This window comes from Ignavibacteriota bacterium (assembly GCA_016716225.1).
Taxonomy (GTDB): domain Bacteria; phylum Bacteroidota; class Ignavibacteria; order Ignavibacteriales; family Melioribacteraceae.
In genome coordinates, this window is record JADJWT010000001.1 from 346,029 (window position 1) to 403,699 (window position 57,671).

Sequence of the window (57,671 nt, forward strand, 5' to 3'; positions counted from 1 at the left end):
TAGCTGCTGGCGGATTTACTACTGCAGCTCTTGGTCACATAATGCATAGAGATAAATATGAAACTGTAATTCGTCCCGCATTGCTTACTGCCATGTTGGGATATACTTTTGTTGCAACCGGTGTTTTTGTAGATATTGGTCGATGGTATTATATTTGGCATCCTTTAGTTATGTGGAATGGAAATTCAGCTTTATTTGAAGTCGGCATTTGTGTAATGATTTATGTAACTGTTTTATATATTGAATTCCTTCCGATTGTTACTGAAAGATTCATCGGCAAAGTTAATCTTCCCGGATTTTTAAGCAGATTTAATAAATTTATTGATCGATTATTACGAGCTCTTGATAGAGGACTTAGTAAAACAATGTTTGTATTTATAATTGCCGGAGTTGTACTTTCATGTCTGCATCAATCTTCATTAGGAACTTTAATGATTATAGCCGGACCCAAAATGCATCCATTGTGGCAAACTCCAATTCTTCCTTTGCTATTTTTATTGAGTGCATTTTCCGTGGGATTTCCAATGGTAATTGCAGAATCATTAAGCGCATCAAGATCATTTGGATTAAAACCGGAAACTGAAGTTTTATCAAGTTTATCAAAATTTATTGCTCCATTACTTGGTATTTATCTAATCGGTAAAATTGGAGATATGGTTATAAGAGAAACATTTGTTTATTTAGCAGAAATAAATTTCATTAGTATAATGTTTGGAATTGAAATTATAATTGGTGTAATAGTTCCATTAAGAATGTTTTTATCTCCTGAAGTTAGAAAATCTCCAACCGGATTATTCATCGCATCAATGCTTGTAATTTTTGGCGTTGTAATGAATAGATTTAACAATTTCGTAACCGCATATAATCCGCCTTATGCAGTTGAATCATACTTCCCATCAATAGGTGAAATTTCTGTTACACTAGGATTTGTAGCGATTGAAATTTTAATGTATAGACTTTTTGTAATGATATTTCCGGTAATAAGTATACCTTCAACAAAAGCAAATATTAAAACAAAATATGCTATTCGCGGAGTTGCAAAATGAAAATAATTAAATTATATATTTTTCTTCTCATCGTTTCGTCAACTTCATTTGGACAAATCACAAATTTAAAAACACATGCTCAAATGGATGTTGATTGTAAAAAATGTCATATTTGTGATACTCCGACAAAAGCAAATCCATGCTTAATTGCTTGCCCAAGAAATAAATCAGATATAATTAGACATTCACCGGAAGAAGGTCCAGATGAAATATTTTTAACGGAAATAAAAGTTGAAAAAGATTTATATAAACCAGTAAAATTTTCGCACAAGTTACATTCGGAAATGTCTCTTATGTCTGGAGGTTGCGTTTCTTGCCATCATTTTAATCCGCCCGGAAAAATCGTAAAATGTGTAACTTGTCACGAAACCGATAGAAAAAGAACAGATGTAAGTACACCGGATTTGAAAGCGGCATTTCACCGCCAATGTATTGGTTGTCATTCAACGTGGGAAGAAAAGACAGAATGTAAAAGTTGCCATTTATTGAATACTGAAAAATCCGAATCTAAAAAGGTAAAAAGTGCTGAAAATGTTCATCCTAAAATTACAATTCCAGCAAAAATTGTTTATGAAACAAAAGCCAAAGAAGGAAAATTTGTAACTTATTTTCATAATGATCATTCTTCTCTTTTTGGATTGGATTGTAACTCATGTCATACTCAAGAAAGTTGTGCAAGCTGTCATAATAAAAAGGAAAAATTTATTGCTGATAAAAAAGTTGATAAACATTCAAGATGCACAAGCTGTCATAATACTGATAATCAAAAAACTTGCAATCAATGTCATCAAAATTCAGAAGCCAAACCTTTTGATCATAAATTAAAAACCGGATTTGCTTTAGTGGGTTATCATAACATTTCCGATTGCAGTCAATGCCACAAAGAAAAAAATAAATTCACTGGATTAAAACCAGATTGTGTTTATTGCCATAAAAATAATGATGGAGTTTTTGATCATAATATTACCGGATTAAAATTAGATGATATCCACATTGAATTTTATTGCGAAAATTGTCATGCAAAAAATAATTATACAGTAAAACCGACTTGCGATGAATGTCACGATGATGTTAGTTATCCAGATGATTTGCCTGGAGAAAAAATAAAATGAAAGTTTTTCTATTTAATAAAATTGGAATGCGACTGATATTAGCTGTTTCAATAACAGTAATATTGATTCTTGCAACTTTTGCATATTTCAGCATAACATCACAATCAGATAATTTAATTTCTGAAGTTGAAAGACATGCAAATCAGTTAAGTGAAACAATTAGGCACAGTACTCGTTTTGATATGCTCTCAAATAGAAGAGATCACATTCACAATATTATTAATAGAATTGGTGAGGAAAAAAGTATCAGAAATATTAGAGTGTTGAATAAAGAAGGCGAAATTATTTATTCAACAGAAGAAAAAGAAATTGGAGATATGGTTGATAAAAATGCAGAAAGTTGTTACGCATGCCATGCAAAAGATCAGCCTCTTCAAAAATTATCAATAAAAGAAAGAACAAGAATTTTTAGAGTTGATCCGGATTCATCAAGAATATTGGGAATTATTAATCCAATTTATAATGAAAAAAGTTGTTGGGAGGCTGAGTGCCATGCTCATCCAGAAGATAAAACTGTTTTGGGTGTTTTGGATATTTCCGTTTCACTTTATGAAGTTGATCATTTAACACAAAACAGTACAATGAATGTAATTCTTTTTGCAATTGTTGCAACATTAATATTAGCCACAATTGTAAGAATGTTGGTTAAGAATTTAATTCAAAAACCGGTAAGAAATTTGGTTGAAGCAACAAATTATGTTGCAGTTGGAAATTTAAATTACAGAATTGATTCAAAAAGAAAAGATGAACTTGGAAGACTTGCAAATTCGTTTGATAATATGACAAAGAAGATTTCTGAAATGAGAATGCAATTATTCCAATCTGATAAAATGGCTTCAATCGGTAAACTTGCTGCCGGTGTTGCTCACGAAATAAATAATCCATTAACCGGGGTTTTAACTTACAGCAGTTTTTTATTAAACCGAGTTAAAGATAATCCGGAAATGAAAGCCGATCTTGAAGTTATTGTTCGCGAAACTAAAAGAAGCAGAGAAATTGTAAAAGGACTTTTGGATTTTTCTCGACAATCAACGCCTAAAAGAGGAAAGGTTGAAATTAATTCGGTAATAGAAAATGCGTTAACAATTGTTGTAAATCAATTAAAAATAAATCATGTTGAACTGAAAAAAGATTATGATTCAACCATTCCAGAAATTTCCGGAGATTCAAATCAAATTCAACAAGTGATTCTTAACTTAATTGTAAATGCCATTGATGCAATCGGAAGTAAAGGCGGAGTTATTTCAATTAAAACAAGTCAAATAAAACTTTCCCCTTATGGAATTACTCAAATTAGAAAAGCATTGTGTCCAAAAGGTCATGACCTAATAGATGAAGAACATAAAATTAACGGAAGACCTTCAATTAAGTTAAAAGCTAAATCCGGAAATAATGAAGGTTTTATTCACCTTGACCCAATTTATGGCAATCATAATCATCATTACGGTATACAATTTAATAAAAATGAAATTGTGAAATTATCTTGTCCAGAATGTGGAATTTCACTTTTAGATGAAACTGAAATTGGTCCAAATTGCGATGCACCAATTTACAAATTAATGATTCCCGAACAAGGAATTTTAAAAGGCTGCACAAAATACGGATGCAATTGGCAAAAGTGGGAATTTATTGATGAAAGTGGCGATCATAATTATGTCGAAATTGTAATAGCTGATTCTGGTTGCGGGATTGACAAAAATGATATGGATAAAATTTTTGATCCGTTCTTTTCTACAAAAGGACAAAAAGGTACCGGACTTGGTCTTTCTGTAATTTGGGGAATTGTTGATAATCACAGAGGAAAAATTTCAGTTGATAGTGAAGTGGGAAAAGGTACAACATTTAAAATTCATTTACCGGAAGTATAATGGAATATTCAAAAGATATATTAGTTATTGATGATGAAAAAGTTATTCTTGATGCAATTCAAAAAATTGTCACTTTAGAAAATTTAACTTCTGATGCTTGTCTTGATGTAGATGAAGCTTTGGAAAAATTGGAAAAAGAAAAATACCGATTGATTATAAGTGATATAATGATGCCGGGGAAAGATGGATTTCAACTTTTACAAATTTTAAATCAAAAAAGAATTCCAACACCCGTAATTATTACAACCGGTTTTTCAACACTTGAAAACGCAGTTAGAGTTTTGTACGATGGCGCAATTGGTTTTATTCCAAAACCATTTACAATTGATGAACTCATAAGTTTGGTTACACGCGGACTTGTATATCAAAAACTTTTTAAAGATAAGTTTAAGTTAAGCAAATCTTCTTCAAATGATATTATTACTTATGTGCCATGTCCAACAAAATACTACAGACTTGGGCATGATAGTTGGTTAAGTTATTCATCGGAGGGAACAATAAAAATTGGTGTTACCGATTTATTTCTAAAATCAATAAACTCAGTTCAGCTGCTTGAATTAATGAAAATGGAAGAGACAATTTACCAAGGCGGGGTTTGTGCAAAAATTGTTGATAATAAAGAACTTGTTCATCAATTGCTATCGCCAGTAAGTGGAAAGATTATTGAAATAAATAATCAAATTTTTGAAATAAAAAATTTATTGGAAAAAGATCCTTATTTCGATGGATGGCTTTACAGAATTATACCAAATAATATTGATAATGAACTTTCAAATTTAACGCCGTGCAGTTCGGATTTTTAGTGATATTAAAAATAAACGGGAGATAAAATGGCACTTTTTATTTTAGCTGTAATAATTTTTGTAATAGCGGATATTTTAATTCGTTACATAATTAAGCGGGTTCAAGAAAATAAAATTAGAACTGAGCGCGAAAAAGTTTTAGAAGTTAGTTTAAATTTAGATTACTCTAAAGAAGCTAAAACTTTAAAAAGAGCAGAAGTTGAAAATCCAAAAGCCAAAATTCTTTGTGTTGATGATGAAGAAATTATACTTTCCAGTTTTAGAAAAATTCTTGTTCTTGATGGATATGCAGTTGATACCGTTGAAACCGGACAAGAGGCTCTTCACTTAGTTCAAATAAATCACTATGATTTTGTTTTTACAGATTTGAAAATGCCATCAATGGATGGAGTTGATGTTGCAAAAGGTGTAAAACATTTAAGACCGGATATTGACGTTGTAATTATTACCGGTTATGCAACAGTAGAAAGTGCAGTTGAAGTAATGAAATTCGGAGCAATGGATTATGTACAAAAACCTTTTACCGAAGATGAACTTTTGGAATTTGTAAAAAAATCATTAATTAAAAGATTGGATAGAATTAAAAAAACTCTTCGTCCTCAAGTTCATATTTCACATCTAACTGGAAGTGAATATTTTAATTCTGGAGAATTTGCAATTCCCGGTGGAGTTTTTGTTTCTAAAAATCATTGCTGGCTTGCAATTGATCAAGACGGTAAAGCTAAAGTGGGAATTGATGATTTTGCAAAAAAAATATTGGGCAAAATTGATGATATAAACTTTCCTAATCTTGGGATGAAAATTACTGCAAATCAGCCGCTTTTCAGTATCAAACAAGGAAATAGAAAAGTAATTTTTAATTCGCCAATTACCGGAAGCGTAAAACAAATAAATGATAATTTGAAGGAAAATATTGAATCACTTGAAATTTCACCTTATGAAAATAATTGGATTTGCTCAATCGATGCAGATCATTTAGACAATGAAATTACGAATTTAAAAATTGGAAATTCTGCGGTTACACTTTATCAAGAAGATATTGAAAAATATATGGATGAAATTTCCAAATTAAAAAACGATACCGAGGAAAAGAAAGATTCGATATTTAAAGGTGAAGTTGCTGAATTAAATGATTTTGATTTTGACAAAATTGTTGCAAAATTTTTTACTGCTTAAAAGTTAGTCCAGTTGACAAAATGGATTAATCTTAATAACTTGTTTTAGAGTTAGGTATTCTTTTACATTTATAAAGATTATAATCCATTTTGTAACTAACTGGGTTACTTTGTGTTTGTTATAATTTTACTATTAATAAGTTCTTCAATATTCTTTTCGCAAACATCCGATGTATGTTTGGACTGCCACAGCGATAAAGATTTAACTTCAAAAAAGAATGCAAAAATAATTTCTTTATATGTTGATAAAACAATTTTAGAAAAATCTATTCATCCAAATGTTGAATGTATTGACTGCCATGTTGATTTTGATCCGGAAAATATACCTCATAAAGAAGGTTTAAATATTTCTAAAGTTGATTGCTCAAAATGCCACAATGAAATTGTTGATCAGTATGAAAAAAGTTTACATGGAATTGCTTTAAGGAAAGGAAAATATTTAGCACCAAATTGCGCAACTTGTCATAATAAACACAATATTCTTAGTAGTAAAAATCCTAATTCAAAAACATATAAAATGAATATTCCACAGCTTTGTGGAAATTGTCATAAAGATGGAACAAAAGTTTCGGAATTAAAAGATATTGATCAAAAACATATTCTGGAAAATTATTCGGAATCAATTCACGGTGATGGGTTATTTAAAAGAGGTTTAATTGTAACTGCAGTTTGTAATGATTGCCATTCCTCACATAATATTCTTCCGCATCAAGATCCAAATTCTTCTATTAATAGAAATAAAATTGCAAATACATGCAGAAATTGTCATGCTCAAATTGAAGCTGTTCACGTTAAAGTTATTGAAGGAAAATTGTGGGAAACTGAACCGAATAAAATTCCGGCATGCGTGGATTGCCATCAGCCGCATAATGTAAGAAGGGTTATCTATGATGAAAAATATACAGATAATTATTGCATGTCTTGTCATATCAATAAAAATTTATATAAAGAATATCACGGTGAACAAATTTCCTTATTTGTTAATTATGAAGATTTTAAAAATTCTGAACATAAAGAAAGTTCATGCATAAAATGTCATACAAATATTAATGTTTCGAAAAATCCGGTTTGTTTGGATAGTGGACCGGTCGATTGTGCATCTTGTCATGCAGAACAAGTAAATGATTATCAAATAAGTTATCACGGACAACTTTTTTCAAAGAATAATGCAGATGCTCCATATTGCACAGATTGTCATGAAAAACATTATACAAAAAGCAAAGCTGATCCGCTTTCAAGAACTTTTAGAAAAAATATTCCAGAACTTTGTGCAAAATGTCATCGGGAAGGAGAAAAAGCTGCAAAACGAATTGATGGAAAAACGAGAAAAATTGTAGAAAGTTATCAAATGAGTATTCACGGTAAAGGTTTAGTTAAAAGTGGATTAATTGTAACTGCAATTTGTACTGATTGTCATACAAGTCATAAAGAGCTTCCATCATCAGACCCGCGTTCATCAATAAATGAATTGAATATTGTAAAAACTTGTTCGCAATGTCACTATGGAATTTATGAATTATTTGAGAAAAGTGTTCATAGCAAATCCGTAACAAAAACTAATAAAAAACTTCCAACGTGTTTTGATTGCCATAAATCTCACTCAATTGAAAGAGTTGAAAGAAGTGATTTTAGGCAAGGAATAATAGATCAATGCGGAAAATGCCACGAAGAAGTTACAAAAACATATTTTGATACTTTTCACGGTAAAGTTTCTAAACTTGGTGAAGTTGGTGCGGCAAAATGTTATGATTGTCACGGCTCGCACAATATTCTTCCGCCGGAAAATCCTAATTCTACTTTAAGCAGAACAAATGTTGTTGAAACTTGCAGAAGTTGTCACCCAAATTCCAATCATAAATTTGTTGGATATTTAACTCATGCAACACATCATGATCCGGAAAAATATCCTTTCTTATTTTATACATTTTGGGCAATGACAATTTTACTTGTTTCCACTTTTACATTTTTTGGATTACATACATTACTTTGGATTCCAAGAGCATTAAAAGAAAAGCGAGATAAAAAAATCAACAAAAGAATTAAATAAAATTTACAGGTAAATTGTGAACGAAATAAACAGTGAAAAACATTTTCAAAGATTTCCTCCAATTTTAAGATTTACTCATTTACTGATAATCATAAGTTTTATTTCACTTGCAATTACTGGAATGATAATAAAATTTGCAGATGTTGGAATTTTCCAAGCTCTTTCTTCCCTACTCGGCGGATATCAAGTTACAGGATTTATTCATCGTTTAGGAGCAACAATCACATTTTTATATTTCGGAATTCATATTTTTTATTTATTCAAAAAAAGTAAAATAAAATCCTTCCGCTATTTACTTTCCGGCGAAAATTCGATGATGTTCAACAAGCGTGATTGGAAAGAATTTGTTCAAACAATTAAGTGGTTTATTGGCAAAGCTCCAAGACCAGAATATGGAAGATGGACATATTGGGAAAAGTTTGATTATTTTGCAGTTTTTTGGGGTGTTGCTGTAATTGGAATCAGCGGATTAATTTTATGGTTTCCAGAGTTTTTCACAAGTCTTGGAATTCCCGGATGGATTATTAATGTAGCAACGATTATTCACAGTGATGAAGCATTGCTTGCCGTAGGATTTATTTTCACTGTTCACTTTTTTAATACACATTTCAGACCGGATAAATTTCCAATTGATACAACAATTTTTACCGGAAGTATGTCTTTGGAAGAATTTAAAGAAGATAGACCAAGACAATATTATGAAATGATTGCAAATTCGGAATTAGAGAAATATTTAGTTGATCCACCACAATATTGGTTAGTAAAAGCCTCAAAAATTTTTGGTTATACTGCTTTAATAATCGGTTTTTCAATTATAATAATGATTATTTACGCAATGATTTTTCTATATAAATAAGTTAAATTTTTGCAAATTTTATTTCGAACATCAATTAACTTTCAAGTTTGACAAAGTAAGAATTTCTGAATATTTTAGAAAAGGATATAATAATCTTTTTAACTAAAAAAATCCTAAAATTTATCAATTCACAAATCAAGTTTCGATATGAAATCATATATAATTTTGTTTACAATATTTTTCTCGCAAATCATTTTTTCACAAACCAATTCAGAATGTATCGATTGCCATAGTGATAAGGATCTTACTGGATTTAGGAATAATAAAGAAATTTCCTTATTTGTTGATGAAAAGAATTTTGATGTTTCAGCGCATAAAAATGTTTCATGCATTGATTGCCACAAAGGATTTGATGTTTACGATATTCCTCATAAGGAAGGAAAAAATATTTATAGAGTTGATTGCGCAAACTGCCATAATAATATTTCGGAACAAACAAAAAATGATATTCATATTAGATTGGCAAAAGATAAAAAAATTCCAACTTGTCTCTCTTGCCATTCTTATCATAATGCAAAACCAATAAATTTAATTTCAGACAAATCAAAATATTTTTGTTCAGATTGTCATAATGATGAAAAAAGTGCAGAAGGATTTCATAATAAAGTATATGTAAATAATGACGCTTGTGCAGAATGCCATCAAGATATGGAAAATCAAACTCTTGCGTTAGAAAATTCTGTTCATAAAAATATTTCTTGTGCCGATTGCCATACTTTTGCTGCAGCAAATTTAACTGATCATAAAGCTGATCTTGATATGGCAAAATCCGCTTCATGCGAAACATGCCATATTAAAATTGCTCAAGAACATACCCAAAGCATTCATGGAATAAAATTAGTAGAAGGAATTGGCGAAGCAGCTAATTGTTACAGTTGCCACGGCTCACATGATATATTAAAAGTTGATGATCCCAAAAGCAAAGTATTCCCAAAAAATTTAGCAACTACTTGTGGAAAATGTCATGATGACCCGAATTTTGAGAAGAAATTCGCAATGAGTGTTGTACGCCCGGGAAGAATGTATTCTCTATCGGTTCACGGAAAAAATGTAATTGCCGGAGATTCAGATGCGGCAAATTGTTCAACTTGTCACGGTGTACATGATATTAAAAATAGAGTTCAAGCTGGTTCTCAAATTTCTGCATTAAATATTCCGAATACTTGTGAAAGCTGTCATGAAAAAGAAGTAAAAGAATATAAAAATTCTGTTCATTGGTTTAGAGTTCAACGAGGAATAAAAGATGCACCGGTTTGCAACGACTGCCATAACGAACATAATATTGAAGAAATTAGTTCAAAAGGAAGAGAAGCAAACAGACTTCTAATGCAGCAAGAAACGTGTATTGGCTGCCATGAAGGTTCTAGAGTTGCAAAAAAATATGGGAAAGTAGGAAATCAAGTTGAAGAATATTTAAGTAGTTATCATGGTTTAGCTGCAATCCGTGGAGATAAAGATGCAGCATTGTGTATTGATTGCCATAATGTTCATAGTATTTTACCAAGCAGTAATCCGCAAGCTTCAACAAATCCGGAAAACGTAACAAAAACTTGTCAGAAATGTCATACCGATGCAACAGAAGTTTTTAGTAAAAGTTATTCGCATAAAACCGAATCTGAAAGCGCTAGATCAATAGAAAATTTAGTAAGCAATATTTATTTCTGGTTAATAATTGCTGTAATCGGCGGAATGTTTGTTCATAACTTACTTATATTTTTGTATGAAACAAGAAAAAAACGAAAGAAAGAAAAAAATGCAATTAGAATGCCGAGATTTACGAGAAATGAAGTTGTTCAACATATTTTATTAGCAACATCCTTTATTGTATTGGCAATTACCGGATTTGCTTTAAAATATCCAAACAGTTTTTGGGCTGAAGGACTTCATACTTTAGGAATGAGCGAAACCGTAAGGCAATATACTCATAGAGTTTCTGCAGTATTAATGATTGTATTAAGTTTATATCATGTTATTTATCTTGCTTTTACAGCTCGCGGAAGAGATGTTCTAAAAGAATTATTACCAACTTTCAAAGATATTACTGATTTAAGAGATAGCATTTCATATTATTTAAGATTAACGAAAAAACATCCGGAATTTAATCAATATGATTATGCAGAAAAAGCTGAGTACTGGGCATTAATTTGGGGAACTTTTGTTATGGCTGTAACGGGATTGATTTTATGGTTCCCTACAATGGTTGGCGATTGGGCTCCAATTTGGTTGATAAAAGTAAGTGAAATTATTCATTTTATGGAAGCGATTCTAGCTTCACTTGCAATTTTAGTTTGGCATTGGTTCTTTGTTATTTACAGACCTTCAGAATATCCCATGAGTTTTGTTTGGGCTGATGGAAAAATGACTTTGGAACATTATCGCCATCATCATGAAAATCATTTTAAGAGAATTGTATTAGAATGGTTTGAGTATAATTATGAAAAACATCCGCGTAAAAAATTAACAAATTATACTAAACTATTTAAAGAAACTCTTGATAAGAACGGTTATGAGATAGAAAATATAATTCAAGGCGAATTAAACAAAGATCTTGAGTTAAGATTATGGTACGAAGAAGAAACTGAAAAAATTGTTAAAAAGTATGTTTAAGAATTAAAATAAACTAAAAAAAGGCATCAATAATTTGATGCCTTTTTAATTTTAAATCGTTTCTAAGTTTTATTTTTTGCGGGCTTTTTCTAAAGCTTTTGCAACAGCTAAATCAAGAGCAACAGTTGCAAATGTTGCATCTGTAACAACATCTACATCTAAATTTTGTTTTTCTACAACTTGAGTTGGAACTTTATTTTTCACTTCAGTTACAGGAGCACCGTATTTTTTATGATCAACACTCTGGTTGTATTTAAGAACATCGATTTTTTCAATTTTGGAATCGGAAACTGTAACTTCAACTTCTATCATACCATCATGTTCTTTATCACTTCTTCCAAATGCAGATCCTTTATAAGTTCCCGGAACATATTTTGATCCGGTAGCTTGAGCTAAAGCTTTTGCAACAGCTAAATTAATTGCATTTGTTGCCATTGTAGCATCAGTAATAGCATCAGTTTCAATAGATTGTTTTTCAACAATTTGTGCAGGAATTTTTGTTTGAGCTTCAGTAACTAATGCACCATATTTTTTATGATCAACACTTTGATGATATGTTAAAACTTTTATATTTTCAATTTTAGATTCAGAAACTGTAACTTCTACTTCAACTAGTCCATCATGTTCATTATCTGCTCTGCCAATTGCCGATCCTTTATAGGTTCCAGGAGTATATTGTGCAAGTAAATTACCGGCAACAAAAAATAATATTATAATAAAATTCATTAAAAAAGATTTTTTCATTTTTACCTCAGTTTGATTAATTAAAAAATTCAATACAAAAATTTAATTGCGCAATTTTAACATATTTTATAATTAAAAAATAATAAAAAATTATACACAAATTGCTTTAAATTTTCTTAGGATATTATTATCTTTTTTACATAAATTACATATTAAAGTTCCAATTAATTAACAATTGTAAAATAATTGTTTAAGTTTTAGATACATATTTAACAGTCTTTAACAAATTTGAAAATTTTTAACAGTAAGAAAATAGAGATCTAAATGAAATTAAAAACACTTATCTATTTTGCATTTTCATTGCTCTTGGTTACTGGATTTGTATCCGCTCAAAATATTAATGGAAAGATTTCTTCTTCCGTTTACGCATTTGAAAGAGCGCAATCAATTGATGAAAGTGAAATGTTCCTTAGAGCTTATGAAACTCTAACTCTTAATATCAATGAAGGAAATTATTCTCTAAAATCCAGATTAAATTTTGAAACTAATTTCAGCAATGCACTTGAGAATGATCCAAAATTAAGATTGTATAATCTTTACTTTGAAGCAAGAAAATTGTTTGATGTTGCCACCTTAAAATTGGGAAGGCAACCAATATTTAATCAAGTTGCCGGTGGACTTTTTGACGGAGCAAATTTGAAAGTTGACGTTAGTGATTTTACAGTCAGCGGATATTTTGGCGGAAATGTTCCAGCATATCAAGAATTAAAACTTACTGAAGATTTAAAAAACAACAATATTTTTGGCGGCGAAATAAGTTACAAAGGGTTGGGAAATACTAAAATTTCACTCTCTTATGTTGATAAAAATTTCAAACCTTTAGATTATGAAACACAAAGATTAGATGTAAATTTAAATCCAATTACAGTTTTGATTGAAAACAAATCCAACCAATTCCGATATGGTTCTGCAGTAGTTTCATATTTTGGTTTTGTTGAAGCAAATGCTAGAGTTAATTATGATTTTAATTACATGGCTTTATCTAGAGCAGAATTAAACGGTAGATATTCTGCAACAGAAAAGCTTGGTTTGAATCTATATTATAATTACCGCGCTCCTCAAATTAGATATAATTCGATTTTTGCTGTTTTCGATTTTGGAAATACTCACGAAATTGAAGCCGGCGCTGATTATAAAATCAATTCAGATTTTTCAGTTTTCGGAAAATTTGGAAATGTTGAATACAAAGATGATAATTCTCAAAGATTTACACTTGGAGTAAATTCAATATACGGCGGATTAAGTTACCGACAAACTTTTGGATATGCCGGAGAATTAAGTTCAATTTCAGCTTATTCTGCAAGAACATTTTGTAAAGGAATGATTACTCCTTCAATCGGATTAGCATACACAAATTACAAACTTTCTGAAGATGATGAAGCAAATAATATAATTTCAGCTTTGGCCGGAGTAAATGTAAAACCTTGGCAAACTCTTTCATTTGATTTACAAGGACAATTTTCTGATAATAAAATTTATAAAAATGATTTAAGATTATTTTTCAAAATAAACTATTGGTTCAATACAAATTTAGACTTATTATGAAACTAAAATACGTTTATACAATTGTGGGATTGGCTTCAATCCTTTACTTTGGTTTTACAAGTTTTTCTTCATCTGATGAAGTTAAAACTAGAAATCAATCAATAATAAAATTTTCTCACAGTGTTCATGATGGAAATGCAGAGTGTGCTGATTGTCATGTTAATGTAGCAGAAAGCATAAATTTGGGCGAAAGCTTGCTTCCCGCAAAAGCTGAATGTGCTGCTTGTCATGATGTCGAAGACGAAGAAAATTGTGCAATGTGTCATTATGATGGAGTTTTTGAAACATTGGAACCAAAAACTTCAGAATTAATGTTCAATCACAAATTTCACTTAGCAGATCAATCAATGAAATGCGAAGATTGCCACACCGGAATAATGGAAGTAAATTATAGTTTTGAAAGTGCTGGAGCAAATCCTTCAATGGAAAAATGTTTTACTTGTCATAATGATATTTCGATTGCATCAAACAATTGTGAACAATGCCATATTTCAACCGTTAACTTAATTCCGGAAAATCATCAGCAAGTTGGCTTTTTCAAAAATCATAAATTCAATACTAATAATTGCGAAATGTGCCATAGCCAAGAAACATTTTGTGAAGATTGTCATGTTGCAACGATTGGAATTGATGAAACAAATTTAAACAATGATTTTTATACACCTTATTCTCCTCATAAATATGTCAATGGAACAAAGCAGCAAGTTATTACTCGTGTCCACGATTTGAATTTCAGATTTACACACGGAATTGATGCAAAAGGAAAAACCGATAACTGCCAAACTTGTCACCAAACAGAAACATTTTGTGCAGAGTGTCATGATTCCGAAAATGGAGATTTTGCAATGAACGGAATTATTCCTTTATCCCATACAAAACCAAATTTTGTTACTGGTTTAACTCCCGGTTCTGAACATGCAATTCTTGCGAAAAGAGATATTGAAAGATGTGCTTCTTGCCATGATACGCAAGGCGCAGATGCAAATTGTGTAGTTTGTCATTCGGATCCGGATGGTGTAAAAGGAACGAATCCCAAAACACATGCTACTGGATTTATGAAGGATAATGAAGGAGATTGGCATTCAGACGGTGCATCAATTTGTTTTGATTGTCATTCTAATTCAAATACAGCTGGTGTTGGATTCTGTGGTTATTGCCATGGAGCAAATGCAGATTAATTAACTTCAAAATTTTGGTAAGAAGATGAAAAATAAAATTTTATCAATATTGTTTATCGGTTTAATGACTTTCACTTTTTTTAATTGTAGTGAAGTTCAAGATGACATTACGCAAACTCCAATTTTAGAAGGTGTTCATCCGGAAGGATTTGGGAAATTGGGTTCTGAAGATTTTCACAGTTTTAAACTTCAATCTACAAATTGGGATTTAGTTCAATGTCAAAAATGTCACGGTGCTAATTATTCCGGTGGGACAGTAAATGTAAGCTGTCTTGACTGTCATTCAAGTAGTGCCGGACCTGAAGCTTGTAACACTTGCCATGGTGTTTTTGCAGATGAAACAAAAATTGCACCTCCGACAGATATTTCAAATAATTATGAAACATCAAGCAAAGGTGTTGGCGCACATTCATCTCACGTTTACGAAAGTGATTTGAGCAATGGATATTCTTGTTTCACCTGTCATCCATCAAATGTTGGAAATGGAGATTTTGTTAAAGCTCATATAGATGGATTGCCGGCAGAAATGTCAATTTCCGGTTATAGTTTTACTAATTTAACTTGCGAAAATAATTATTGCCATGGAAATTTTGAATTTAATAAAGCTGATGTTGATCCGGATTTTGCATTTATTTATAAAGCAGATGTAATAACCGGTGAGAATTTTACTCCTAAATGGAATCAAGTTGATGGAACTCAAGCTGCGTGCGGAACTTGCCATCTTCTTCCGCCAAGAGGACATTTACTTGAAGGAACCGACCCAAATGCAGAAACTTGTGCAAGTAATAATTGTCATCCTTCAGCTTTTAATGAAGATGGAACTTTAAACAAATTTACTCATGCAAACGGCGAAAAGAATTTAAATTAAAAGCCATTAATAAATAATTTTTTAAAAGGCATTCAATCGGATGCCTTTTTTGTTTTATTTAATTTTCAAATACCTTTTGGAAAATATTTTTCACAAAATTAATTCATAAGAAATGAGTAATTTTACACATGTAAAATTTCAATTGTAATTTTATAAAATTTTGTAAATAGTAAATATGATAGATACAATCCATTCATTAAATATAATTCTCCCAATTTTATATTCACTAACATTGGGAATTTATCTTTATGATTTTATAAAAGACGATAGCAAAGTTCACAATGCTAAAAGAATATTTTTATTCATTACACTTTTACTTCATTTACTTTATTTAATTTTAAGAACAATTGAATTTAATCATCCGCCAATTACAAATAAGTTTGAGATTTTTACGGTACTGGCATTTTGTTTAGGGTTTTCATATTTCTTGTTAGAATTACTTACGGATATTAGAGGAACGGGATCTTTTATAATTTTATTTTCTCTAATTTTTCAACTAATTTCTTCTTTTTTTATTCAAGACTTAATTGAAGTAAAAGAAGTATTGCGCAACAGATTACTTGGAATTCATGTTGTTAGCGCTTTGGGCGGATATGCAGGTTTTACAATTGCAGCTGTTCATGGATTATTATTTTTTCTGCTTTATAAAGAAATTAAATTCAATAGATATGGTTTGATTTTTAAAAGACTTCCAAGTTTGGAAATTCTTGAAAAATTAAATTTCTATTCTGTTCTTATAGGATTTATTCTTCTTACAATATCAATCTTAATAGGATTTATTTGGCTGCCAATTGCATTCCCCAAAATTAGTTATGTTGATCCAAAATTAATTTCAGTAAGTATTGTTTGGCTTGTGTTCGGAATTGGAATTCTCACAAAATTAATTGCAAAATGGTATGGTAAAAAAGTTATTTTATTTTCATTAATTGGTTTTGTGATTGCAATACTTTCACTTTTGGTTTCGAACGTTTTTGCCCAAACTTTTCATTCGTTTTATTAATATTTTTTAAGTTTTATTTTGTTATGAATTTGATTGGAATTTCAATAAATCATAGAACTTCTTCTATTGAACAAAGAGAAGCCGTTCATTTAAGTTTAGAAGAACAACAACAATTTATTTCGTTACTAAAAAATAAATTGTTAAAAGAAGGATTTGTTTTATCCACATGTAACAGAACGGAAATTTTTGGAATTCCGATAAATCATCAAATTCATCCAAACTTACTTTTCGCAGAATTAATAAATTTTAAAAATGTTGATAATTTAGAATTCGGAAATGTAGAAAGTTATGATTCCGAAAATGCACTTCGACATATTGCTCATGTAGCTTCGGGAATTGATTCTTTAATTATCGGCGATAGTCAAATTTTAAGTCAATGCAAAGAAAGTTTCCGGCTTTCCGTTGATGAAAATTTTTCCAATACAACAACTCGTAAAATTTTTGATGTTGCCGTAAGAATTGGAAAACGCGCAATAAAAGAAACTTTAATTTCGCAAGGAGCTGTAACTGTAAGTTATGCGGCAATTCAAGTAATAGAAAAAATATTTGCAAATCTTGATAAGAAAGAAGCATTAATAATTGGCGCCGGTGAAACAAGCGAATTAGCTGCAATTCATTTAAATAGTAGAAACATTGGAAAAATTACAATTACAAACAGAACAGAAGAAAAAGCCGGAAAGTTAGCAAAAAAAGTTTCCGGTTCAACTATTTTATTTGAAGAATTTAAAAATCATCTTCATAAATTTGATATAATTATTAGCGCAACAAGTTCAAAAGATTTTATTGTTTCATATAGTGATATTAAATCTGTAATTTCAAAACGTAAAGGAACGCCAATATTTATAATGGATATTGCAATTCCCCGAGATATAGATCCAAAAGTAAAAAATATTGATAACGTTTTTTACAATGATATCGATTCGTTGAATATTATTGTTGATCAAAATTTACAAAAACGCAAACATGAAATTCCGAAAGTTCAAAATATAATTAATGAAGAAATTGATGGATTCTACAACTGGTATAACACTTTGGGAATTGTACCAACAATAAAATCATTACGTTCGTTTTTTGAATCGATTGAATTTGATGAGTTGAACAAAATTAAAAATAAAGTTTCAGATGAAGATTTTGTTAAATTGGAAGAAATGACAAAAAGATTGGTCGGAAGAATTTTGCACAATCCGACAAAAAAATTACGGGAACTTGCAGAAAACAATGATGATCTTGACAAAACAAATATTCATACAAGTACTTTAAAATATTTATTTGATTTGGATAATATTTCAGAAAATGGAAATAAGGAATAAAATAATTTGAAAAAAGATAAATTAATTCTTGGCTCACGCGGAAGCGAATTAGCTTTATGGCAAGCTAATTTTGTTAAGAAAGAATTGGAGAAAAAAAATGAGAATCTTGAAGTTGAAATAAAAATAATTAACACAAAAGGCGATAAAATTCTTGACGTTGCACTTTCCAAAATTGGCGATAAAGGTTTATTCACAAAAGAATTAGAAATAAAATTATTAAATAATGAAATTGATATTGCAGTTCACAGTTTAAAGGATTTGCAAACTGATATTCCAAAAGGATTAAAACTCGCATGTGTTACAAAACGTCACGATGTTGAAGATGTTTTAATTTCGAAAAAGAAAAAAGAAACAATTTTTTCACTTAAAGAAAATGCAACTGTCGCAACGGGTTCTTTGAGAAGAAGAAGTCAATTAAAACATTTAAGACCGGATATTAATATTGTAGAATTGCGTGGAAATGTTCCGACAAGAATTAATAAATTGTTAGAAAGCAATTGGGATGCAATAATTTTAGCACGTGCCGGTGTTGAAAGATTAAAATTACAGAAACATATTTCTTCAATAATTCCGATTGACCAAATTTTACCGGCTGTTGGACAAGGCGCACTCGGAATTGAAATTAATGAAAAAAATAAATTTGCTGAAAAAATTGTTAAATCAATTCATGATGAAAATACATATTGCGCAGTAATTGCTGAACGTAGTCTGTTGAAAAAATTAGAAGGCGGATGCCAAGTCCCAATTGGCGCTTATGCAGAAGTAAAAAGCAACGGATTATATTTGGAAGGTTTGGTTGCATCTTTGGACGGATCGATATCATTTAGAGCAAAAGTAAAAGGGAAAAAATCTGAAGCGGAAAAGTTGGGAAAAATTTTAGCTAACGAATTACTTAAATCTGGCGCAAATAAAATTTTGAAAGAAATTAACAAAATTAGATAATTGAGTTTACCTTTAGAAAATATAAAAATTGTTATTACACGTTCGGAATCTCAATCGTTAAATGATATTTTGGAATTTGAAAAACTTGGTGCAAAAGTTCTAAACTTTCCCACCATTATTATTTCAAAACTAGATGATTATTGTGAAGCAGATAAAATTCTTAAAAATGTAAATGATTTTGATTATCTAATTTTTACATCATCAAATTCCGTGAAATATTTTTTCCAAAGAATTTCGGAATTACAAATTCAAATTAATTTTGAAAAAGTTAAAATTATTTCGATCGGAAAAGGCACTGAAAAATTATTAATTGATTCTAAAATTAAGATTGATTTTATTCCAACAAAATTTAGCGCGAATGATTTATTAAGTGAAATTTCAGTTTTGGAAATTGCGAATAAAAATATTCTAATTCCCGGCTCCTCAATTATGAGAAATGAATTGTATGATGGATTGATAAATCATAATGCAAACGTTACAAAGTGTGAAGTTTATCAAAATATAATTCCAAAGAAAAGTGAAATTAATATTAATGAATTGGAAAATTTTAATGCGGATTTATTTGTGTTTACAAGTCCATCAACATTTAATAATTTTTTAGAAATATTAGAAATTGAAAATCCGAAAAGTTATTTTGCAGAAAAAACAATTGCTGTAATTGGTCCAACAACCAAACAAACATTAATTGATAAAGGAATTGAACCTAATATATTTCCGCAAAATTATGATATGAAAAATTTGATTGAAGAAATTAAATATTATTACAAAAATTAAAGGAAGAATTTTGACAGAATTAATAAATGATTTATTTCTTAGAGCATGCAGAAAAGAAAATGTTGAACGAACACCAATCTGGATAATGCGTCAAGCCGGAAGATATTTACCTGAATATAGAGCAGTTAGAGTTAAAGCGGATTTTTTAACAATGTGCAAAACTCCGGAATTAGCCGCAGAAGTAACAATTCAACCGATTGATATTTTAGAGGTTGATGCTGCAATAATTTTTTCTGATATTCTTGTAATTCCCGAAGCAATGGGAATGGAATTAATTATGCACGAAGGAAAAGGACCAATCTTCCCTTCTCCAATTCAAACAGAAAATGATTTTGAAAAACTAAAAATTGTTGAACCGACAAAAGAATTAAAATATGTTTTAGATGCTGTTTCACTTACAAAAAAAGAATTAAACGGAAGAGTTCCGCTAATTGGTTTCAGCGGATCTCCTTGGACTTTGATGACATATATGGTTGAAGGAAGCGGATCAAAAACTTTTTCAAAAATTAAAAAATTTATTTATACAAATCCGAAACTTGCGCATAAATTATTGGATAAACTTTCAATTGTTATTACTGAATATTTATCTGCTAAAATTGAAGCTGGTGCAAATGCTGTTCAAATTTTTGATACATGGGCGGGAATTTTATCTCCATCAGATTTTGATGAATTTGTGTTTCCATACATAACAAAAATTATTTCAAATATTAAAAGAATAGATGAACCAATAATTTATTTTCCGAAAGGCGTTCATTATAATTTGGAAAAATTAGCGAATTGTGGCGCAGATGTTTTAGGATTAGATTGGACAATGAATTTAGGTGATGTGAGAAAAATTGTAAATGACAAAATTGCACTTCAAGGAAATTTAGACCCAACCGTTTTATATGGCAATGAAGAAAAAATTAGATTCGAAGTTAAAAAAGTTTTGCAATCCTACGGAAATGGAAACGGACATATTTTTAATTTGGGTCATGGAATTCTTCCGGATATTTCTCCCGAGAATGCAAAATCGTTGGTAAAAATTGTTAAAGAGGAAAGTGTAAAATTTCATCAAAATTTTTAGGAAATTATGTTTGATATAAATTTAGATTTAGTTAGAAAGTACGATCGACCCGGACCGCGTTACACAAGCTATCCAACGGCACCGCAATTCAATGAAAATTTTACACATAAAGATTTTCTTAATGAAATAATTCGCACAAATAATTTGGAGAATCCAAATAATCTTTCGTTGTATTTCCATATTCCCTATTGCGATACACTTTGTTATTTCTGCGGCTGTAATATGATTATTTCTCGCAATCGCGAACGAATTAGTAAATATATAAATTATCTAAAAAATGAAATTGATTTGCTTCGAACATATTTGAAGCCGGAAAGAAAAGTTGCGCAAATACATTGGGGCGGCGGAACACCAACTCACCTTTTGCCAAACGAAATAAATGATTTAATTTCATATATAAATGAAAATTTTTACTTTGTTGAAAATCCGGAAAACGGTTGTGAGATTGATCCGCGCGAATTAACTTACGAACATCTTGCTGCTTTGCGTGAAGGTGGATTCAATAGAATCAGTATGGGCGTTCAGGATTTCAATGAAAAAGTTCAGAAAGCTGTAAACAGAATTCAACCAGAAGAATTAACAAGAAAAGTTGTTGAATGGATTCGTGAATTAAAATTTCAAAGTATAAATCTCGATTTAATTTACGGTCTTCCCTTTCAAACAGTTTCCGAATTTGAAAAAACTATTGTAAGCATTATTGATATTTCTCCGGATAGAATTGCGCTATTTAATTATGCCCATGTTCCGTGGATGAAAAAACATATGGAATTAATTAAACCGGAAGATTTGCCAACTCCGGAAGAAAAAATGCAAATATTAAAAATGTCGGCTGCAAAACTTACTCAAGCTGGATATGTATTTATTGGAATGGATCACTTTGCAAAACCGAATGATGAATTATCAATCGCATTAAGTGAAAAGAAATTATATAGAAATTTTCAAGGATACAGCACTAATGCCGGAACCGATTTATATGCTTTGGGAATTACAAGCATTAGTCAATTTGGAAATATTTATGCACAAAATTTGAAAACCGAAAAAGAATATTTTTCCATATTAGATGAAGGGAATTTCCCTATTGCAAAAGGTTATGAAATGAATTTAGATGATATAATTCGTAAAGAAGTAATTATGAAAATTATGTGTGATTTCGAATTGGATTTTTTTCAAATTGAAAATAAATTCAAAATTAATTTTGATGAATATTTTAAATTTGGTTTGGCAAATTTAACTGAATTGATTGATGATAATTTAATAAAATTAGAAAATAGAAAAATTACTGTTTTAGAAATGGGTAGACTATTAGTTAGAAATATCGCAATAAATTTTGATGGATTTATTGAACGCAAAACTGATACAGCTAAATATTCACGCACAGTTTAAACACTTGAAGTTATTCCCACTATCCGTTAGCTAACGAAGAGGAATGCTGAAAAATTTATAGATGCCCGATAAAAATATTCGGGAATGACATATTAAAAGAAAGTTAAAATAAATGAAAATTGCAGTAGTACTTTTTAATTTAGGAGGACCGGATTCTTTAGAAGCAGTTGAACCATTTTTGTTCAACCTTTTTTCTGATAAAGATATTTTCAAACTTCCTTTCGGACAAAAATTATTTGCAAAAATAATTTCAAGTAGACGATCACCAAAAGTTCAGAAAGAATATGATTTGATTGGCGGGAAATCACCATTAAACGAATGGACGGAAATTCAAAGAAAAATGTTGGAAGAAAAATTACAAAATAATTTTGAAAATATTTTTGTATTCACTGCAATGCGTTATTGGAATCCAATTACAAAAGAAGTTGCAGAGAAAATAAAATCGCAAAATTTTGAAAAAATAATTTTACTTCCTCTCTATCCGCATTATTCAATTTCCACAACCGGTTCATCATTTAATGAATGGGAAAGATGTTTTAATGCCGCTAACGAAAAAGTTTTTCGTGTTAATAATTATCAAACAAATCCATTTTATATTTCTGCAATAAATGAGAGAATCGATCAAACAATTTTAAAATTTCCAGAAGAAATTAGAAATGATATTCAATTGGTTTTCAGTGCACATGGAACTCCCGTAAGCATGGTAAAAAGCGGTGATCCATATTCTCATCAAATAAAAGAAACAATTGATAAAGTGGTGGAAGAACGAAAATATTCTCACAAACATCATTTGTGTTTTCAAAGTAAGGTTGGACCAGTAAAATGGCTTACTCCAGCCACTGATGTAATGATTGAAGAACTTTCTTCTCAAGGAAAAAAACATTTGTTAATTATTCCAATTAGTTTTGTATCGGATCATGTTGAAACATTGTTTGAATTGAATATTGAATATCGGCATGTTGCTGATAAAGTTGGAATTGAAAATTACATAGTGATGGAAGGTTTAAATAATTCAGAATTATTTGTAAATGCTTTGTACGAAGAAGTTATAAAATTTTTATAAGAAAAATTTATGAAAGGTAAAAAAGTTACAATTCTCGGTGCCGGAATTTCCGGATTAGCAACAGCTCATTGGCTTGAAAAAGATGGATATGATGTAACTATTCTTGAGCAAAATTCTGAAGTCGGCGGCGCAATGGTAACTAAAATTGTTGATGATTTTCTTATTGATTTTGGTCCAAACAGCGGTTTAGAAACAACTCCTAAAATTAAGGAATTGGTTAACGATATTGGTTTATCCAACGAAATGATTTACGCAAACGAAGAAGGAAATATTAGATACATTTTAAAAAATAGTAAACTAATTCCTTTACCTACTTCTCCATTAAAATTTTTACAAACAAAATTATTTTCCTTATCTGCAAAATTAAGATTATTGAAAGAACCATTTATTGGAAAATCAGAAGATGGATATTATCAAAGTATTGCCGAATTTGTTGAACGAAGATTAGGAAAGGAATTTTTAGATAATGCAATTGATCCTTTTGTATCCGGAGTATTTGCCGGTGACCCAACAAAATTAAGTGTGAAATCAGCTTTCCCAAAATTATATAGATTAGAAGAAGTTTATGGCGGATTGATTAAGGGAATGTTCAAAGGGGCGAAAGAAAGAAAACTCAGAAATGAAGAATCAAAACAAAGTGCAAAAATGTTTTCGTTCATAAATGGGATGCAGTCTTTTCCAAAAGCAATAGCAAAAAATTTTAAGGGACACATTTTTTATAATTGCATTGTTGAAAATATTATAAAACAAGATTCGAAAATAATTGTTGAACTTGAACAAAATGGCATAAAAGGAAAAATTACAAGTGATGTTTTGTTATCAACAATTCCAACGCACAGATTATCAAAGTTTTCTAATTTATTTGATACATATTTAACTAAACATTTAAATGATATTTTTTATCCGCCGGTATTGGTTTTATTTTTAGGTTATGATAAAAAAGTTATAACTCAAAAATTAGATGGATTTGGATTTTTAATTCCTTCAAAAGAAAATAAAAGTTTTCTAGGCGCAATTTGGAGTTCAACCATTTTCATAAATAGAGCACAAAAAGATAAAGCAGCGTTCACAATTTTTGTCGGTGGTGCAAGAAATCCGGAATTCAAAGTTTCAGATGTTGATGAAAAAATTAAAATTGTACTAAAAGAATTTCATGAAATAATGGGAATAAAATCTCAGCCAACTTTATTGCAATGGAAATTTTGGAACAAAGCAATTCCACAATATAATTTGGGTTATATCGAACATGAAAAATATTTTGAACAATTTGAGAATGAAAATCCCGGAATATTTTTAAGTGGAAATTATCGCGGCGGAATTTCTGTTGGAGATTGCATAAAAAGTTCTTACACAAATTTTGAAAAAATTAGAGATTATTTAGCACAATAAAAGATTTCTCATTAGTTAGTCAAAGGATTCGTAATGACAAACAACACTGCTGTCATTCTAAGTAGCGAGGTAATGTGAGAATAATAAGATGTCATTCCCACGAAAGTGGGAATCCAGAATTTATAATAAAAATAGATTCCCGATAAAAACATTCGGGAATGACTAAGTGGAATTTATTTTATAGGAATCGAAATGGCAAATTATCCAGAAAAAAGATTGCGAAGATTGAGATACAATCCGATTGTTAGAGATTTAATTCGCGAAACTTCTCTAACAAAAAATGATTTGATTTATCCTTTATTTGTCGCACCGGGGGAAAACTTTAGAAAGGAAATTTCTTCAATGCCCAATGTTTATCAGCTTTCGATTGATAATATTGTTAGGGAATGTGAAGAATTAGTTTCTCTCGGAATTAAAGCAATTATACTTTTTGGAATTCCCGAACATAAAGATGAAATTGGCTCAGAAGCTTATTCTGAAAATGGAATTATTCAAAAAGCAATTCGTGCAATAAAATCAAAAGTTAAAAATTTATTAATTATAACAGATGTTTGTTTGTGCGAATACACTTCTCACGGTCATTGCGGAATAATAAAAGGTGATGAAATTTTAAATGATGAAACTGTTTCGCTACTTGTAAAAGAAGCTGTTTCTCATGCAAAAGCCGGTGCCGATATGATTGCACCATCAGATATGATGGATGGAAGAATTTTAGAAATTAGAAAAGGTTTGGATGAAAATGGATTTCAAAATATTCCAATAATGAGTTATGCAGTAAAATATGCATCAGGATATTATGGACCATTCCGCGAAGCGGCAGAATCAACTCCGGCATTTGGTGATAGAAAATCTCATCAAATGGATGTGGCAAATTCATTGGAAGCTTTGCGTGAAGCGGAAAGCGATATTGCAGAAGGTGCTGATATCATTATGGTTAAACCAGCCGGCGCCTATTTGGATATTATAAAATCAGTAAAAGATAAATATAAAATGCCAACTGCAGCTTACCAAGTTAGTGGAGAATATTCAATGATTAAAGCTGCCGGGAAGGTTAACTGGATTGATGAAGAACGAGTTATGTTAGAATCTTTAATTTCAATAAAACGCGCTGGAGCAGATATTATTCTTACGTATTTCGCAAAAGATGTAGCAAAGTATTTGGATAAAATAAAATAACTTTTGTGATAAATTTTCAGTTCTTAATCTTTATCTTAATCATAATCTTACTCTGAGAACTATTTAAGAATAAAGATTAAAATAAAGATTAAGATCAAGAGTAAGATTAAGAAGAAAATAAAATTTAGAATTTAAGGTAACATTATGAAAATTTCCCAAAGTGAAAAATTATTTGAAGAAGCAAAAAAGTATATTCCGGGTGGAGTAAATTCTCCCGTTCGTGCTTTTAAATCTGTCGGCGGAACTCCATTATTTATAAAGGAAGGAAAAGGTTCACATTTTATTGATGTCGATGGAAATGATTTTATAGATTATATCGGAAGTTGGGGTCCACATTTATTCGGGCATAATCCGGATTTTATAATCAATGCTTTAAATGAAGCAATTAAAAAAGGTACAAGTTTTGGTGCTCCAACGGAAATTGAAATTAAAATGGCTGAACTCATATCCGAGCTTGTTCCATCGGTAGAAAAAATAAGAATGGTAAACAGCGGAACCGAAGCAACAATGTCTGCAATTCGTGCAGCGCGCGGATTTACAAATCGAGAAAAATTTATAAAGTTTGAAGGATGTTATCACGGTCACGCTGATTATTTTCTTATAAAAGCCGGTTCGGGAGCATTAACATTGGGTGTTCCTACAAGTCCCGGAGTTACTACCGGAAATGCGGCAGATACTTTAGTTGCGGAATTTAATAATATTGATTCCATCAAAGAATTAATTTCAAAGAACAAAAATGAAATTGCCGCAATTATTATTGAAGCAATTGCAGGAAATATGGGTGTTGTAAAAGTAGAAGAAAATTTTATAAACGAGTTGCGTTCAATTTGTGATGAAGAAAAAATTGTTTTAATATTTGATGAAGTTATGACCGGATTTAGAGTTGCAAAAGGCGGCGCACAAGAAATTTTAGGAATTACTCCCGATCTTTCAACATTTGGGAAAATTATTGGCGGAGGTTTACCAGTTGGTGCTTTTGGCGGAAAAGCTGAAATAATGGAAAAAATTGCTCCCTCTGGACCAATTTACCAAGCAGGAACATTAAGTGGAAATCCTTTGGCAATGAATGCGGGATTTGCAGCATTATCATACATAAAAGAAAATCCAAATATTTATAATTTGCTTGAAGAAAAATCATCATACTTGGAAAATGGCTTTAAGAAAAATTTAGAAAAGTTAGGAAAAAATTTCGCAATGAATCGAGTAGGTTCAATGATGTGTATGTTTTTCACAGAAGAAAAAGTCGATAATTTTAACTCTGCAATAAAATCTAACACTGAACTTTATGGAAAATATTTTCATAAAATGTTGAAAAACGGAATTTATTTGGCACCAGCTCAATTTGAAGCTTTATTTGTTTCCACTGTTCACTCAAAAGAAGACTTGGATAAAACAATTAATGCTCATTATAAATCTTTATTTGAAATTCTGTAATAGAATTTATAAGTTGAATATAGGTTTGAAATAATTTGTTTCAAAATTGAAACATTTTGATTTATGGCAGAATACGAAATTAAAAATGACGATATTTTAGATAGTTTAGGTGAAGGTGTTTTTACAGTTGATAAGAATTTTAGAATTAATTTCTTTAATAAAGCTGCTGAAAGAATAACCGGTCATAAAAAAGAAGATGTAATCGGTCAATTTTGCAAAAATGTTTTCAAATCAAAAGTATGTTTTACCGAGTGTCCTATCGCATTAGTTTTAAATTCCAAAAAAAATATCTATGATTTCGAATCAAAAATAAAAATCGCAAATGATTCCGCAATTCCAATAAAATTAAATGCCGCAGTTTTGCATAATGAAGAAGAAAAGCCAATCGGTGGAGTAATTTCTTTTAGAGAAATTTCCGATATTGAAAGAATCGGTCAAGATCTTTCAAAAGACACTAATTTTCACGGAATTATTGGAAAAAGTAAACCGATGAAAGAAATTTTCGAATTGATTAAGGAAATTTCAGATTCGGATGCACCGGTTTTTATTCATGGAGAATCGGGAACCGGAAAAGAAATGATTGCAAATGCAATTCAACAGACAAGCAGCAGAAAAGATAAAGTTTTTATTAAAATTAATTGCTCGGTTTTCCCTTCTCACTTATTGGCAAGTGAACTTTTTGGTCATGTAAAGGGAGCTTTTACCGATGCTGTAAAAGATCGCCCGGGGAGATTTGAAATTGCAGATGGAGGTACAATTTTTTTAGATGAAGTTGCCGAAATGCCTTTGCAAATGCAGTTACAGCTTTTGCGCGTTTTGCAAGAAGGAACTTTTGAAAGAGTCGGTGAATCTATTACAAGAAGTGTTGATGTAAGAGTTATTGCCGCAACAAATATTAATATTAATGAAGCATTGAAATCCGGAAAATTCCGTGAAGATTTATATTACCGATTAAATGTAATTCCAATTGAAGTACCCCCGTTAAAAAATAGACAAGATGATTTAATTCCGCTTATAAAACATTTCTTAAAAAAATTTTCGCTTATTTATAAAAAGGAAATTATTGATATTGATGATGAAACAATGGAATTAATAACAAATTTTGAGTGGCGTGGAAATATCCGCGAACTTGAAAATGTTATTGAATATTCTTTTGTAAGAACTAATAATTCTAAGATAATTACTGCTGCAAAACTTCCTCCAATTGTAAAGGAAAACAATTCTAAAAGAAAAGATTTTAACAAATATTTAAATGATGAAGAATCATTTGAGAAACATCAGCTTTTGGATATTTTAGAAAAAAATCATTGGAGTAAAGCAAAAACTGCCAAAGAATTAAGTATTGGCAGAACAACTCTTTGGAGAAAAATGAAACAATTTGGATTAAATGAAAAAGAAAATTAGTTCCACGTTCCTAATTCGGAACATAACGTTTCTATTCCCATAACTTATTTACTTATAACAAATTACCTACCATTTTAATAAATATTTAAAGAAAATGGAACGTTACGTTTAGTTATTTAATACGATAAACAGCTCTTTTAATATATTTTAGCTGGCATTCTTTTTGCAACTAAATGTAAAATTTAACTAAATGGGGAAAAAATGAAGGAATTAACAAAGTACTTTTTTATTCTGATATCCTTTGTTTTAATTATTACAAGCTGTAATGATGAGGAAAAGGAATTACCAATTACACCCGGAGCAAATGGTGAACTTTCCAAAAATACTTGCGAAGGTTGCCATACCGATTATGATTTGCTAAAAAAAGTTTATACTCCTGATCCGCCTTCAACTGGTGGTGCAGGTTGCGGGGGCGAAGCTCCACATTTTGAACCTTACGATAGAGTTGCATTACGAGGAAATGGTTATACTCAGTTTAAAAATAGTGTGCACGGAAAACTTGGCTGCGTTGCATGCCATAATGGTGTAGAAAATGTTGATAATGATGACTTTAAGATTGTAAAAGAACAAGCTCATTCCGGTGATTTTATTGCAAGTCCTTCTCAATATGCAACTGAAAAATGTGCATCTTGCCATCCTGATATAGTTGCAAGAACTCACAACAGCACTCATGAACAAGGCTGGGGACAAAAAAGTATGGTTACAATTCGTTACGGATTGGGAACTGGAAAAGACAAATTTGATCAATTACCTCAACAATTAAAAGATGGATATAAAGCAAATTGTCAAACATGTCATGGAAGCTGTGCGGAATGCCATGTAACAAGACCAACAGCCGGCGGTGGCGGTTTAATAAACGGTCATAATTTTAATAAAACTCCGGATATGAGAGCAAATTGTACAACTTGCCATGTTAGCCGCGGCGGACATGCATATTTTGGTGAAGGACCCGGAACAGTTCCTGATGTTCATTTGACAAAAGCCGGTTTCACTTGTATGAATTGCCATACACAAAATGAGATTCATGGAGATGGAAATTATTATGATCAGCGATACAAGAATAAATTAAAACCAGAATGCGAAAATTGTCATTCCGGTATTGAAACCGCAAATGATTATCACAGTATGCATATAAATGATTTCAATTGCCAAACTTGCCATTCTCAAGATTATAATAATTGCGGAAGCTGTCACGTTCCTGAACCTGGAAGCGGGCATGGTGGAGCACGAGTTGTTGCACATCAGAAATTTAAAATTGGTATGAATCCTATTCCGGAAATTAAACCTTACAAAATGGCAACTTTACGCCAATCATTAATGGCTCCTGATAGCTGGGATAATTATGGTGTTACAACTCTTACAAATTTTGATGAAAGACCGACTTATAAATATACAACTCCTCATAATATTTTAAGATGGACTGCGAGAACTGACACATCAAAAATTACTTTAGATGAAAATGTTGCACAGCCATTGTGTTCGCAAGCTTGTCATATTTTCAAAGATGCGGAAGGAAATTTAAAGAATAAACAATATTATTTATTTGAAACAGATTTAATAGAAACTTGGGAAAAATCAGCAACTGGAAAATATACTGTAGATGGAAAACTTCCAGCTTGGTGGGATATAAACTAGAATAAATCAAACACTCAAAATTATAAAGGAGATACAATGAACGAATTAAGAAAATTGTTTTACTTGTTACTAATCATACCTATTTTATTTCTAAATACCGGTTGCAACGAAGATGAAGATGATCCTGTTGCAATTAATGAAGCGGAAGTACTTGTTAAACATTTAGAAGGCGATGGCGGAAATCCAATTAATAACTTTGCCGCTATGATTGCTGCTTCAGATGTAAACACTTCAATAGCTGCAAACGATGCAAATCAAGTAGTTCTAGATATTAGATCAGCTACAGATTATGCAGCTGGACATATTAAAGGTGCTATAAATGTTGCTCCAACAGATGTTCTAAAATATTATGAAGCAAATAATTTACAAAATAAAACTACTGTTGTATTAGCATGCTATAGCGGACAAACTGCAGGCTGGGCAACTGGATTGATGCATACAATGGGTTATACAAACGTAAAAGATTTAAAATTTGGTATGTGCAGTTGGAATGCAACTACTTCTTCAGGATGGGTTTCAAATACAAATATGACTTCTAAAGGAAATAGAGGCGGAGATTTGGTTACAACAGCATTCCCAAAACCAGCAGCCGGAAATTTACCTACACTTAGCACAGGAAAATCAGCAGCTTCTGATATTTTAAGAGCAAGAGTTGAAGCTATTTTTGCCGGTGGATTTACTCAGAAAATTGCAAGAAATGATGTCATGGATCACACAAGTGATTATTTCATAGTTAATTATTGGTCAGTAGATCATTATAATTGGAAACATATTAACGGTGCTATTCAATATGCTCCAAAAGCTGATTTGGATTTTGATACTTTCCTAAAAACATTACCAACTGACAAAAAAATTGTTGTTTATTGCTATACCGGCCAAACTTCATCACAAGTTGCAGCATATTTAGCTGTTTTAGGTTATGATGTTTATTCATTACTTTATGGCATGAATGGAATTGATTGGGATAATATGCCCGGGACAAAATTTGTTGAAGCAAATGACGTAAAAGCATTTGAATTAGTACAATAAAATTATTTTGAATTAGAGCCTCTTAATTGAGGCTCTTAAATTAAATTGGTTTTTCAAAATGAATGAAATGTTAGGCAATCAGTATTTTATGGCAAGAAATTATTTGGGTGCTGCAAATGCATTCCAAACAGTTTTAAAGGATGAGCCTGATAATATTAATGCTACAAAAAAATTAATTATTTCACTTACTCAAATAGGTAAATTTTCAAAAGCTTTTGAATTATTTGCTGAATTTATTAACAAAAATATTGATAATATCTTAAGCACCGATCCAATTAAAGACGATTGCCCTTGTGCGGAATTAGTTAATAATCTTGAAAATAAAAGTAAATATGGATCTGAAAGTTTAACAATTTTTGAAACTCTTGGAATATTATGGCTTTATTGCGATATCAACAATTCAATAGATTATTTTGAAAAAGCTTCTGCTTTAGCGCCTAACGATACAAAATTAAATTCTGTTCTAATGATCTTAAAGAAAAAACTTCGCGAACTTTCCAACTAAATTTATTATCAAATATTAAACTGAATTCACTCAATTTCACTTCCTTATCATTTAAATATTTTTCATATTAATTAGAAGCCTTATCTTTAATCGGCTGATATGCAAAAAAATCTTCATAAAATCTTTTTGTATAATCATTTATTAATTCCGTAATTCTATCATAATTTTCTGAAGCAACAACTAATCCCGCATGGTATTTTTTATTTAATCTCCAAACAACTTCTTTATCACTATATGAATTTAAATCCGGGAATTCTTGTTTCGCTAATGAAATTAAAATTGCAGCATAATTTTTTTTCACATCTGGCAAAATATATTTTTCATCATCATTTAAATTTTCAATAATTGCCCATTCATTCCAATAATTAATTCCCGAAGATTCTTCAATCAAATTTGCAATATTTGCGCCGCCGACTCTTGCGGAAGTTTCTAAAAAATAAAATTTTCCGTCATTTGATTTAATATATTCGCTATGCGAAATTCCCTTTTTTAATCCAAGTGACTTTATAACTTGCTTATTTAATTTTAGTAATTCTTTTTCATCTTTACTTCCAAATTTAACTGTACGCGAGCAAAAAACTCTTCCTTCATGAGCAACTTCAAAAGGCGGTAAAGCATATTCATGAGTTAAAGCAAATTGAATTTTATAATTAAAAATTATTGAATCAACATGATAAATATTTCCTTCAATAAATTGTTCCAGCAAATAATATGATTGTTCATCGCCTAATTTATTTATTGTTTCCCATGCTTCTTCTTTGGAATAAAATTTTTTTAGACCAATTGCACCAGCTTGCGATCGAGGTTTTAAAATGTACGGCGGATTATTTGAATCAAAAAATTTATTTATATTATCATGATTTAACACATGAACAAAATTTGGGATTGAAATTTTATCTTCATCAGCTTTTTTACGCATTGCCAATTTATCTCTAAAATAACGCGCAGTTGTTTCTCCCATTCCGCCAACTCTTAAATGCTCGCGCAGTTTTGCAGCTTTCTCAACATCAAAATCATCAAGCGCAATAATTCTATCAATTTTTTCTGTGCGCGCCAAATAACTAACACTTTTCAAAACATTTTCCATATTCCATTCATTTTGAACATCCGGAATAAAAAATATTTCATCAATAAAATTTCTTGGCCAATTTGCCTCCATCAAACTTTGAGATGTAATTAACAATACTCTATTTCCAAGTTTTTTACACTTTACCATAAAATCAAAACCTTTTTCATAACTTGCCAAACATAAAACCGTTAAAGAATTTGAAGTTTTCATTAATACCTCACTCAAGTTTTTTCTAAAATGCGCAATTATTTTTTTTATTTCAATATTAATTGTTTTGAATTGCAAAATTGTAGAATGTCGCAAAGTTGCATAAATTTACTTTCATTAAATTAAATTTTGAATTGAGGGAAAAATGAAACAGTTTTTCAAATTTACATTTGCTGCAATGCTTGGGTTTTTTATTTCACTTTTTATTTTGGGTATATTTTTTTTCATTTTCACATTTGCAATAATTTCTACTATTGATACTGAAGAAACCGTTACTATTAAAAGTAATTCACTATTGGAAATTAAATTAGATTTTGAATTACAAGAAAGATCTTCGAAAGAACCCAATTTTAGTTTCGGTACAATTCCCTCTTTTGAAAAAGTAATTGGATTAAACGATTTATTAAAAAGTATTGCCTCAGCAAAAGATGATTCAAAAATAAAAGGAATTTATTTAGACTTAGATAATTTCGTTTCTCCGGGAATTTCAAAACTTTCTGAAATTAGAAATTCATTGTTGGATTTTAAAAATTCTAAGAAAATTATTGTTGCTCACGGAAATACAATTTCTGAATCCTCATATTATTTGGCAAGCGTTGCGGATAGCATTTATTTAACTCCAACCGGAAATATGGAATTTGACGGATTTGGAATTGAACTTACTTTCTTCAAAAAAACATTGGAAAAACTTGATGTTGAACCGCAGATTTTTCAACATGGAAAATTTAAAAGTGCTACAGAGCCATTCCGTCTTGATAAAATGAGTGAAGAAAACAGATTGCAATTGAACAAATTTTTAAGTTCAGTTTACGATAAAATAATTTCAGAAATTTCTGTGAGTAATAAAATTGCTACACAAGATTTAAAAAATATTTCTGCTGAGTTAAAAATAAATTCTGCAGAAAATGCAAAAGAATTCGACTTAATTACAAATTTAAAATATGAAGATGAAGTTGAATCTATTCTTACAAAATTGGTAAACGATTCATCTGAAAATGAAGTAGAAAAAATTTCATTTAAGAAATATGTAAAATCGGTGAATTTACAAAATAGCTCGAGTGATAATAGAATTGCTATCATTTATGCAAACGGTGAAATTACAGAAGGAAACGGAGACGAAAGTACAATAGGTATGGAAAATATTGTAAAATCTCTTGATGAAGCTTACAAAAATGATAGAGTTAAAGCAATTGTTATGCGTGTAAACTCTCCCGGCGGTTCTGCATTAACTTCTGATTTAATTTGGCGAAAAATAAAATTAATAAAAAGTGAAAAACCAATTATTGTTTCGATGAGCAATTTAGCAGCTTCCGGCGGTTATTACATTTCTTGTGCGGCAAATAAAATTGTTGCAGAACCTACAACTTTAACTGGCTCAATTGGAGTATTCGGAATTATTCCAAATGCACAGAAATTTTTTAATGAAAAATTGGGAATTACATTTGATGAAGTTTCTACAAGTGAAAATTCAGGTTGGGCAACAATTACAAATCCTTTAAATGAAGTACAGAGAAAATATATTCAAAACCAGATTGAAAAAATTTATGTTGATTTTGTTTCGCGCGTTGCAGAAGGAAGAGAAATGACTTTTGAACAAGTTGATTCAATTGGACAAGGCAGAATTTGGAGTGGAATTAATGCAAAAGAAATTGGATTGGTTGATACTTTAGGAGGAATAAATTTGGCTTTAGAAATTGCAGCGGAATCTGCCGGAATTAAAGATTATAAAATTGTTGAGTACCCAACTCAGAAAGAAACTTTTGAGAAAATTATGGAAATGTTTTCATCAAAAATTGAAATTGGTTTTAATAAATATTTATTTGGTGAACAATTTAATCAAATTGAAAAATTATCTAACGCAATGAAGTACAGCGGAATTCAAACAAGGTTACCTTTTAATTATGAAATTCGCTAAGAATAAAACCACCGAGGTTTTCAAAAACCTCGGAGGTTATGCATTTTAATAATAAAATTTAAACCCTATTCTCGCCATTACTCCACTCATATCAAATTCTCTTTCTAAAATTTGCTTTCTTCCAACATGCGGATCATCAATTTCATAAGTCCAGCTAGGATGTGAAGAATGATATGTAATCTCTGCAACAAAATCAGAATGTCTTCCTAATTGATATGCAACGCCAAAACCCAATCTCCAATTAAAATCAAATGCGCCTTCAAATTCATCTTCATTGGGATTCTCATAATTTCTGTAAAATATTAACAATGCTTCAACTCCAACACCACCGGTTACATAAGATGAAAATCTAGGTGCCATCGGAAATTTTGCTGTCATATTAAATAAAACCGGAATGCTATGCAAGTTTGTTTTAGCGCGAACTTCATTTAGTTCCGAATCGAAAAATCCATAATAATCATTCAATTCTTGAACTAAAATTTGGTCAACATAATTTTTATTAAACCAGTCAACACTCCACCCAATAACAAAATTTCTATCAATAAATTTTCCGCTTTCGTAACCAATTATAAATCCGGATTCTGTTGCTGAAGGTCCAAAATTACCTAATTTAATTGAAGACGATTTAGTAAGATTCTGCTTCGAAAAATATGATCTTGGCTGTGCATAAATTAGAGTTGATAAAATTAGCGTTAAAAAAATTATTCGTTTCATAATTACCTCACAATCAGTTTACGTAATTATAAAACAATCATAATGCCAAAAATTGATTTGTTTTTTTAATGATTTGTGGAAATAAAATCTTTTAATTGTATATTATTTTCTACAATGAATAATAAAAGCGACAATTTCTTAAATCAATCCCAATGAAATTGCAATTCCGAGCAGCATTAACATTATTCCAATTATTATATGAATTGTTTCAAAGGTAACTTTTTCGAGAAGATATTTTCCTAAAGAAGTTCCAATAAATGCAGAAACTATTCCGGCAATTAATAGATTTTGCAATTCGCTGTTTTGAAAAATTGCTGAATCAAATTTTAAGAATGTAATTCCGTAAACTAAAATTCTTACTATATCAATTACAATTGCGGAAATGACCATTGTACCGATAAATGATTTTTTTTCCAATCCGGCATGAGCTAAAAATGCAGTTCGCAAAGCGCCTTGGTGACCTGAAATTCCGCCGAAAAATCCGGAAAGTAAACCGCCAATCGGTATCATTTTTTCACTTAATTTTATTTTTTTTAGAAATGGATTTAATTCAACAATGGAAAATAAAATCATCAAAATTCCAATTGTAAGATTCACTGGCGTAACAAAAAAATCTTTTTCTGAAATTGTGTAATTGTATATTGGCGAAAGATGAGTAACATAATTAAGTAAAAATGCACCCGCAATTGCTGCAAATCCGGCTGGTAAAGTAAACAACATAATAATTTTCATGTTTGCATACTTACCCATTAAAATTCCTTTGTAAATATTATTTGCAAGATGTACAATTGCCGTTGCAGCAACTGCAATTTCAACCGGAAAAAAAATTGCAAAAGCTGGCATTAACAAAGTTCCGAGTCCAAACCCGCTGAAAAATGTTAATCCGGAAACCAATAATGCAATAAACGAAATTATTATATAGTTCATTTGATAGTAAAAATTATTCTCTATAAATAATATTATACTTTGCAATTAATCTATGCAGTGATCGCCTATCCAATCCGCATTCTATTGCAGTTTTAGTAATATTACCTTTGTGTTTTTTTAAATGATATGAAAGATATTCAGTTTCAAATTCTGTAATCGTTTTATCTTTTGCTTCATTGTATTGAAGATTTAAAATGCTATTTGAAATGGGTAAATCGTCTTTTAAAATATATTTCGGTAAATCTTCTTTTTGAATAATGTTTGATGTTGATAAATAAAATGCGCGACCAATCATATTCTGCAATTCTCTAACATTTCCGGGCCATTGATAAGATTTTAATAATTCTTTCGCATCGTTTGAGAAACTTTTAGCTGGTTTATTTTCCTTTTCACATAAACCTTTAAGATAGTGTTCAAGCAAAGGCATAATATCGTCTGTTCTATTTCTCAGAGGTGGAATATGAATTTGAATATTATTTAATCTGTAAAATAAATCTTCACGGAAATTTCCGTTTGTTACTTCTTTTTCCAAATCTTTATTTGTTGCGGCAATAATTCTAACATCAATATCAATTTCTTTTTGTCCGCCAACTCTTCTGATTTTTCTATCTTCAAGCATGCGTAAAAGTTTAATTTGTAATTGTTGGCTCATATCGCCAATTTCATCAAAGAAAAATGTTCCTTGGTTTGCAAATTCAAGTAAGCCGGGTTTGGTTTTAATAGCTCCGGTAAAGGCACCGCGTTCGTGTCCGAATAATTCGCTCTCAAAAAGATTTTCCGGCAAAGCTCCACAATTAACCGGAACAAAAGGATTTCCGTCTCTGTTACTTAATTTATGAATTACTCTTGCCACAAGTTCTTTTCCCGTTCCGCTTTCTCCTATTATTAAAACATTCATCATTTGCGGAGAAATTTTCTTTACCAATTCAATAACTTCTTTCATTTCCGGACTTTTAAAAATTATTCCAGAGTTTTTAATTGCCGGTTCTGTTTCTTCTTCAACATTTATTTTTTGTGTTAAAGATTCAAGTGATTTATCAATACATTGAAATAATTTTTTTGATGTAAAAGGTTTTTCAATAAAATCAAAAGCGCCTAACTGCATTGCTTCAACACTTGCTTCAATTGTTCCGTATCCGGAAATAATTATAACATTTGTCTGCGGATAATTTTCTTTAGCACATTTTAGAATATCAATTCCGGAATATTCATTCATTTTCAAATCAGTTATAATCAAATCAAATTTTTGCGATTTTATTTTCTCCAATGCAATCTTTGGATCTAGCAATGAAGTAATATTAAAATTATTTCTGCTCGAAAGAATTTTCTCCAATCCAACAAGCATATCTTTTTCATCATCTATTAAAAGAACTTCAAACATTTTAATTTCCCCCGTTAAATGTTATTGTGAAAGTTGTACCTTCATTAATTTTACTTTCACAAATAATTTCTGCATTATGATTTTTACAAATATTTTGCACAATGTATAAACCAAGTCCGGTTCCTTTTCCCGAATCTTTATTTGTGTAAAATGGCGAAAATATTTTTTCTAGTGATTCTTGATCAATGCCAATTCCATTATCACTAATCTTTAATTGAATTTTATTCTCCTCGGATAAATTAATCATAACATTAATAATTCCATTTTCTTTAATTGCATCCATAGAATTTGAAATTAAATTTAATACAACTTGCTCAATTTGATTTGGATCGCCAAAAATAATTGCTTCGGAAATTTTGAAATTTTTTTAAAAGTGTGGTTTTTCTTTTTTTGATTAATGGTTCCAACATTTCTGTACACGTTTCAACAAGTTTAACCAGATCAAAATTGGAAAAAGTTTTTGCTGATTTTTTGCTATGCTTTAAAATGTTTCCGGTAATTTTGGAAATTTTTTCTATTTGATTATTTACAACATTTAAATCATCAATATATGCAGATAATGATTTATTATTTTCAGCTTCATAAAGTAAATAGTCTGCGCGAGACATTATAATTGCGGAATGATTATTTATATCGTGAGCCATTGAAGCAGTAAGTTCACCTAATGTTACCATTTTATCAGCCCGCTGTAATTGATCCAAATGCATTTCATCAATTTTTCCGCGAGAATATTTTAATTCATTCACCATTCTATTGTAGTGATAATTTAAAATTGAAAATTCATCTTTACTCTTTACTGGCAAATTTAAATTCAAATTACCTTTTTCAACTTCGCTCAAAGCCAAAATAAAATTGCCAAGTGGTTTATTGATAAATTTGTTAAATATGAAATAGAATGAAAATGCAAGAATTAATAGCAATGCAAATGCTAAAAATATCATATGAAAATAACCTGTGTAAAATTTAACTTCGGCTTTTGTTAAATCAGTATCAACATCAAGAAATGAATTTATTTTCTCGCTATGGCATGATTGACATCTTTTTTCCATAATAATCGGCTGAATTGCAGTATAAGTATTTGTATTTTCATTTAGTGAAATTTTTCGTGCGATAATATTTTTAAGTTTTGTTTTTAAATGTCCCGGTTCAACAATATCAATATGTTTTCCAATTTCATCAAAATGAATTGCATATTTAATAATTCCTTCACTATCAATAATTCTGATGTGCTTAATTGATTTATTTTTACCAATTTGCTCAACAATATTTTGAACATTTTTTTCATCTCCTTTCATCATTGAATTATTAAGTCCGAAAATCATTAAATCAATTGCAGCACCAACCATAATTACGGATCTATCATGGAAATTTTTGCTAAACTGATTTAATAAAAATCCCACCGGAATTCCGATACTTAAAACGATTATAATAATTGAAAGGATTATAAACTTACTTTTAATTGTTCTAAACATTTTACCTCAAAATTTATTGTTGCGACAGATTTGTCACACTGAGACTTATTTGCCACACCAAAAAATAATTATTTTACAAATATTAAATATCGTTTAAAATTTATTAATAATCTGCTTAAAAAAAGTGCAGAAAACTAAGCAAAAAACAAACATTTAAATAAATGACAAATTATCTATTATAAAACCAAAAATGGCATAGGGATTGCATATAATAAGTTATTATGGGAAAAATGTTAATAATTTCTAATGATATTCAGATTAATAATTCTTTGGAAAATTTTTCTAAAGAATTTGGTTGTGAATACAATATCTATAAAAAATCAAATGATCCTTTAGATATTGCCTCGGAAGTATTAAGTAAAAATTCTACACTGGTAATTCTTGATGATGATTTTATTGCTCCAAACTCTATTAAACTTCTTGAAACAATTAAAAAAGTTAACCCAAAGCTTTCAATAATTTTTATAACGTCAGATTTAAGTATTGAATTGGGAAGAGCAATAAATAATATTGGAGTAAAATTTTATTTAATAAAACCGATTGATACAATAAATCTTAGAGAATTTATTAACTCGGTAAGAACACAAAATCAAAATTTACATTACTAATCAACTTATAGGAGGAGCCTAATGCTCAAAAAAATAACATTAACTATGCTGCTTATATTCCTAACTTTTGGAATGATAAACAGTCAAACGTTAGAAGTTAGACCATATGGAATTTCTGCAAGAGGAGTTGCCGCAGATACTAATGATATTTTCGAAGTAAAATATAATGGTTTATCAAATGTTGGTGTTGGAACAACAGTTTATTTAGTTGGCGAAGCTGTTGATACAACTTTTACAAGTCCGGTTTGGAACATCAAAACTAAACCAAGCGGATCAACTGTTACAATTCTTGGAAACCAAGACATAAGCGAAACCAAAAAAGCTATTTCTATGGTTCTTGATTTAGAAGGAACTTATGTTGTTGAATTCACCGATGGCGGATTAACAAGTGAAATCACATTAAATTCTGCGAAATATGTTGGAACACCAACTACTGGATTAAAGTGTGGTACTTGTCATTCAGCTGAACAAGCAAAATGGGAAGCTACAGGTCATGCAAACACAGTTAAACCATATACCGATGATCCGGCTGGACATTTTGCAAACAGATGTATGAGTTGTCATACAACCGGTTATGATGCAGAAGCCTCAAATAATGGATTCGATGATTTTGAATTCGTATTTCCTGCAACATTAGCAGAAGGAAATTATGATGCTTTGGTAGCTGCTTATCCAGATGCAATGCAAAGAGCAAATGTTCAATGCGAAGCTTGTCATGGTCCCGGCAGTGCTCATAATGGTGTAGTTTCAGATAGCAAAATGGTTTCTGCACAAGCAAGTGCAACGTGCGCATATTGCCATGATTCTGGAACACATCATGCAATTCCGGCATTATTTACTGAAGCTGGTTTAGATGCAACAGAATTTGATGGTCGCGGTTTCCATGGCGGACATACTGTTGGTGCATTTGTTGGGTCTACAAACAGAGATGGATGTTCACCATGCCACAGTGGAGCAGGTTATGTTCAATGGATTAAAGAAGGTAGACCAGCTGATGCATTAGGTTTACCAGCAAAAACAGCAGTTCGTCCGGATCCAACAAATTTTACATGCGTAACTTGTCATGATCCTCATGATGCAACAAATCCTTATCAATTAAGAGCAAAAGAAACCGTACTTGGCGATGGAACAGAAATTTCATTTGAAACTTATGGAACTGGTGCTCAATGTATAGATTGCCATAGAAGTAGAAGACAAGCAGCTACTTATGCTCAAGATATTAAAAATGGCAGTGCTCATTTTGGTGCTCATCATGGTCCTCAAGGTGATATGCTTTTAGGTAAAAACGCTCCGGATTGGGGAGTTGAATTGCCTAGTTCACCTCACGCTATTGCTGGTGGAAATGCTTGTGTTGATTGCCATATGGCTGGCGAATCTGCATTTGACGCAGAAGGAAATTTATTGAAATTCGGCGGACATACTTTCAACATGAATAATGAAGAAGGTGAAGATAATGTTGAATCTTGCGAACCTTGCCATGGAAATGTTGGTGAAACATTTAAAGAAAAGAAATTTTATATAAACGGAAATGCAGATTTAGATGCTGATGGAACTGCAGAAGGTTTACAAGAAGAAGTTCATGGATTATTAGAAGAATTAGCTACTTATTTACCAAAGAATGCTCAAGGCGGAGTTTTAATTCAATCTACAGCTGATTTTACTACTGCTGCAGATGATAGTTTAACACCTAGAATTATGAGAGCTGGTTATGCTTATTTCTTTGTTGAAGAAGACAGAAGCTTTGGTATCCACAATCCTCAATATACAGTTGCAATGTTAAAAGCAGCAATTGCTGAAATGTCTGGTGATCCAGTTAATGTTAATGATTTCACAAATTCATTACCAACTGATTACAGATTATCACAAAATTATCCTAATCCATTTAACCCAACAACAAAAATTAATTTCTCTATCCCAGAAGTTGCAAATGTAAAAGTTACAGTATATGATGCAATTGGTAGAGAAGTTTCAGTATTAGTTAATAAACAAATGAGTGCTGGGAATTATGATGTTGATTGGAATGCAGTAAATAATGCTGCTGGTATTTATTATTACAGAATCGAAACCGGTAATTTTGTTGCAACCAAGAAAATGGTATTAATTAAATAAAATAAATTGCCTCTACTGTTCGTGAATGATATAAACCCGGCTTTCGAGTCGGGTTTTTTATTTCTAATATGGTAATCTTCAATTATTGTTTTTCGATTTTAATTTTAAGTTTATAATCCTTTGGAGGAATTTCTACATTTAATTTCGGATATGGATTTACTTCTAATAGTTGTATTTTATAACCAAATAAAAGTGTATCAACGTTATAATAATTTATTGCAGTATGTAAAGTAAATTCTTCAGAATTATTATTCTTAGAAAATACTAATTTTACTTCAGCATCACCTTCCCAAACACACATTACATCTAAAGGACATCTTGAATCACCAACTAATTCTGCAAACTGAATAGAAATATTTTCATCATCATTAATTAACTTTTGCTTGTAATTAATTTCTATTTCATCATATAAATTAAATGATTCACAATCTGTTATTGAGTTACTGCAGAAAGTAGTAATTAATATCAAAACTGATATTAGAAACATAAATTTCATAATTATAAATGATCTGATAGTTTAATTTGAGGTGATTTTATATAAAAATCAATATAAAATTTTATGACAAACTGAATTGAATTATATATTCTGTTTGTAGAAAAAAAGCGAATACTAATTATTCGCTTTTTAAAATGATAAATATTGTAAGATTTTTAAACTTCTTTTGTTCTTTTTACTGCAGAAATTATAAATCCAACGCACATTAAAATTACGCCGGTCCAAACTAAATTTATGAATGGTTTTATACTTGCTTCAATTGATAAAACTTCTTTTGGAACTTGTTGCGTTTCAGCTTCATTATTGTTTGACAAACTACTAATCGTTAAACCCACGGAACCGCTTGCATCAAGATTTGTCATTTCAATTAGTAAATCTGCTTCATTAATTTGTACCGGGACAAATTCTTTATTTCCGCCAATTGTATTCATTTTTGGTTCAACATTAAATTTTTTACCATTGCTTTCAACAATTAAATTAGCCCCAATAGTAAAATTACCACCGCCCATCATTGATGACATTGCATCTTGAGGAAAATTAAAACTTTGAAAAATTATTTTACTTCCTTTGAAATCATAATAGTCACCTTTTTTCAAAGTAATACTAGTTCCGGAGTTTGAAGAATTTTCCGAAGCTCCATCTTCATAACTTAACGGCGTTACGTAAAAATCGCGAGTGAACATATTCCAAATATCTGGCTCTCTCATCAAACTATTATTAATTGAGGAAACATACATAACCGGTGAAATTGTTTTGGATGAATTATCTTTTTCAACTTTTACATTAAACGCATACTTTTCAGAATTTTCAATTTTATTATATCCAAGAAAAGTTACGTTATACCCAAAAATTGATGAGGTTTTCCCTTTTTCCAAATCGATTGAATCTTCTTCAGAAAATCCGCCGGTTGCAACAACACCCAATAAAAATAGAGCAATTCCAATATGTGCAATATAAGCTCCGAGCGATAATGCTTTTTTCTTGCAATTTTATTAGCTATTTCAAAATTTACAACTATTGCAAATATTGATGAAAATGATAAAAGTATTAACATTACGCTATAAACTTTTCCAAATAAAACAACTGCGGCTGTTAAAATTATTGTTAAAAGAATTGGAGTGATTAATTTTTTCCAAAGCTCTTGTGATTTATTTGTTTTCCATTTTAGGATTAAACTTAAACCATTTAATAATCCAATAATTATTGCAATAGGAAGATTTAATTCATCATAAAATCTTATTTCAACGGTTTTGCCAAAAATTGGCGCCGAAGTTCCGCCCAAAACAATTATTGCCGATGCCAAAATTGCAACTGCTCCCGTAAATAGAGCGAGTTCTCTTGATAAAATACTTTCTTCGTTTTCAAATTCAACATTAAGTGTTTTCCATCTATAAATAAATCCGGCTGTTCCAATTAACAAAAATGTAACCATAAAAATTACGAGAAGCAGATAAACCAACATTCCCGGTTCTGCAAAAGAATGAACCGAAGCTTCGCCTAAAATTCCGCTGCGAGTTAAAAATGTACTGTATAAAACAAAAATGTAAGTCAACATTGCAAGAATAATATTTGTTTTTACAAATCTACCAGATCCGCCAGTTGCTTGTGTTTTTTTCTGAATTAAAAGTGTATGAATTGAAGCAACACCAACAAGCCAAGGAATTAAGCTTGAGTTTTCAACCGGATCCCAGCCCCAATAACCGCCCCAGCCTAAAATTCCGTAAGCCCAATAACCGCCAAGCATAATTGCTAAACCTAAAATCATTGTTCCAACAAGCATCCATGGAAATGCTTGTTTAATCCAATCTCTATAATCATTTTTAATTAATGCGGCATTAGCAAAAGCAAATGGAACGGCAGACATTGCAAATCCAACAAATAAAATTGGAGGATGAATCTGCATCCAAAAATTTTGCAATAGCGGATTTAATCCTTTTCCATCAATTACAAATTGATTAAATGAAATTCCCGCAGAAACTAATTGTGCATATAATTGGTGATCCATTCTTACAAAACTTTTTCCGCCGGCAGAATCTTGAAACATAAAATTTTGCATAAAAGGCATTGAAAGAAATTGATTGTTTATATGTTTAATTTCTATAAAATTAGATTCCATCCATAAATAATTAAACGGACTTTTGAAAAGCGGATTTACGAGAAGTAATAAAAAGGTAAAACTTAATGTAAAAACCATCATTACTCTTGGTTCTAAATCACTTCTTTTAGAAGTATACTCAAGTAAAATAATTCCAATTATTGCTGTAAAAAAGGTCCAGAGTAAAAAACTTCCTTCTTGTCCGCCCCAAAATGTTGAGAGCAACAATCCAGTTGATAATCCGCTTCCGCTGTAATTAAATACGTATTTATATTGATATTGGTGAGTTAAAACTGCGTGAACTAAAATTAAACTTGCAAAAATTGTCATCATTGAAGCAGTGTGAAATCCAATTCTTGCTTTGGTTAGTGTATTTGAATAACCTTTATAGGTTAGATAATACATAAAAAATGTAAACAATCCGGCTAAAAACCCGATTGTTAAAACGATGTTTCCTAACATAAGTTTTTGCCTTTCTAATTAAGATTTTTCGGATTGATCAAATTGTTCTTCGTATTTGGATGGACATTTTGTTAGAATATCATCTGCATGAAAATAACCGTTTTTATATTTTCCGGTTACAACTACAGAAGTTGCCGATTCAAAATTATTTGGAATTGTTCCGTTATAAATTACTTTCATTTCATTGCCGAGATAATCTTTCATATAAAATGAAAATTCTTTTTTGGCTTTATCCATCATATAATTTTTCTCTTTAACCCAGCTTCCCGTTGCTTTCATAGTTTTTGTAGAATTCATTATTTCGCTAAAATTTTCTTCATATGAAATATTTGTTTCTGTAAATAAGTATGACATTATTCCCAAAAACACAACTATTATAATTCCACCAAACATATATTTATTTTTCATTGCGTGATTCCTTAATTTCAATTTCGATTTCTTTTAGCCTTTTATCCAATGAATTGAGATATGTAAAAATTCCCAACCAAATTGTTAATACAATAAATAATACAATGTATATTGAATTAGTTTCCAAAAAATTTAACAAGTTTTCCAATTTAAAATCCTTAAATAACTTTTTTTAATAATCTATCTTTTATTATAATTGATCTATAACCAATTTTCCACATCCAAAAATAAAACATAGTAAACGCAACAAGAGATAAATAAAAAATAATCTGCATTGTTCCGTTCATTTTAAAATCAACAACGGGACCTAAATTATCATCATTTGCAGAACCAGGATGCAAGCCCGACATAATTCTTGGCATAATGAAAATAAAAAAAGGAACCGTTAAAAATGCAATAATTGAATAAACCGCAGAAAGTTTTGCACGTTTATCTTCATTTTCTATTGCAGATCTTAAAGCAAATAAAGATCCGTAAATCAATAACAAAATAAAGATGCTTGTTTCACGCGGATCCCAATGCCAAAAAGCTCCCCACGTAAATTTAGCCCAAATTGATCCGGTAACAGTTGCAAGAATTGTAAATATCATTCCTAATTGCAATGCTGCATTTGATTTTGCATCATCATCTAAATTTTGATTTCGCAAATATTTAATTCCGTATATCATTGCCATTAAAAATGCAATAACGGAAAGCCAAGCTGTTGGAACATGAAAAAATATGATTTTTGCTTTTTCTTCTAAGCCGGGAATGTTTGGAATTTCATACCAAACCGACGGTTTAAGCACAATGGGAAATGAAATTCCGGTAATTATAACAATCACCATTATGATGAAAAGAATTGATTTATATATCATAAAAAATAAAATTCTTAGAAAATTGAGTTAAAATATAACCAAATTTCCGCACTCAAAAAAGAATACTTTGTCTGAATGACAGCATAAATATTGAAGTAAAGATATGGTTATATTAAAATTTATTCAAGAGAATAATCGGTGCAAAATATTTTGTAAAATTAGCAAGATTACAGAATTCAAAGATTACAAAATTATTATGAGAATTTAACTTGAAATTCCCATCAAAATATGATTTATTTCGAGTAAAAGTATTATTAATTAAAATGCAAAATTCAAGAAATATAATTTCAATAATTCTCATAATTTCAATGTTCGTTTCAAACATTGGATTTTTGCTGAGAGAAGATTGCTGCTTTGAAAATGCGAAATTGGTTCTTAATATTTTTGATGAAGAAAACTGCTGCAGTGAAAATTCTCAAGAAGAAAGCTGCTGTTCAGAAATTATCGAAAAAGATAATTGCTGCACTGAAAATTCTACTTCATCTAAAATGAAAGAAAAAATATATTGCGGTGGAAGTTGTTATACAATTAGTAAATATGTTAAATTAGAAATAAATCAAAATATTTCCGAAGTTGAAAAATTCCAACCGCATTTTGAAATAATCTGCAATAATATTATTGATGAATCAATTGAAGAAAATCATAATTATTTTTTCTCAAACGAAATTCAAAACCTTCCCAATATTTCCGGGCGTTCATTAATTATTTCATTTCATAAATCCAAAATTCCTTCTCTTAATAAAGTATAATTTCTAAATCTCGCTTTTACTTTTACTAATTTTTTTGAGGAGGATTAAAATGAAAAACATTTTAATCATTTTTCTCTTTTGCGTTTCTGCAATATTTCCGCAAAAGTTGAAAGGAATTGTCTATGAAAATATTGGTGAAAATATTTCTCCCTTACCCGGTGTAAATATTTTTTGGGAAAATACAACAATCGGCACAACATCAAATGCAGATGGAAGTTTTGAAATTATTAAAACTTCTGCTGATTCATCAAAATTAATTGTAAGTTATGTTACTTTCAAACCAGATACAATAATTGTTAAAAAGTCTGAAACCTTTATTGAGATAATCCTTACAGAAAATCTTGAACTTGATGAAATTACAGTCTTAGTAAAAACTAAAGGAACTGAATTTGATGATTTGAATCCGATTTTAACACAAACACTTTTTAATAAAGAATTCAAAAAAGCCGCATGCTGTAATTTATCTGAAAGTTTTGAAACAAATGCTTCGGTAGATGTTTCTTATTCCGATGCGGTTTCGGGCGCAAAGCAAATTAAGCTTTTAGGACTTGACGGAAAATACGGTCAAATTATGACAGAAAATATTCCGAATTTAAGAGGACTTGCTTCTGCTTACGGAATTTATTTTGTTCCCGGACCTTGGATGGAATCAATTCAAATTTCAAAAGGAACTGCTTCTGTAATTAACGGATTTGAATCAACAACCGGACAAATAAATATTGAATTTAAAAAATCAATTTTGCCAAACTCTTTTTATGCAGATTTGTTTTCCACAGATCAACTTAAAAATGATGTTAATGCAATTACAACAATTAATATTGATGAAAATATTTCTACCTCACTTTTTCTTCACGGTGAATATTTTGGAAAAAATGTTGATCATAATAAAGATGGATTTTTAGATCATCCGAATGTTAGGCAAATTAATATTTTAAATAGATGGAATTATGAAGATTTCAAAAATTGGCATATTGCCGCAACCCTTAATTACATTAACGAAGAAAGGTATGGCGGTCAAATTGGTTTTGGTTCCAAAAATAATTTTAGCAAATATAGGAATATTATTAAAACGGAACGATTTCAAATTTGGTCAAAAATTGGTTATATGTTTTCCAATGATTTGAATTCGAGTTTTGGATTTATAAATATGCTTACAACTCATAAACAAAATTCAAGTTTTGGAAATAGAATTTACAATTCCGATGAATTAAGTTATTATTCAAACTTAATTTTTGAATCGCAAATTATAAATCAGAAAAATAAAATCAATACTGGAATTAGTTTGGTTTATGACAATTTAAATGAACTTTTTATTGAAAATAATTTCGACAAAAAAGAGTTTATTCCCGGTGCATTTTTTCAATATACTTTTCAACCGGAGGAAAATTTAGCTTTAATTAGCGGAGTTCGTGCAGATTTTAATAATAAATTCGGAATGTTTATTACTCCAAGATTTCATGCACGTTATTCGCCTTTAGCCAATACCACATTGCGTTTCACAATTGGGAAAGGATACAGATCATCAAATATTATTTCCGAAAATATTTCGTTTTTATCTTCATCAAGAAATTTTATAATTGACGAAAATTTAAAAATGGAAAACGCAATAAATTACGGTTTTAACATCACTCAATATTTTTATTTCTTTGATAAAGAATTATCAATCAATGCAGATTTTTATAGAACCGAATTTATCAATAAAGTAGTAGTGGATATTGATCAAAATTCCCACGAAGTAAATTTTTATAATCTTGATGGAAAATCTTTTGCAAATAATTTTCAAGTTGAACTAAATTATGAATTAATTAAAAATTTAGATTTAACGGGAGCTGTAAGATTTTCTGATGCAAAAACTACTTTTAATGGAAATTTAATTTCTGATCCGCTGAATAAAAAGTTTAAAGGACTTTTATCACTTTCATATTTATCAAATTTAAGATTGTGGCAATTTGATTTTACAACTCAATTTAACGGTTCATCAAGAATTCCAAAACTTGCAGAAAATATTACTTTAGAAAACGGAACAAAATCTCCTTCATTCATAAATATGATGGCGCAAATTACACATTACCTAAAAGGTTGGGAAGTATTTTTAGGAATTGAAAACTTTACAAATTTTACTCAATCGCAAATAATAATTTCTGCCGATGATCCATTTGGACCGGATTATGATTCATCAATGATTTGGGGACCAATTGAAGGAAGAAAATTCTATTTGGGATTTAGACTAACATTAAAATAGGAAAAACAAAAAATGAAATATTTATCAAAATGTATTTTAATTCTTTTTATAATTTCATGTAGTGCAAACATAAATTCAAATAATTTAAAAGTTGCAACTTTTGATACATCTATCCATTGCGAAAATTGTGTAAATACAATGTTTGATAATCTTCCAAAAGAGAATGGCGTTGTAGACTTAAAAGTTGAGTTGAATGAAAAAACTGTTACAGTAATTTTTAACACGGAAGAAACGACCGTTGAAAAATTAGCAGAAAAAATTAACGAACTTGGTTATTCTGCTTACATAAAAAACTTAGAGGATTTTAAGAAAAATTAATTTTCCAAATTATTTGCGAAATTAAATTTTAGTTTGCCATCAAAACATCGATGGCAATTTATTTTAGTAAAATCATTTTCTTTGTTAACGTTAATTCTCTTGCTTGTAGTTTGTAGAAATAAATTCCACTTGATAAATTTTTTGCATCAAATTCAACTTCATAATTTCCGGGTTTTTGTTTTTGATTTACTAATGTTAAAACTTCTCTTCCCAAGATATTGTAAATTTTTAATGTAACTTTACTCAGACTAAAGTCTGAGGCTACATTTGACGTTTCACTTTTCACTTTTAACGGAATACTATATTTTATTGTTGTATTTGGATTAAATGGATTGGGATAGTTTTGATAGAGAGCAAATTCAGTGGGTAAATTTTTCGAATCATCAATATCATTTATTTGATCAATTATTTTAAATGGAGATGCATCAACCATTGTAATTTGTTTTAATGTAGAATTTAAAGCTGCAATTCTAATTGTGTAATCACCAAGTGGAGTTTCCAATAAATTAACTTGGACTGAATTATTTGTAAAATAATGATCATCGGAAGATTCATCACCACTTTCGCCATTATCTACAAGAATTCCATTATATGGCCAATCTGATTTTAAAGCACCGTTTTGTATTTTCTCATCTTTAAATGCTTCAAAAGTTACTAATTCTATTGTATACGGAGCACTAATTACATGCGCTTTAAAAGTTGATATTATTGATTTATCTAATGTAACATAATTTGGTAAAAACTCAACTTCACTAATTGATGGAGTACTTGCAATACCATTGGAATTTATTGATGCAATCCAAATTTGTGAAAACCCATTTGCCGATCCGGAGAGAAAACAAAATTTATCTCCATTCCAATTAATTGAAGGAAGACTAGAACTTGAAAATCCGAAACCACCTAAATAATTGCCAATTGCATCAATGCTAACAATATCAAAATATGATTCTGAAATTCTATTAACATACGAAATTGGAAGTCGTCCATTAGCACCTAAAACAATTGCTTTTCCGGTTTCTCCGGCAATTTGAGAGAATTGTGAAGTTCCAAAATTATCTAAATTTCTTACAACCGTTTTTCCTTCACCACTGCCTATTTGAGTGAAATTAATATTAATTACATCATAACCTAAACTATCAATAAATTCTCTACTAAATACAAGAAAACTATTACCATCTTTGCTTACGGAAAACGGTTGATTACCAACTGCATATTCACCCAAATGATAAAATGTACCATTTTTAAAAACAACTAAATCACCTCTATTATAATCTGATACTTCTATTTTGAAAAATGGTGTCCCGACTAAAATTGCTTCTGCATTTGCGGAAATATCAAATCCACTACTGAAACTTGTTGTCCAAAATTCATTAACATTTCTTCCAAACAATTCAATTGCCATATTTGAAAAATTAAAAACTTGCTGAAGATTACTTCCATCGGAATAAACTTCCCAAACACCGGTTCCTTTTGGATCTCTATGATTATGAATAAAATAAACAGTAATTCCGTCTGCAGTAATTCGCGGAGGAACCGGAATTTCCGGTTTCATATCTGCAAAATTAGGATCGGGATTTGGAAGTAACGTAATAATTTTATTTATTGAACTTCCATCAGAATTGCTTATAAATATTTCTCCGGTTCCTATATAATCGCACCAAATAATTTTGCTTCCGTTAGCATTAATATCAACAAATGGTCCAAATCCGGTATTTGCAAAATCATATATAAGTTTTAGCCCGCTTCCATCAGAATTTATTGTGTAAACTTTTCTTGTATAACCACCGGTTGCAAAAACTATTTTTGAACCATCAGAACTTAATTTCATACTGCTAATTCCCATATGATTTTCAAAGCTGCTAATCTGTTGATATTCAACGGAGCGAATGACATTTGTTTGTGCAATTATTTTAAATGATGAAAAAAATATTAAACTTAAAATCACTATAAAATATTTTTGGGAGTGATTCATAAATTCACCTCATTTGAAAGAGTGAAAATTTTAAATTTTATTTGAGAGTTTTTGCTTTCGGTTTTATTGGAAAAATTTATTTATAAAAAATGATTTTCAATAAATTTTTAATAGAAATGGAATTATATTTTTTACTTGGTCAAAAAATAATTTTTCAACAAAATTAATATATAGATTTACAATTAATTTCTTTATGCAATAAGCAATATTTTATTCACATAATCAAATAATAATTATCTTAAATCAAATTCTAAAATTTTGCAAAAATTATAAATACAATATTTTCAAAAAATTCATTTAGTTTACAATAAGTTTATTAATGATTTGATAAAATGAAAAATATTTCTCAACAAATTAAAAAGTATATAAAATTTTTTACCGAAGATATTTGGCGAATAAGATTAAGCGAATTAAAAGGTAAAAAAGCTTTTTTTATAAAACAGCAAAGAATTATTATTCTATCAATAAGAAATTTTCGTGAAGATAATTGTGTTTTAAGATCATCTGCACTTACGTTTTATTCAATGCTATCGATTGTGCCGGTTGTGGCAATTTTATTCGGAATATTCAAAGGCTTCGGACTTCAATCTCAATTAGAAAAACTACTTCTTGAAAATTTTAAAGATTATGAAGCAGTAATGATTGAAATTGTAAATTATTCCAACATACTTTTGGATAACACTAAGGGCGGAATAATTGCCGGAATTGGTATAATTTTATTGCTATGGACGGTTATTAAACTTCTTAACAATATTGAGTATTCTTTAAATGATATTTGGAAATTTAAAACATCACGAACAGTTGTTAGGCAATTCAGTGATTTTTTGGCAATAATTTTTTTGGCTCCGTTATTTTTTGTTCTATCAAGCGGATTAACAGTTTTTATAAGTGTTTACATTGATGATTTAGCTGAAAAATATAAATTACTTGGAATGATTGTACCAATAATTTCATTTGTTCTAAAGTTTCTTCCCTACTTAATTATTTGGATTTTATTTACACTATTTTACGTTGTTATGCCAAATGGTCCAGTAAAATATTCTGCAGCATTTTTTGCAGCTGTAATTGCGGGAACGCTTTATCAAATTGTGCAATTTTTATATGTTACTTTTCAAATTGGCATTACAAGTTACAATGCAATTTACGGAAGCTTTGCGGTGTTTCCACTTTTTCTAATTTGGCTACAGACAAGTTGGCTTATATTTCTTTTCGGTGCGGAAATTTCTTATTCAATTCAAAACATAAGTAATTATGAGTTTGAAGCCGATTCAAAAAATATCAATAATCATCAGAAGAAATTGATTTCGTTGGCAATTGCTCAAGTTGTTGCAAAAAATTTTCAGAATGGAAAGAAAGCATTATCATCTAATGAAATAGCCGAAAAATTAGGAATTCCAATAATTTTAACTGATAAAATAATTTCAGAATTTGTTGAATCCGGATTATTTTCAAAAATATATTTTGAAAAAGAAAAAGTCTATTTTTATCAGCCGGCAAAAGATTTAAAGTTTTTCACAATTAAAAATGTTTCAGATTCTTTAGATAAACGCGGCTCAAGAATTCCTTTAAAGAAAAATGATGAATTTAATTCACTAAATGAATTAACTGAAAAAATATCTCAATTAGTTAATAATTCTTCTGAAAACAAATTGTTAACGGAAGTATAAAATAGTAAATCAACTTTCAAATTAATTTAATTCAACATATTAACTCACCATAAAACTTTTCAATCTAAACTTCGTCAAAAGTTAAAATATTACCTAACGGTAAGTAGCAAATTTCGATAGAAATTTATAATTTACCGAACGGTAAGTATAGGAATATGATAATGAGTGAAATTCAAGATAAATTAGTTTCGAGTGAAACAAAAAATAAAATATTTAATGCTGCGGCAGAATTATTTGCACGTGATGGTTTTTATAAAGTTTCGGTAAGAGAAATTTGCGAAGCGGCAAAAGTAACAAAACCGGTTTTGTATTATTATTTCAAGGACAAAGAAACTTTGCTTGAAGAATTAATGAAAGAAACTTATGCAAGGGTTGATGAACTTGTTGTTAAATATCTAAATGAAACTGATTGTTTAGAAATTTTACTTAAAAATCTCGTAAAACTTTATGTTGAATTTCTAACTTTTTATCCAAACTTAACAAGATTCTCTGCTTTTATTCAATCGACAAATGTTCCGAAAAGAATTTTGGAAATGAAATTAAACAGATACAAAACAGAAATGGGAAAACTAATTTCAATTTTAAAATTAAATCAAAAGTCTGGTATAATCCGAAAAGAATGTAACCCGGAAACTTTAGCTATTAATTTTATTGGAACAATCGTTATGTATATCGGTGAATTTTTAATTTTTAATTTATCCATAAAAGATGTAAACAAAAAACTTAACAATTTCGTTGAGTTTTGGATTAATACATTTATTATCAAAGATTTGGCGGAGTAATTTTATGAGAAATATATTTTTACTGTTTACTGTAATTTTATTTTTAAATGAAGCTAATTTTTCACAACAAAAAACAAAAAATATTATTGAGCTTTCTTTTAATGAAGTAATTGGTATTTCAAAATCCGAAAACTTATCGCTAAAATCAAAATTGCTTGAATATGAATATCAAAATCTGGAAGAGTGGAAATCATACTCAAATTTTCTTCCAAGTTTAACCTATCAAGGTTTAGCGACAAATAATTTAGAACTTCCAGTTTTTGTTTTTATGGGACAAAAATTTACCGTAGGAACAAAATTTGCATTTCAACATTCTTTAGATCTTTCTCTCCCAATATTTACGGGCGGATCAAGATGGTTTAATTTAAAGATTCAAAAAAACATAAGAAAATCTTTAAGTGAAGAATTGAAAGGAAAAGAGCAAGAAGTTGTACTTCAGTCATTACAAGCTTTTTACGGAATTATTTTAACCAATTCATTATTTAAAACAGCTTCAGAAGCAGTTGAAGTATCAAAACAAAATTTGGATCAAGTTAAAAAATATTATGAAGCCGGAACTGCAACAGAATTGGATTGGCAAAGAGCAAAGGCACAATACGCCGCTTCATTGCCGAATTTAGAAAAAGCTAAATCAGAAAAATTATTGGGAAAGCAAAGATTAAAATTTCTATTAAATATATCTCTGGACGATTCTCTTGTGATTACCGATTCTTTAGATCAAATAGATTTTTTGAATAATTATAAAAATTCTTCACTTGAAGAATTAAAAAAAATTTCTGAAGAAAATAGATTTGATATAAAATCTTTACAGTATAAGTTGGCTGCAACAAAGCAAGGAGAAAATATTGCACTTGGCAGTTTTACTCCAATTATTGCAGCTTCCGCAAATCTTGGGCACCAAGCTCAGTTGGAAAATTCTCATGTTATGTGGAATGATTATATCCGATCAAAATCAATTTCACTTTCAATGATTTGGCCTTTGTTTGAAGGGGGAAAGAAAATTCTAAATTATCAACAAGCAAAAATTCAAACTGAGCAAATGGAAATTATGCTTGAACAAGCTGATAAAGGAAGAATTTTAAATGTTGAAGAAAATTACTACATTTTTTCAGAATCAGTAAAAAATCTTGAAAGTTTGAAAGAAGCAATGATTCAATCGAAAGAAAGTTTGCGACTTTCAAATTTACTTTATGCAGAAGGAATGAGCACTCAACTTGATGTTTTAAATGCACAATTATTAAATACAACAAATCAAACACAATATTTTCAAGGTATTTTTAATTACAATGTAAGTCAACTAAATCTATTATACTCAATGGGTGTCTTGAATGAAATTTGGGAATAAATTTATAGAGGAAAAAATGAAAAAATTATTTTTGGTTTCCACAATATTTATACTATTTATATTTACTTCTTGCCAAGAAGAGACAAAACAAAAAAATGAAAAAATTGTTCCGGTAAAAGTTTTTAATGTAAAATTAGACAACATTGAAAACTTTGTAAAAGCAACGGGAACAATAACTGCGGGAGAGGATGTAATTGTTTATTCTAAAGTATCAGAAAAAATTATCAACATTTATGTAAAACCCGGAGATAGAATTTCGCAAGGACAAAATATTGCAGTTCAATATAATGCGCTGTTCAAGCAAAGTGTTGATGCTGCAGAAACATCTGTTAAATCTGCTCAAGCTCAACTTAATTTAGCATTACAAGAATTTAACAGAATTAAAAATTTATATGAGCAAAAGGCAATCAGCTCTCAGCAATTTGATCAAATAAAAACTCAATATGAATCTGCAGAATTAGGATTACAAGCTGCTAAAGTTCAATTGCAACAAGCAAAAGAGCAATTTGATAATAGTTTTATAAAAGCTCCATTTAGTGGAGTTGTTGCTTCTTTATATATTGAAAAAAATCAAATGCTTCCAGCCGGTTTGCCGGTTGCACAGATTATAAATTCCAATTCAATGAAAGCAAAAGTTAAAATTCCATCTTCAGAAATATCCGGAATATTTAAAGGTCAATCGGTTTCAATTGAGTTACCTTCCATTCCAAATAAAATTTATGAAGGAACGGTTGTGCAAATTGATCATGCAGTAGATCAGATTTCAAAAAATCTTCAAGTTGAAGTTTCCCTAAATAAAATACATCCCGAAATAAAATCCGGTATGTTCGGAGAATTTTTAATTAAGACTTCAATAAAAGAGAACAGAATAATTATTCCCGAAAATTCTATTCAAAGTAGAACGGAAGTTAAAATTGATAGAGAAACCGGAACTCAAAAATCAATTAAAAAATATTTTGTCTTTGTAATTAAAAACGGAAAAGCTGATTTAGTTGAAGTAAAAACCGGTATCAACAACGATGGAAGAACTGAAATAATTTCCGGGTTAAATGTTGGTGATACTATTGTTGTTGTTGGACATAATATTGTAAAGACTGGTGATAAAGTTAAAATTATTGATTAAAGTGAGCTAATTATGATATTAACAAAATTTTCTTTGAAACGACAAATAACACTCATAATGTTTTATGCTGTGGTTATTGGTTTTAGTTTATTTTCTTTTTCACAATTAAAAATAGATTTCTTTCCGGATATTCAATTCCCCATTGCCGGAATTATTACCAACTACTCTGGCGTTGGTCCGGAAGATATTGAGAATTTAATTTCACGACCAATTGAAGAAGCAGTATCATCCGTTAAAAATATTGAGAAAGTAAATTCTCAATCATTCAAAGGTGCGTCAATTGTAACTCTTGAATTTAAATACGGAACTGATATGAATCAAGCTGAAGCTGATATCAGAAAAAATTTAGATTATATAAGAGATTTTCTTCCGGCTGATGCAAATGAACCAATCACTTTTGTTTTCGATCCATCAATGAGTCCGATTATATTTTTAAATTTAAGCTCTGAATATCTTGGTTCAGCTGAGTTAAGAAGATTGGCTGAAGAAACAATAGAACCGTTGTTTGAAAGAGTTGACGGAGTTGCATCTGTTCAGACTCAAGGTGGTTTACAAAGACAAATTAATGTAAATCTAAATCCAACATTACTTGCCTCTTTTGGTTTATCTCCGGATGATGTTGCACAAGCAATTCAATTAGGCAGTGGACTTTTACCTGGCGGAACAATCGAAACCAATCAAAAAACTTATAATTTAAGAATCTTTAGCGAGTTTCGTACTTTAGACCAAATTAAAAATACTATTGTTACTCTGCGAGGTAAAGATCCCATACTAGTTAAAGATGTTGCAATTGT

Annotated in this window: 48 protein-coding genes and 1 pseudogene (2 of these 49 cut by a window edge); 36 read left to right on the plus strand and 13 right to left on the minus strand. The window is 30.0% G+C overall.

All coding sequences use genetic code 11. The annotated features are described in order from the left end of the window. The 8 genes from hybB to IPM32_01555 form a co-directional block, all read left to right on the plus strand. Positions 1-1,046, plus strand: partial view of a Ni/Fe-hydrogenase cytochrome b subunit gene (hybB, locus tag IPM32_01520; protein ID MBK8943925.1) — the 3' portion only. The gene continues 199 nt to the left of window position 1, outside the view; 1,046 of the gene's 1,245 nt are visible here — the last part of the coding sequence; its start codon lies beyond the left edge, outside the window; it ends in the stop codon at positions 1,044-1,046. Then, positions 1,043-2,158: a hypothetical protein gene (locus IPM32_01525; protein MBK8943926.1), complete on the plus strand. Its 1,116-nt coding sequence runs from the start codon at positions 1,043-1,045 to the stop codon at positions 2,156-2,158. Before hybB ends, IPM32_01525 begins: the two co-directional genes overlap by 4 nt. Before the next feature lie 26 nt (positions 2,159-2,184). Next, entirely contained in the window at positions 2,185-4,026 is a 1,842-nt protein-coding gene (locus tag IPM32_01530; protein MBK8943927.1) for a HAMP domain-containing protein, read from the plus strand. Then, positions 4,026-4,829, plus strand: coding sequence for a response regulator (locus IPM32_01535; protein ID MBK8943928.1), 804 nt, complete (start codon positions 4,026-4,028; stop codon positions 4,827-4,829). The genes IPM32_01530 and IPM32_01535 overlap by 1 nt, the downstream gene beginning before the upstream one ends. 27 nt (positions 4,830-4,856) lie before the next feature. Further along, on the plus strand, positions 4,857-6,005 hold the full coding sequence (locus IPM32_01540) for a response regulator (GenBank protein ID MBK8943929.1): 1,149 nt from the start codon (positions 4,857-4,859) through the stop codon (positions 6,003-6,005). Positions 6,006-6,116: 111 nt separating this feature from the next. Then, positions 6,117-8,051: a hypothetical protein gene (locus IPM32_01545; GenBank protein MBK8943930.1), complete on the plus strand. Its 1,935-nt coding sequence runs from the start codon at positions 6,117-6,119 to the stop codon at positions 8,049-8,051. A gap of 16 nt (positions 8,052-8,067) precedes the next feature. After that, positions 8,068-8,907: a cytochrome b/b6 domain-containing protein gene (locus IPM32_01550; GenBank protein ID MBK8943931.1), complete on the plus strand. Its 840-nt coding sequence runs from the start codon at positions 8,068-8,070 to the stop codon at positions 8,905-8,907. Between the two features lie 147 nt (positions 8,908-9,054). After that, positions 9,055-11,514, plus strand: a complete 2,460-nt coding sequence (locus tag IPM32_01555; protein MBK8943932.1) for a cytochrome b/b6 domain-containing protein — start codon at positions 9,055-9,057, stop codon at positions 11,512-11,514. Positions 11,515-11,583: 69 nt separating this feature from the next. Here the strand turns inward: IPM32_01555 and IPM32_01560 are convergent, their stop codons facing one another. Further along, entirely contained in the window at positions 11,584-12,258 is a 675-nt protein-coding gene (locus IPM32_01560; protein ID MBK8943933.1) for an FMN-binding protein, read from the minus strand. A 264-nt stretch (positions 12,259-12,522) separates the two neighbouring features. Here IPM32_01560 and IPM32_01565 point away from each other — a divergent pair, with 264 nt between their 5' ends. The 17 genes from IPM32_01565 (at position 12,523) to IPM32_01645 (ending at position 31,959) form a co-directional block, all read left to right on the plus strand. Then, positions 12,523-13,803 (plus strand): hypothetical protein, encoded by a 1,281-nt coding sequence (locus tag IPM32_01565; GenBank protein ID MBK8943934.1) that lies wholly within the window; start codon positions 12,523-12,525, stop codon positions 13,801-13,803. After that, on the plus strand, positions 13,800-14,981 hold the full coding sequence (locus IPM32_01570; GenBank protein MBK8943935.1) for a cytochrome C: 1,182 nt from the start codon (positions 13,800-13,802) through the stop codon (positions 14,979-14,981). The genes IPM32_01565 and IPM32_01570 overlap by 4 nt, the downstream gene beginning before the upstream one ends. A 25-nt stretch (positions 14,982-15,006) precedes the next feature. Further along, a complete protein-coding gene (locus IPM32_01575) occupies positions 15,007-15,849 on the plus strand; it encodes a hypothetical protein (protein ID MBK8943936.1) in 843 nt (280 codons plus the stop codon). Between the two features lie 175 nt (positions 15,850-16,024). Further along, positions 16,025-16,849: a cytochrome c biogenesis protein CcsA gene (ccsA, locus tag IPM32_01580; GenBank protein MBK8943937.1), complete on the plus strand. Its 825-nt coding sequence runs from the start codon at positions 16,025-16,027 to the stop codon at positions 16,847-16,849. Between the two features lie 23 nt (positions 16,850-16,872). Then, a complete protein-coding gene (locus IPM32_01585) occupies positions 16,873-18,159 on the plus strand; it encodes a glutamyl-tRNA reductase (GenBank protein MBK8943938.1) in 1,287 nt (428 codons plus the stop codon). Between the two features lie 6 nt (positions 18,160-18,165). Beyond that, the gene (gene hemC / locus IPM32_01590) at positions 18,166-19,101 is read left to right on the plus strand and encodes a hydroxymethylbilane synthase (protein MBK8943939.1); all 936 of its coding nucleotides are present in this window, start codon (positions 18,166-18,168) and stop codon (positions 19,099-19,101) included. Continuing rightward, positions 19,102-19,875 (plus strand): uroporphyrinogen-III synthase, encoded by a 774-nt coding sequence (locus tag IPM32_01595; protein MBK8943940.1) that lies wholly within the window; start codon positions 19,102-19,104, stop codon positions 19,873-19,875. A gap of 10 nt (positions 19,876-19,885) precedes the next feature. Continuing rightward, the gene (locus IPM32_01600) at positions 19,886-20,941 is read left to right on the plus strand and encodes a uroporphyrinogen decarboxylase (protein ID MBK8943941.1); all 1,056 of its coding nucleotides are present in this window, start codon (positions 19,886-19,888) and stop codon (positions 20,939-20,941) included. A 6-nt stretch (positions 20,942-20,947) separates the two neighbouring features. Beyond that, a complete protein-coding gene (gene hemN / locus IPM32_01605) occupies positions 20,948-22,324 on the plus strand; it encodes an oxygen-independent coproporphyrinogen III oxidase (protein MBK8943942.1) in 1,377 nt (458 codons plus the stop codon). Positions 22,325-22,436: 112 nt separating this feature from the next. Further along, positions 22,437-23,387: a ferrochelatase gene (gene hemH / locus IPM32_01610; protein MBK8943943.1), complete on the plus strand. Its 951-nt coding sequence runs from the start codon at positions 22,437-22,439 to the stop codon at positions 23,385-23,387. A 9-nt stretch (positions 23,388-23,396) separates the two neighbouring features. Further along, positions 23,397-24,776, plus strand: a complete 1,380-nt coding sequence (gene hemG, locus IPM32_01615) for a protoporphyrinogen oxidase (protein ID MBK8943944.1) — start codon at positions 23,397-23,399, stop codon at positions 24,774-24,776. Positions 24,777-24,968: 192 nt separating this feature from the next. Further along, a complete protein-coding gene (hemB, locus tag IPM32_01620) occupies positions 24,969-25,952 on the plus strand; it encodes a porphobilinogen synthase (GenBank protein ID MBK8943945.1) in 984 nt (327 codons plus the stop codon). 141 nt (positions 25,953-26,093) lie between these two features. Further along, positions 26,094-27,386, plus strand: coding sequence for a glutamate-1-semialdehyde 2,1-aminomutase (hemL, locus tag IPM32_01625; protein MBK8943946.1), 1,293 nt, complete (start codon positions 26,094-26,096; stop codon positions 27,384-27,386). A gap of 63 nt (positions 27,387-27,449) precedes the next feature. Further along, complete coding sequence (locus IPM32_01630; GenBank protein ID MBK8943947.1) at positions 27,450-28,790, plus strand: sigma 54-interacting transcriptional regulator; 1,341 nt, start codon at positions 27,450-27,452, stop codon at positions 28,788-28,790. Between the two features lie 201 nt (positions 28,791-28,991). Continuing rightward, positions 28,992-30,425 (plus strand): hypothetical protein, encoded by a 1,434-nt coding sequence (locus tag IPM32_01635; GenBank protein MBK8943948.1) that lies wholly within the window; start codon positions 28,992-28,994, stop codon positions 30,423-30,425. Positions 30,426-30,857: 432 nt separating this feature from the next. After that, the gene (locus IPM32_01640; protein MBK8943949.1) at positions 30,858-31,454 is read left to right on the plus strand and encodes a rhodanese-like domain-containing protein; all 597 of its coding nucleotides are present in this window, start codon (positions 30,858-30,860) and stop codon (positions 31,452-31,454) included. Between the two features lie 58 nt (positions 31,455-31,512). Beyond that, the gene (locus IPM32_01645) at positions 31,513-31,959 is read left to right on the plus strand and encodes a hypothetical protein (GenBank protein MBK8943950.1); all 447 of its coding nucleotides are present in this window, start codon (positions 31,513-31,515) and stop codon (positions 31,957-31,959) included. Between the two features lie 67 nt (positions 31,960-32,026). Here the strand turns inward: IPM32_01645 and IPM32_01650 are convergent, their stop codons facing one another. Then, complete coding sequence (locus tag IPM32_01650) at positions 32,027-33,238, minus strand: ATP-grasp domain-containing protein (protein ID MBK8943951.1); 1,212 nt, start codon at positions 33,236-33,238, stop codon at positions 32,027-32,029. 142 nt (positions 33,239-33,380) lie between these two features. Here IPM32_01650 and sppA point away from each other — a divergent pair, with 142 nt between their 5' ends. Then, a complete protein-coding gene (gene sppA, locus IPM32_01655; GenBank protein MBK8943952.1) occupies positions 33,381-35,150 on the plus strand; it encodes a signal peptide peptidase SppA in 1,770 nt (589 codons plus the stop codon). 45 nt (positions 35,151-35,195) lie between these two features. Here the strand turns inward: sppA and IPM32_01660 are convergent, their stop codons facing one another. The 5 genes from IPM32_01660 to IPM32_01680 form a co-directional block, all read right to left on the minus strand. After that, positions 35,196-35,864, minus strand: a complete 669-nt coding sequence (locus tag IPM32_01660) for an outer membrane beta-barrel protein (GenBank protein MBK8943953.1) — start codon at positions 35,862-35,864, stop codon at positions 35,196-35,198. A gap of 138 nt (positions 35,865-36,002) precedes the next feature. After that, on the minus strand, positions 36,003-36,791 hold the full coding sequence (locus IPM32_01665) for a TSUP family transporter (GenBank protein MBK8943954.1): 789 nt from the start codon (positions 36,789-36,791) through the stop codon (positions 36,003-36,005). A 13-nt stretch (positions 36,792-36,804) separates the two neighbouring features. Further along, positions 36,805-38,172, minus strand: coding sequence for a sigma-54-dependent Fis family transcriptional regulator (locus tag IPM32_01670; GenBank protein MBK8943955.1), 1,368 nt, complete (start codon positions 38,170-38,172; stop codon positions 36,805-36,807). Position 38,173: 1 nt separating this feature from the next. Continuing rightward, the gene (locus tag IPM32_01675; GenBank protein ID MBK8943956.1) at positions 38,174-38,527 is read right to left on the minus strand and encodes a HAMP domain-containing histidine kinase; all 354 of its coding nucleotides are present in this window, start codon (positions 38,525-38,527) and stop codon (positions 38,174-38,176) included. Next, complete coding sequence (locus IPM32_01680) at positions 38,487-39,644, minus strand: HAMP domain-containing protein (GenBank protein ID MBK8943957.1); 1,158 nt, start codon at positions 39,642-39,644, stop codon at positions 38,487-38,489. The genes IPM32_01675 and IPM32_01680 overlap by 41 nt, the downstream gene beginning before the upstream one ends. Before the next feature lie 221 nt (positions 39,645-39,865). Between IPM32_01680 and IPM32_01685 the strand changes: the two genes are divergently transcribed. Both IPM32_01685 and IPM32_01690 read left to right on the plus strand, forming a co-directional pair. Next, positions 39,866-40,252, plus strand: a complete 387-nt coding sequence (locus IPM32_01685) for a hypothetical protein (GenBank protein MBK8943958.1) — start codon at positions 39,866-39,868, stop codon at positions 40,250-40,252. A 21-nt stretch (positions 40,253-40,273) separates the two neighbouring features. After that, positions 40,274-42,361, plus strand: coding sequence for an ammonia-forming cytochrome c nitrite reductase subunit c552 (locus tag IPM32_01690; GenBank protein ID MBK8943959.1), 2,088 nt, complete (start codon positions 40,274-40,276; stop codon positions 42,359-42,361). Between the two features lie 82 nt (positions 42,362-42,443). Here IPM32_01690 and IPM32_01695 read toward each other — a convergent pair whose 3' ends face one another. The 5 genes and pseudogenes from IPM32_01695 to ccsA (IPM32_01715) form a co-directional block, all read right to left on the minus strand. Then, positions 42,444-42,848, minus strand: coding sequence for a hypothetical protein (locus tag IPM32_01695; protein ID MBK8943960.1), 405 nt, complete (start codon positions 42,846-42,848; stop codon positions 42,444-42,446). Positions 42,849-43,012: 164 nt separating this feature from the next. Beyond that, positions 43,013-45,414, minus strand: a pseudogene (ccsA, locus tag IPM32_01700) (cytochrome c biogenesis protein CcsA). An 18-nt stretch (positions 45,415-45,432) separates the two neighbouring features. After that, the gene (locus IPM32_01705) at positions 45,433-45,822 is read right to left on the minus strand and encodes a cytochrome c maturation protein CcmE (GenBank protein ID MBK8943961.1); all 390 of its coding nucleotides are present in this window, start codon (positions 45,820-45,822) and stop codon (positions 45,433-45,435) included. Further along, positions 45,812-45,970 (minus strand): CcmD family protein, encoded by a 159-nt coding sequence (locus IPM32_01710; protein ID MBK8943962.1) that lies wholly within the window; start codon positions 45,968-45,970, stop codon positions 45,812-45,814. The genes IPM32_01705 and IPM32_01710 overlap by 11 nt, the downstream gene beginning before the upstream one ends. A 10-nt stretch (positions 45,971-45,980) precedes the next feature. Continuing rightward, on the minus strand, positions 45,981-46,679 hold the full coding sequence (gene ccsA / locus IPM32_01715; protein MBK8943963.1) for a cytochrome c biogenesis protein CcsA: 699 nt from the start codon (positions 46,677-46,679) through the stop codon (positions 45,981-45,983). Positions 46,680-46,888: 209 nt separating this feature from the next. Between ccsA (IPM32_01715) and IPM32_01720 the strand changes: the two genes are divergently transcribed. The 3 genes from IPM32_01720 to IPM32_01730 are packed head-to-tail and all read left to right on the plus strand — an operon-like array spanning position 46,889 to position 49,988. After that, entirely contained in the window at positions 46,889-47,428 is a 540-nt protein-coding gene (locus IPM32_01720) for a hypothetical protein (GenBank protein MBK8943964.1), read from the plus strand. Positions 47,429-47,477: 49 nt separating this feature from the next. Continuing rightward, complete coding sequence (locus tag IPM32_01725) at positions 47,478-49,670, plus strand: TonB-dependent receptor (protein ID MBK8943965.1); 2,193 nt, start codon at positions 47,478-47,480, stop codon at positions 49,668-49,670. A 12-nt stretch (positions 49,671-49,682) separates the two neighbouring features. After that, positions 49,683-49,988 carry a heavy-metal-associated domain-containing protein gene (locus IPM32_01730; GenBank protein MBK8943966.1) on the plus strand — a complete coding sequence of 102 codons (306 nt, stop codon included), beginning with the start codon at positions 49,683-49,685 and terminating at the stop codon, positions 49,986-49,988. 58 nt (positions 49,989-50,046) lie between these two features. Here the strand turns inward: IPM32_01730 and IPM32_01735 are convergent, their stop codons facing one another. Next, positions 50,047-50,421, minus strand: coding sequence for a T9SS type A sorting domain-containing protein (locus tag IPM32_01735; GenBank protein ID MBK8943967.1), 375 nt, complete (start codon positions 50,419-50,421; stop codon positions 50,047-50,049). A gap of 1,871 nt (positions 50,422-52,292) precedes the next feature. Between IPM32_01735 and IPM32_01740 the strand changes: the two genes are divergently transcribed. From IPM32_01740 to IPM32_01760, 5 genes are all read left to right on the plus strand, one after another. Beyond that, positions 52,293-53,627, plus strand: a complete 1,335-nt coding sequence (locus IPM32_01740) for a YihY/virulence factor BrkB family protein (GenBank protein ID MBK8943968.1) — start codon at positions 52,293-52,295, stop codon at positions 53,625-53,627. Between the two features lie 161 nt (positions 53,628-53,788). Next, positions 53,789-54,409, plus strand: coding sequence for a TetR/AcrR family transcriptional regulator (locus IPM32_01745; protein MBK8943969.1), 621 nt, complete (start codon positions 53,789-53,791; stop codon positions 54,407-54,409). A 4-nt stretch (positions 54,410-54,413) separates the two neighbouring features. Continuing rightward, the gene (locus IPM32_01750; protein ID MBK8943970.1) at positions 54,414-55,754 is read left to right on the plus strand and encodes a TolC family protein; all 1,341 of its coding nucleotides are present in this window, start codon (positions 54,414-54,416) and stop codon (positions 55,752-55,754) included. A 16-nt stretch (positions 55,755-55,770) separates the two neighbouring features. Then, complete coding sequence (locus tag IPM32_01755; protein MBK8943971.1) at positions 55,771-56,877, plus strand: efflux RND transporter periplasmic adaptor subunit; 1,107 nt, start codon at positions 55,771-55,773, stop codon at positions 56,875-56,877. Between the two features lie 12 nt (positions 56,878-56,889). Then, positions 56,890-57,671: the 5' portion of an efflux RND transporter permease subunit gene (locus IPM32_01760; protein ID MBK8943972.1), read on the plus strand. 2,317 nt of this gene lie beyond the right edge of the window; only the first 782 of its 3,099 coding nucleotides appear in the window; the start codon lies at positions 56,890-56,892; its stop codon lies beyond the right edge, outside the window.

Excerpts from the sequence above, each read along its gene's own strand:
- IPM32_01525 (MBK8943926.1), top strand. The coding sequence starts at position 1,043 with ATGAAAATAATTAAATTATATATTTTTCTTCTCATCGTTTCGTCAACT.
- IPM32_01530 (MBK8943927.1), top strand. The coding sequence starts at position 2,185 with ATGCGACTGATATTAGCTGTTTCAATAACAGTAATATTGATTCTTGCA.
- IPM32_01535 (MBK8943928.1), top strand. The coding sequence starts at position 4,026 with ATGGAATATTCAAAAGATATATTAGTTATTGATGATGAAAAAGTTATT.
- IPM32_01540 (MBK8943929.1), top strand. The coding sequence starts at position 4,857 with ATGGCACTTTTTATTTTAGCTGTAATAATTTTTGTAATAGCGGATATT.
- IPM32_01555 (MBK8943932.1), top strand. The coding sequence starts at position 9,055 with ATGAAATCATATATAATTTTGTTTACAATATTTTTCTCGCAAATCATT.
- IPM32_01560 (MBK8943933.1), bottom strand. The coding sequence starts at position 12,258 with ATGAAAAAATCTTTTTTAATGAATTTTATTATAATATTATTTTTTGTT.
- IPM32_01565 (MBK8943934.1), top strand. The coding sequence starts at position 12,523 with ATGAAATTAAAAACACTTATCTATTTTGCATTTTCATTGCTCTTGGTT.
- IPM32_01570 (MBK8943935.1), top strand. The coding sequence starts at position 13,800 with ATGAAACTAAAATACGTTTATACAATTGTGGGATTGGCTTCAATCCTT.
- IPM32_01575 (MBK8943936.1), top strand. The coding sequence starts at position 15,007 with ATGAAAAATAAAATTTTATCAATATTGTTTATCGGTTTAATGACTTTC.
- ccsA (MBK8943937.1), top strand. The coding sequence starts at position 16,025 with ATGATAGATACAATCCATTCATTAAATATAATTCTCCCAATTTTATAT.
- IPM32_01585 (MBK8943938.1), top strand. The coding sequence starts at position 16,873 with ATGAATTTGATTGGAATTTCAATAAATCATAGAACTTCTTCTATTGAA.
- hemN (MBK8943942.1), top strand. The coding sequence starts at position 20,948 with ATGTTTGATATAAATTTAGATTTAGTTAGAAAGTACGATCGACCCGGA.
- hemH (MBK8943943.1), top strand. The coding sequence starts at position 22,437 with ATGAAAATTGCAGTAGTACTTTTTAATTTAGGAGGACCGGATTCTTTA.
- hemG (MBK8943944.1), top strand. The coding sequence starts at position 23,397 with ATGAAAGGTAAAAAAGTTACAATTCTCGGTGCCGGAATTTCCGGATTA.
- hemB (MBK8943945.1), top strand. The coding sequence starts at position 24,969 with ATGGCAAATTATCCAGAAAAAAGATTGCGAAGATTGAGATACAATCCG.
- IPM32_01630 (MBK8943947.1), top strand. The coding sequence starts at position 27,450 with ATGGCAGAATACGAAATTAAAAATGACGATATTTTAGATAGTTTAGGT.
- IPM32_01635 (MBK8943948.1), top strand. The coding sequence starts at position 28,992 with ATGAAGGAATTAACAAAGTACTTTTTTATTCTGATATCCTTTGTTTTA.
- IPM32_01640 (MBK8943949.1), top strand. The coding sequence starts at position 30,858 with ATGCATACAATGGGTTATACAAACGTAAAAGATTTAAAATTTGGTATG.
- IPM32_01645 (MBK8943950.1), top strand. The coding sequence starts at position 31,513 with ATGAATGAAATGTTAGGCAATCAGTATTTTATGGCAAGAAATTATTTG.
- IPM32_01650 (MBK8943951.1), bottom strand. The coding sequence starts at position 33,238 with ATGAAAACTTCAAATTCTTTAACGGTTTTATGTTTGGCAAGTTATGAA.
- sppA (MBK8943952.1), top strand. The coding sequence starts at position 33,381 with ATGAAACAGTTTTTCAAATTTACATTTGCTGCAATGCTTGGGTTTTTT.
- IPM32_01660 (MBK8943953.1), bottom strand. The coding sequence starts at position 35,864 with ATGAAACGAATAATTTTTTTAACGCTAATTTTATCAACTCTAATTTAT.
- IPM32_01665 (MBK8943954.1), bottom strand. The coding sequence starts at position 36,791 with ATGAACTATATAATAATTTCGTTTATTGCATTATTGGTTTCCGGATTA.
- IPM32_01670 (MBK8943955.1), bottom strand. The coding sequence starts at position 38,172 with ATGTTTGAAGTTCTTTTAATAGATGATGAAAAAGATATGCTTGTTGGA.
- IPM32_01680 (MBK8943957.1), bottom strand. The coding sequence starts at position 39,644 with ATGTTTAGAACAATTAAAAGTAAGTTTATAATCCTTTCAATTATTATA.
- IPM32_01685 (MBK8943958.1), top strand. The coding sequence starts at position 39,866 with ATGGGAAAAATGTTAATAATTTCTAATGATATTCAGATTAATAATTCT.
- IPM32_01690 (MBK8943959.1), top strand. The coding sequence starts at position 40,274 with ATGCTCAAAAAAATAACATTAACTATGCTGCTTATATTCCTAACTTTT.
- IPM32_01695 (MBK8943960.1), bottom strand. The coding sequence starts at position 42,848 with ATGTTTCTAATATCAGTTTTGATATTAATTACTACTTTCTGCAGTAAC.
- IPM32_01705 (MBK8943961.1), bottom strand. The coding sequence starts at position 45,822 with ATGAAAAATAAATATATGTTTGGTGGAATTATAATAGTTGTGTTTTTG.
- ccsA (MBK8943963.1), bottom strand. The coding sequence starts at position 46,679 with ATGATATATAAATCAATTCTTTTCATCATAATGGTGATTGTTATAATT.
- IPM32_01725 (MBK8943965.1), top strand. The coding sequence starts at position 47,478 with ATGAAAAACATTTTAATCATTTTTCTCTTTTGCGTTTCTGCAATATTT.
- IPM32_01730 (MBK8943966.1), top strand. The coding sequence starts at position 49,683 with ATGAAATATTTATCAAAATGTATTTTAATTCTTTTTATAATTTCATGT.
- IPM32_01735 (MBK8943967.1), bottom strand. The coding sequence starts at position 50,421 with ATGGTTGATGCATCTCCATTTAAAATAATTGATCAAATAAATGATATT.
- IPM32_01740 (MBK8943968.1), top strand. The coding sequence starts at position 52,293 with ATGAAAAATATTTCTCAACAAATTAAAAAGTATATAAAATTTTTTACC.
- IPM32_01745 (MBK8943969.1), top strand. The coding sequence starts at position 53,789 with ATGAGTGAAATTCAAGATAAATTAGTTTCGAGTGAAACAAAAAATAAA.
- IPM32_01750 (MBK8943970.1), top strand. The coding sequence starts at position 54,414 with ATGAGAAATATATTTTTACTGTTTACTGTAATTTTATTTTTAAATGAA.
- IPM32_01755 (MBK8943971.1), top strand. The coding sequence starts at position 55,771 with ATGAAAAAATTATTTTTGGTTTCCACAATATTTATACTATTTATATTT.